Raw genomic sequence first — 47381 nt, 5'->3', positions numbered from 1 at the left:
TTGATATTTAACTTGTTAATTACTAATGCTATTTGTTTAATTTTATCCATTATTAAAAATCCTTTCATGTCAAAATTAGTGTTAATTGTATAACACAATTGTTTTTCGAATACATTCAAGTTTTTTTTTAAATTAATGGTCTAGTAAAAAGGGCTAAGTAGCAAGTAGCAAGTAGCTTTCAAGAATTTTTAAAAATGCAAAAAATGCAAAATGAATACCAGAAGAAAAATTTAAAGTATTAGATAATCAAAAATTAAATATATGTGCAGATGATGCTTTTATTACTTGTTGAGATGAAAATGGTTTAAAACAGCAATATTGTTGTAGAATTTTAACTTTTAATTTAGGAAAAAAAGAAATTTATTCATATAGAAATAAATTAGATAAGAAAATAACTGCATTTTTATTATTTAAATCTGGTAATGGTTTAAATCAAGAACAATTATATAATTTTACAACACAAACTATTCTTAATCATTATGATATTAAATTAAATATATTAGGAGTTCAATGAGAGTATCATAATTATAATTTAGTAGTTGCTGGTGATGGTGCATTATGAATTAAAGCAATGGCTACTTGATTGGGATGTTATTATATTTTAGATAAATATCATGCTTATAGTTATTTATGAAAATCTTTTGTTGGAGTTAAAGGTAAGAAAAAAGAATCTCATGATTGAACTAAATATATTGATGGAACAACTACTTTTGCAAGTGGAGATTGTAATCAATTACTTTCTTTTTTAAAACCTAATGTTAATGAAAAAGTATATAATTATTTTAAAAATAATGCTCATGGTATTGTCAATCAAAATGCTTCATGAAATATTGGATGTTCTGCAGAAAGTGATGTTTATCATTTTTTAAAATCTTTAACTAATGGAGCAAAAATATATAATTATCAAACATTAAATAATCTGTTAATAGCAAAAGCAAATTATTTAAATTCTAGAAATTATCTTAATAGTGGTTAAAAATTTGCAATTTCATATTTTTAAAACCTAATTTTAAGATTAGGATTTTTGTGTTGTTTAAATGTAATTTTGTAATTATATTTTTTAATATTTTTAAAATTTATGATATAATTTAATTAACAAATCATAGAATTTGCAGTTATATTGTTAATGTTACTCATAATTCTAAGGGTTAATCTCATACGTCCGAAAAATGATACTTAACTAAATCAATTATATTTTAACAAAAAATATTTTTTTATCTAAGTTTTAATTTTAGTTCCTTACTATATCTTGCCATAAAAAAGTCTCCTTACTAACTTAAAACATTATTTTTTTGCAACTTAGGGGTGACCCTTTCACATATTCAAAAATTTGTAAAATACACTTAATAAATATTTATTTTTTATTATTTCTATGTATAATTAAGATTAAATATCAATATCATATTTCAATATCAATATCATATTTCATGTTATTTGAAAGGAAAATTAAATTGAGTCAAAATGAAATATTTAGTTGAATAGGTGTTATTTCTGGTTCTAGCTTACTTATTTCTTTTATATTACTTTTAATGTTTTTATTAATAAAATTTTTATTAAATTATAAACAAAAAAACAAAGTTAAAAGAATACTTTCTTCAAATGATTTTAGTCAAATGATAGGAACGAAAAAAGAATTAAAAATAAAACTAAGAAAATATTTTAAAGAAATATTTATTAGAGATGTTGATATAAATTTATTTAAAAAATTTCTAAAATCAGAAAGTGGAGTTAATAAAAAACCAACAAAAATTGCCTGAAATTTTTTTATAATTTTGACAAGTTCAATATTAGTAAATAAATCCGAAGGAAGAGTTTCTGAAGCAATTAAAAGTATTAAAAATACTTTTGATGAAAGTAAACAAATATTATTAACTTCCGATAACAATAACTTAGTAACAGATGTAATTTTAAAAATTATGAATTTAAAAATCAGACCAATCTTAATTGCTAGTAGATCACTAACAAAAATAGACACTAATGGTAATTTCATCATTAATGATGAAAATTTAAGCAAAAAAGAAATCGAAGATTTTTGAAAACAAATTGATAAAGTTAGAAAAGATTTAATAGAAAACAAATATTTATATTTTATTTCAATACTTTCACTTTCAACTGCAACTAATGAACAACTCAAAAAATTATTAAACTACACAGATTAAAATATTAAATGTTTAAATAAAATATAAGTAAAAAACAAATTTAAATTTTTAAAACAATATCTTTAAAATTACCTATTAAGACTTATGTTTTATAATTTTTTGATTATAAAACATAATTTTTAATAATGTTAAAAAAAGGAGTTAAACAGTGAGAAAAATTTTTATTTCATATCATCATCTAAGAGAACAAGAAGAAAAAAACCAATTAGCAGAGTTAATTAAAAAGTATGCTAATTATTTAAATATAAAAGACATCTCTGTAGAAATAGGGGATATTGATACCACATGATCAAATAATGAAATCGCTAAAACTATTAGACAAAATCATTTAAAGGATACAACTATTACTATTCTTATTCTAGGAATACATACAAAATGTAGACAACATATTGACTGAGAAATTGAAGCTTCATTAAATAAATATGGAAGTTTAAATAGAAGAAAGAAGATAAATAGTTTTATAATACTTTTAACTGCTGATTTTATTAAAAAAGCAAAAACAAATTGTAATTTTAATAACACTTGTGATTATTCTTCTTTAATCACCCAAGAAAATGCTGGTCAAAGAATATATGAAACGGTAATAAATAAACATGCAATTATTGCTACTTATGATGAAATCTTTTCAGATATAATAATTCTTAAAAATTTACTTGATAAAGTTCAATCTAATCATAAAAAAGAAGAAATGTTTTATCAAAATGTTATCAGCCCTAGTTTTTTAAAACCAACTGTTTTAAAAGATAATACTAAAGATACTGTTTTTAATGAAAAAAAAGAAATAGATAATGCAAAATTAACTTCAAGTCAAGATAGTGAAATTAACAATCAATTACTACAAGAAATTACAACGGACTTTACTAAAGATGATAATAAAAGTAATCTTTTAAGAAAATTATCTTTAAAACATAATAGTAAAGATAGTGGAATTGGTAGTCAACTACAAGAAACAAGTATACTGAAAGACGAAAATTTTAAAAGAATACATCTCCATAAAAAAGATAATTCAGAAGAATGTGAAGCAAAAGAAAAATCTGAAAAAACAATGCAAGAGTTTAATAAAAAAACAAAAAAATTTATAAATTCTGGTAAAATTAATTATACACAAGAATGTCCAGAAATATATTTATCGTATCTTTAAAACATACAACTAGTAAAATAAAATTAAATATTTAAAAAGTGAGAATAAAATTCTCACTTTTTAAATATTTAATTTAGTATTCTTCTTCAAGTGAAGAATTACCCATACCTATTAACTTCTCAGTTGGCATTAAACCAGTACCGGCCGGTATCAAGTTTCCTAAAATAACATTTTCCTTTAAACCACGTAAATTATCTTGTTTTGACTTAATAACAGCATTAGTTAATACTCTTGTTGTATCTTGGAAAGAAGCAGCAGCCAAGAATGATTCTGATTCTAATGGTGCTTTTTTAATCCCTAAAATAATTGGATGACCAAAAGCAGGTTTTTTACCAGCAACAATAATTTTGGCATTAACATTCTTAAATTCTTTGATATCAACAATCGCTCCAGGCAATAATGGTGAATCATTACCTTCAACTACAAAAATACGATTCAACATTTGTTTTACAATAATTTCAATATACTTATCAGAAATTTCAATTCCTTGTAAACGATAAACACGTTGTACTTCTTTTAAAATATATTGTTGAACTTCAATGATTCCTGCTACTTCTAGTAATTGTGTAATATTAATTGCACCTTCAGTTAGTTTTTGGCCAATCTTAACATTATCACCAATTTTAATTCTTACCTGCGCATTATATTGAGTTTTGTATTCTTTATAGTCAAGTTTTGACTTTACAGTAATTGTATAAATTCCTTGCTCTTCACGAATATCTGTTACTTTACCTTCAAACTCACTAATAATAGCAACAGCACCTTTGGGATTAGTAATATCTAATAATTCTTTAATTCTTGGTAATCCTTGGGTAATATCACTACCACCAGCAACTCCTCCAGTATGGAAAGTTCTCATCGTTAGTTGAGTTCCTGGTTCACCAATTGATTGCGCTGCAATAATTCCAACTGCTTCGCCAATAGCAACAATAGAACCTGTTGTTAAATTAATACCATAACATTTTTGACAAACACCATAACTTGCTTCACAAGTTAAAACTGAACGAATATTTATTTTTGTAATTTTTGCCTCTAATATTGTTTCTACTAATTTTTCAGTAATTAATTCATTATTTGCAACAATTACATTATTTTTACTATCAACAACATCACCTTGAACAAAACGTCCAAATAAACGGTCACGTAACGGCACAATAATATTATTACGTTTTTGGTCAACAACATCACTAATTATAAAGCCATTACCGGTATTACAATCTTCTTCAGTAACAATAATATCTTGTGAAACATCAACTAGTCTTCTTGTTAAATAACCTGAGTCAGAAGTTTTAAGCGCCATATCTGCCATTCCTTTACGAGCACCATGGGTAGAAATAAAGAACTCTGAAACATTTAATCCTTCACGGAATGAAGATTTAATTGGTAATTCAATAACTTCTCCTTTTGGATTATTCATTAAACCACGCATCCCTACTAATTGAGTAAAGTTACTAATATTAGTTCTAGCACCTGAATCTCACATCATAAAGATTGGATTTTCAATATCTTTTCTTAAAACTGTTTCTAGTTCAACTTGAATATTGTTTTTAATACCACTTCATTTATTAATAATATGGTAATGACGCTCACGATTAGTTAACATACCTTGTTTATAAAACTTGTTAATTGTTTTAACATATTCATCTGCTTCTTTAAATAATCTTGTTTTACCTGAATAAGATACAACATCGCCTGCAGAAATTGTTGTTCCTGAAATTGTTGAAAATTTAAAACCAAGATTTTTCATTTTATCTAACATTTGTGCAGTTAATTGAGTTCCAAAAGTTTTAAAATATTTATGAATAATATCTGCTAAAGCTTTTTTCTTAAATGGTTCAACAATAACTCTTTTTTTAATAAATTCACGAAAATCAACATCAGTTGCAACTAAATCTTCATTATGAGTTTCAGTTAAATTAATAATATTTGGGCGATTAATAAATGGCATTCTTTCTGAAAACATTTGATTAAAAATAATCTTACCAATAGTAGTAATTAAAAATTTATTTTGATCGGTAGCAGCAAATTTACTTGCACCTAAACTAGCAACACGAATTCCAATAATAGCATGTAATGAAACCTGTTTTGTATCATAAGCTTTAATTGCTTCATTAACATCTTTAAAAATTGAACCTTGACCTAATTCATCTAATTTTTCAATAGTTAAATAATAATTACCAAGAACCATATCTTGAGTTGGCGTAACAATTGGTTTACCATCTTTAGGACTTAAAATATTTTTTGAACCTAACATTAAACTTCTTGCTTCAGCTACTGCTTCTTGAGTAATTGGCACGTGAACAGCCATTTGGTCACCATCAAAGTCAGCATTAAAAGCAGGAGTTACTAGTGGGTGTAAACGAACAGCTTTCCCTTTAACTAGAATTGGTTCAAATGCTTGAATTCCTAAACGGTGTAAAGTTGGAGCACGGTTTAATAAGACAGGACGATCTTTAATTACTTCTTCTAAAACATCTCAAATTCGTTCATCTTGAATTTCAATTAATTTTTCAGCAATTTTAATATTTAAAGCTAATTCTTGATGAACTAATCTTTGCACAACAAAAGGTTTGAACAAAATAATTGCCATATCACGAGGAATACCACATTGATACATTTTTAATTCCGGACCAACAGCAATAACACTTCGACCTGAATAATCAACACGCTTACCTAATAAGTTTTGACGGAAACGTCCTTGTTTTCCTTTTAATGTTGAAGTTAAAGATTTTAATGGACGTTTATCTCTTCCTGTTACTGGACGTGCTTTACGTTCATTATCAAATAAAGCATCAACTGATTCTTGCAACATTCTTTTTTCATTATTAATAATTAAGATTGGTGCTCCCATTTGTTTTACTTTTTTTAAGCGTTCATTACGAATAATAATTCTTCGATATAAATCATTAATTTCTGATGTTGTAAAACGACCACCATCTAACTGAATAATTGGACGAATATCAGGTGGAATCACCGGAATAGCGTGTAATACCATTCATTCTGGTTTATTTCCTGATTTAGCAAATGAATCAATAACATCTAAACGACGTTCTAGTTTTCTACGATCAGTTTGTGATTTCTTGTTTGTCAATTGTTTTTTAATGGCAAGAAATTCTTTTTCTAAATTAATATTTTTTAATAAATACTCAATAGCTGAAGCACCAATTCCAAATTTTGTTCCAGTATGTTTAGTAATAAATTGAGCACATTCATCCATTGAAAATGGACGTGAAGTATCTGCTAAAGTATCAGTTAACATTTGAGCACGAGTATAAGCAAAAGAAGAAGGTTCTAATTGTTCTAAAATTTGTGCAAATACTTTACGTAAACGATTACGAGTATCAGTTGAAGATTTAGCATTACCTAAATCCATAATCATTTTTTGTTTTAAACCTTTAGCAGTCCCTGGATCTAAAACAATATAAGAAACAAAATATGCTACTTCTTCTAAGTCTTTAGCTTTCATATCTAATGCTAACGCAATTCTTGAAGGAGAAGCCTTTAACATTCAAATATGAGTTACTGGCTCTTCTAACTCAATGTGTCCTAAACGTTCACGTCGAACAATTGCTTCAGTAATTTCTACTAAACAACGTTCACAAACTTTACCTTTATTTTTTATTTTCTTATATTTACCACAAGTACATTCATAATTTTTAGTTGGTCCAAATATTCGTGCATCAAATAATCCATCTTTTTCAGGTTTTAATGACTTATAATTAATTGTTTCTGGCTTTGTAATTTCTCCATGTGATCATGAGCGAATTTGATCGGGAGAAGCAAGAGAAATTTTAAGGGCAGTATAATGTTTTGAATTTTTTTGCATTTGCATATATTTATTACTCCTTTTCTAATCCTCAAGATAACTTTCGACTTCTTCATCGTAAGTTACAACTTTTTGTTCTTGACCTTTTTCGTCAATTAACACAATATTTATTCCTAAACCTTGTAGTTCTTTTGTTAAAACATTAAATGATTCAGGGATACCTGGCGTTGGAATTTGTTTATTACGTAGAATCGCTTCATAAGTTTTAATTCTACCTTTAATATCATCAGATTTAATAGTTAGGATTTCTTGTAAAGTATGAGCAGCACCATAAGCTTCTAATGCTCAAACTTCCATTTCTCCAAATCTTTGTCCACCATTTTGTGCCTTACCACCTAATGGTTGTTGAGTAATTAATGAATATGGGCCCACATTACGAGCATGTAATTTATCATCTACCATGTGTGATAGTTTTAACATATACATAACACCAACTGAAATTTTCTTGGCAAACTTTTCACCAGTTAAACCATCATATAATGTTAATTTATCAAAGTCATTATATTTTGCTTCTTTCATAATATCTAACAAGTCTTGATTTTTTGCACCATCAAAAACAGGGGTTGCTACTTTAATTCCTAAAGTTTTAGCAGCCATTCCTAAGTGTAATTCAAGAATTTGTCCAATATTCATCCGCGATGGTACTCCTAATGGATTTAACATAATATCAACCGGTGTTCCATCTTCTAGGAAAGGCATATCTTCAATTGGTAAGACTTTAGAAATAACACCTTTATTTCCGTGTCTTCCAGCCATTTTATCTCCTTCTCGGATTTTACGTTTTTGTACAATAAATACTTTAACTACTTCTTCTACTTCTGAAGGTAAGTCAAAACCATCTTCACGTTTATAACGTTTAATACCTTGAACAATTCCAGTACCACCATTAGGTACTCGTAATGAATTATCTTTAACATTACGTGATTTTTCACCAAAAATAGCTGCTAATAATTTTTCTTCAGCAGTTGATTGTGTTTGACCTTTTGGTGTAACTTTACCAACAAGAATATCTCCTTCTTTAACTTCAGTTCCAATTAAAACAATTCCTTCATCATCAAGATAACGTCTTGATTGTTCAGAAGTATTAGGGATTTCACGTGTAATTTCTTCTTTACCTTGTTTTGTTTTTCGACATTCTAAATTATATTCTTCAATATGCATTGAAGTATAAACATCATCTTTTACTAAACGTTCACTAATAATAATAGCATCTTCATAGTTATAACCATGTCAAGTCATGAAAGCAATAATTACATTTTGTCCTAATGCAAGTTCACCATCTTTCATCGAAGGTCCATCTGCTAAAATTTGATTAACTTCAACTTTATCACCGACTTTTACTAATGGCACATGAGTTACTGCTGTTCCTTGATTACTACGTTCAAAACGACTTAACTCATAAGTTGTTACTTCATCTTCTGATTTAATAATAATTTCATGAGAATCAACATATTGTACAACTCCCGATAAATTAGCAACAATAGCTAATCCTGAGTCACGAGCAACAGCATACTCAACACCCGTACCAACAATTGGTGTTTGTGGTTTTAATAATGGAATTGCTTGACGTTGCATATTAGCACCCATTAAAGCACGGTTAGCATCATCATTTTCTAAAAAGGGAATACAACTTGTAGCTATTGACACAATTTGTTTTGGTGAAACATCAATATATTCAACTTCGTTTGGTCCAACAATAATATTCTGACCATTACTACGAGCAATAACATTATTATTTTTAATAACATTATTAGTATCTAATTCAATATTAGCTTGTGCAATGATATAATTCTTTTCTTCACCGGCAGTTAAATATTTAATTTCATTAGTAATTTTACCTGCAATTACTTGACGGTAAGGTGTTTCAATAAAACCGTATTCATTAATACGAGCATAAGTGGCTAAATTATTGATTAAACCAATATTAGGTCCTTCAGGAGTTTCAATTGGACAAATTCTTCCATAGTGAGAATAGTGAACATCACGAACTTCTAAACTAGCACGATCACGTGATAATCCACCAGGTCCTAAAGCAGTTAAACGTCTTTTATTAGCCAATTCTGCTAATGGATTAGTTTGATCCATAAATTGTGATAATTGTGATAAGTTAAAAAACTCACCAATAATCGCTGTTAATGGTTTATTATTTGTAATATTTGCTGGTTTCATTTTATCACTATCAGTAGTTGACATTTTTTCTTTAACGTTTTTTTCAATACGTCCCATTCCGATACGAAATTGGTTTTGTAGTAATTCACCAATTGTACGAATACGACGATTTGCTAAGTGATCAATATCATCAGCATTACCAATACCATGAACAAAATTTAAAATATAAGAAAGAGTTGCTAAAATATCAGCAATAGTAATAATTACTTCTTTACACTTAGGATTAATTCCAACAACATTAATAACTTCATTTAATCTTTCTTTATCATTATAAACTTTAATTAACTGCACATAATGTTTTGGTTCACTATCACTAATTGATGTTTTTAAAGGTACTAAACATGCTCCTTCTTCTAATACTGTTTTTAGAATTTCTAATTGTGATTTACCAATTACTGTTTTTTTGGATAAAACAACTTTACCTCTAATATCTTTAATATCTTCAGCTAGAGTGTAATTTAAAATACGATCTGTAATAGCTAATTTTTGAATTAACTTATATCTTCCTGCTTTTGTTAAATCATATTTTTTTGAATCAAATAATAATCCAGTTAAAAATTTTGCAGCACCATCAACACTGGCAGTTTCTCCGGCTTTAATTTTTTTATAAATTTCTTGTACTGCTACTGGTCAATTTTGATGTTCATCATATTCATAAGTATTTAATAAAACATCATCTTTACCAATTATATTAATAACATCATCTTTAGTTAATCCTAAGGCAGTAAGTAAAGTGGTTACTGCAATTTTACGTGATTTTTCAATTTTAACTTGAATAATATCTTTAATTGCATTTTTATTACGAACTAATTTATTACGTTTAGAATCAGTTTCAAATTCTAGTCAAGTTCCACGTGATGGAATTAAATCACCTAAAAATTTATATAATCCGGTTTTTGGATCAATTTCAATTTTAAAATATGCACCTGGTGAACGAACTAATTGTGAAACAACAACCTTTTCACTTCCATTAATAATAAATGTTCCTTTTTGTGTCATTAATGGAAAATCACCTAAAAATACATCTCCTTCACGAGTTAATGTATAATCAACAATTAAAACATCTTCTTCTCTACTTTTAATAGTAACTTCAATAGTTGAAAATTCACTATTAGCATGAACATTTTTTTCTTCAAAATAATATATATTATCACTAACTTTTGGTTCATTAATATTTTTAATACCAAATTGGTCTTTAATTCAACGTATTAAATAATCTAAAATATTATCTTTAGCAGCAATAGTTAAATGACGATTATTTTCATGAATTGATAAAGATAATTTTGTATAGATTGGTGCTTCATAAGTTTTTGACTCATCTTTTGCTTCTTTTAATGTTCTTCTTGGTTTACGAAATTCTCAATCAATCAATGATAAAATAATACGATTATCATTATCAGTTACCGGAAATATTTCATTAAATACTTCTTGTATTCCTGTATCAATAAATCATTTATAAGTATCACGTTGAATTGAAATTAAATCAGGAAGATCTAAATTTCCTGATACTTTAGTATAGTCACGTCTTTTAACATAATGACCAAATTGTTTTGTAGTATATGACATTGGTTCATCTCCAATTTTAAAAATTTATTAAAATCAAATAATTTGATTTCAGTTAATTAGTATTAAATTACTAATTAGTTTGATAAAATATTAAGTTTTAAGTTGATAATTTTTAGTTAAATAACAAACAGAAAACCAGTATTAATTAAAACTGGTTTTTATTTGAACTACTTAACTTCAACAATAGCACCAACGGCTTTTAACGTTGCTTCGTGTTCTGTTGCTTTTGCTGTATCAATATTTTCTAAAATCTTTTGTGGTCCTGTTGCTAATGCATCAACCATTTTTTTAGCATCCATTAAAGACGTTGTACCACCAACAATTGCCTTAACTGCTTTAATAACATCAACTTTTTTGTCTCCTACTTCTTTTAGGATTACAGAAACTGTTGATGGTTTTGTTGCTTCTTCTTTAGCTGCTGCTGGTGCAGAAGCAACTGCTGCAGTTACTCCAAAAGTTGTTTCAATTAATTCAACTAATTCTTTTAATTGAACTGCTGTCATTGTTTTAACATGTTCAATAATTTGTTTATTTGTAATATTTTCCATTATTTTTTCCTCCATATTTTTTTTATTTAATAAGTGTTAATTATGCGTTTTCTTTTTGTTGGGCTACTGCTTTAATTGCTAAAGCCAAATTGCGAACTGGTGCTTGTAAACAAGAAGCTAACATTGAAATTAATTCTAATTTTAATGGTAATGAAGCTATTTTTTGTAACTCAATTTGGTCAATAACTTTCCCTTCAAAAATGCCACCTCTTAATACTAATAATTTATTAATTTTAGCATAATTAGAAACTATTTTAGCTGTTTCTAAGTCGTTTTCAAATCCAAAGATAAAACCATTTGGGCCAACTAAACTACTTTCAAGCGATGAATATTCTTTTTTTAAAGCACGAGCAACTAAATTATTCTTATAAATAGTGAATGTTGCACCTTTAGCTCTTAATTCCTTACGTAAAGAACTAATTTCTTCAACATTCATACCTTGATATTGTACAACAATTGTTGTTTTTGAATCATTAATTTGCTTAGCAATTAAATCAATAGTTTTTTGTTTTTCAACCATTGCTGGGCGCATAAGTACACCTCCTTATTATTCTGAAATAACTAGCAATAAGTAGTAAATAAAACTCGGAGCAAAACCGAGTAAATCACATGCATATATAATGATGGAAATTACCTGAGCAACATAATTAAGACAAAAGTCCGTTGCTGTCTTTGGCTTATTCTAGCTTGTATATTATATGATATATATATATTAAAATCAAGAAAAATTTACAAAAGATTAAATAAATAATTTTTTACTATATATCTTTTAAGTTATAAATACTATTTTTAATAACATAAATGCTAATTTCATCAATATCTTAATTAAAATTAAAAAAATTGTTTTCTTTATAACTGGTTACTGTTTTTACTACTAGAGTTTTTGCTTTCACTTGTTGAAGAAGATTCACTATTTATTTTTGATTTATCTAACTCAAGATTTTTACAAACTCTTTCTCTTCTTTCTGATTCATTTTTTTCTCCTCAAGCTTTATTTATTTTATCAGCATTTTTAGCATGTGCTTCTTGTTTTAATTTATTATTCTCAATAGATTTTCATGGCATAATTTATTATTCCTTTCACTTTTTGAATATTTTTTCTACCTTTAAATACTCAATAAAATTATATATTTTTTATTAAAAATATATAAAAAAATATATAAAAAATTATTCTTACTTAATTAAGTAAGAATAATTAAACTAATTATCGTTATATTTTAAAATGAATAACGTCGTTGTCTTACATTTGTAGAAGGTTGCATATTACCCATAGAATTAGCTTTATCTACATCAAACTGGTTTTCAACTGTAATTATATTATTTTCAACATTTATTATTGTTTTATCATTCATTAGTTCATTTATAGTTTTAAGTTTTCTACTATCCAGTTCTTGTTTTAATATATTAAATTGTGTTTCTAACTTAGTTTCTAATTTATCACTTGTTAAATCCTTAGATACTGATTTAACTTCTTTTTTTTCTTTTTCTTTTTTATCTTTATTATTTTTAAATATTTTATTATAAATTCATGATTCAACTTTTTTTGATGCAGTTGAAAAAACTGATGTAATTGCTTTAAAACCTCCACTAATAAAAACTGAAGCAATAGCAATATCAATCTTAATTGTTGCCACTACTGCAGCAGCCAAATAAGGAGCTAAAATCACAGGAAGCAAATTTGGAAGAACAGCAATAACAATAGTAATGACTAAAATAATAACCCAAACTTTTGACTCCGTTTTAGATGGCTTTGATTTTAATTCCATTTGTTCTTTTAATAATTCTTTAACTGGCATTGTACTAATATTATTTGCATTTTCTTTATCAATTAAACAAGTGCTTTTTTTATATTCTTCAATACTCTGGTACTTTTTAGTCTGTTTTCAAACTTCAACCTCATTTTTTTCATTATTATCAAAATATATTATTTCTTCAAAAATTGATTCATCATTATAAACTAAAGTTGTTATATAAAATATCTTATCTTCAATTGGAAAAATTTCTTCATAAATTTTTTGAACATTTTGACTTTTAATATTTCATTCTTTTTTTATTTCTTTTTTTAACTTAGAAATATTAGAAAATATTTCTAGTTTTTGCTCTTCAGTTAAATTTTCTTCATCAATTTTTCTTTGTAGTTCTATTCTTCTATTAATATTTTCTTTTAATGATAACGGCATCCAATCATCACTATAACTATCTAGTTCATTATTTAAATTGCTTATAGTATTTTCTAATTCTTCAATTTTAGAATTATTTTTTTCAATATTATTATTCAATTCTTTTTTTATATTTCTTTGTTCTTCAATTTCTAATTCTTTATCTGATATTGTTTCTTTAAGCACAAAATATTCTCTAAATTCACTATCGGTTGTATTTTGTTTCTTAGTTTTATTTATTTCCATTTTTCTTTCTTTACGCTTTAAATCATCAAGTAATGGTTTAAGTTGAATAATTTCTAATTCAAAAAGATTTTCCCTAATAATAGTTAATTTTTTATTTAAATCATCATTTGTTCTTTTGACATCTTCTAATTGTTTTGTAAAATTAAAAATTTCTTCTCTAAGTTTACTTAATCTTTTGATCTTCTATAATTGTAAGACAATTATATTTATATTTATTTAAAACATTACTATCATTATTTGCTTCATTTAAACTATGGCCGAATAAAAAATTGGTATATTTTATAAAAAACACATGAGAGATAAAACTCTCATTTTTAATTGTTGAACAATTATAATTAATTATTTTATTAAACCAGCACTTTATTAAAGTAATTAATTATTACATAACTTAATAAAAAATTATTTAGGCTATTGTGCTGGAATTAACCAATAGTAATTTTTGTGTTGCTCTTTGAAAATTTCAGAAATTTTGGTTCCCTTCCCCTAGAACCCCTACCCTCCAAGGCTTTGCTACTTACAGTAGCATAAGCCTTACGTAGAGTAGTAGAAGTATTTAGTTAGTAGTATATAAGCCTTTTATCACTGTAGGTGATAAGGCTTATACGTAGAAGTAGAAAGGATTCATAATGATTAATGTTAATTTAGATATTAAAAATAAAGTAAGAGAAACAACTAAAGGTATGTTATTAGAAATTGGTGAATATGAAACATGATTTCCAATTAAAGATACTACTATTAATAAAAATAATAAAAAAATAACATTAAAAATAATTGAAGATTTTAATTATAAATTAGGTAAAAAATCAATTACAGAAAGTATTCAAAGCATTAAAGGTAGTGAAATTTTAAAATATATTAAAAATATTTCTGATATTACTACTACTGAAAATGAATTAATATCTTGTGAATTTTATGAAGAATATAATGGTTATTATATTTTTAAAAATAATAATAATCAAGAATGTTTTAAATATAACATTACATGAGAACAAGATATGAAAAGTTTTAAAATAAATAATCCATATAATCATAATGATTTAGCAATAAATTATATTGTTACACCAATGAAAGATATAAATACTCATAATGAAAAAATATTTTATTTAAAGTATTAAAGGAAATTAATATGTTATTAAATGTTGAAAAAATAGAATTAATAAAAAATTTATGTAATGAAAAATTACTTAAAAATAAAAAATATATTGAAATACAAGAAATATTAAAAATTATAGAAAGAGAGTAAAAATGGAAGAAATAGATAATATAGATAATTTAGAAATACAAGAAGATAATAAAGAATTACAAAATAAATTATTAAAAGAACAAATTGAATTAATTGAAGAGCAAAAAGAATTTTATAAAAAATCATGAAAAAGTAGAATTATATTTTTAACAATTGGAATAATTATTATGATTTTAACATTAATAATTATTGCTTCTAAATATTCTTAATTAAAGGAGTTAATATAAATGATTAATTTAAAAGAAGATAAAAGAATATATTTAAAATATGAAGAAATTGAAGAAATATTTGGTTCATGTGATATTTGTCATAAAAATTCATCATTTGCAAATAGAACTTGTAATAAATGTTTTTGAATATTAATAGGTAGAAAAAATGAAATGTAATATTCATAATGAAAAATATATTTGAATTAGTGAAATAGATAATAGTTATTATTGTAATAAATGTATTAATGAAATGATTGAAGAAGATATGTATTTAACAAGTAATAATTGAGATTACTTATATGAATATTATATTAATGAATTACAATTAGAAAATTTTAAAGGAGTGTAATAATATGCAAAATAAAGATTTTCAAGATATCAAAAATGATTTACAAATATTTTTTAAAGATATTGAAAATGGTAAATATGGTGAAAGAATTAAAGAATTATTTATAAATGAAGAAAGTAGTGAATAAAAATGGTAGCAGCTCCAAAAAAGAAACCAGAAGATTTAATAATTAAACAAATTATTATTAGACTTACTAAAAGTGACCATTATGAATTAAAAAAACTTTGTGTAAAAAAAGAAATTACTATTAATAATTTTGTAAGAGATTTAATTAAAAATGAAATAAATAGAAAGAGTGATAAATAATGAATAATTTATATAAAAAAATACTTAAATTACAATTAGAAATTGGTAATACACCAAAAAATGGTTTTAATACTCATGGTAATTATAAATATTGATTATTAAGTGATATTTTTAATAAATTAAAAGTACTATGCAGAGAATTAAATATACTTATTTTACATTCAGATATTTCAGAAAATATTAATATAAATAAAATAGAAAATATTAAAGAATTTATGGACAAAAATAATAATAAAATACAAAATGTAACAAAAGAAATAGAAGTTTCATATCAAAAAAAATATTCAATTATTGATTTAGATAATATAGAATTTAGAGAAGATTTTAATATTTTTGCTTGTGCTAAAAATACAGATATAGCAAAAGCAAAAGGTAGTGCAGAAACTTATGCTTATAGATATTTTTTAATGAATTTACTTTTATTAAGTGAAGATGAACTTGACCCAGATAATGATAGTGTTAATTTAATTCAAAATAATAATAAACAACAAAATAATTATATTAATAATAATGTAAAAATACAAAATGAAAAATGAGAACCAAGTGAAAAACAATTAGATTATTTTGAAAAATATATGATTACAAATACAGTTTTATTTGATGAATGTATAAGAGAAGATATGGAAAGATTAAATCCAATTAATAATAAAGATTTTTTAATATTAATGGGTGAAAATTATTTAAAAGTATTATTTGATAAATTTAAAGAAATTCGTGAAAGATTTAAAAATTTAAAAAATAATAATAAAAATGAATATAGAAATTATGAATAAATGTAAATATTGTAATAAAAAAATTTGATTAACTAATTATTGATGTATGAATTGTTTAGCAATATTAGTTATGAATTTAAATAAAAATAAGGAGAATAAATAATGACTAATTATTTACTTTCAATTGACCCAAGTATTAAAAATACTGGATTTACATTATGAGAAAAAGTATATAAATATGATAAAAATTTAAATTATTGACCTACTAGAGAATATGTATATTGTGAAATTCATAATGATGAAAATGCTTCTTTAAAAATTATTAAAGAATGTAAAAATTGTTATAAAAATGAAATAATTTGAAAACCAATATTAATAACTAGTTATTGTTTTAAAAAATATGATAATTGTAATTTTTTTAATGAAATTGAAGATAAAATTGATGATTATTGTTTTCTTGATGATTTTGATTTAATTATTGAACGTGGTACTTTTCATAGTAAAAATGGTATTGGTTATGAAACTCAAGAACATTTACGTGGTTTTATTGCTGGACAATTTAATAAATTATTAACAAAAGATATGTTAATAAGTAATACAGAATGATGAGCATATTATGAAGAAAATTATAAAGAAATAATAGAAATATTAACACATGAAATTATGAATAATTTTATTAAAGAAAATAATATTAAAAATATAAATATTAATAAAAAAATATATAAAAAATGAATAATTTATCTTAAAAAAGAATTATCTTTTAAATTAGCAAATTATTTAAAAGATAATTATAATTGAGAACCTATTATTAATAATCATGATGAAGCAGATAGTTTATTAATTGGTTGATATTATTTAAATAAGGAGAATAAATAATGAAAATTTTTATAATAATTTGAATGATATTGATTTATTCTTTTACAATTTCCTTACCTATTTTATATGGATTAAATATTATTGGTTTAATAGTATTTATATTAAATTTTATAGTAATGATATTAAATGATATTTTACCTATACTTTGATTAAAACTAATAAAGGAGAATAAATAATGTTTATGAATTTTAAATTTAAAAAAATAACAAAAATTAATAAATTGTTAGATGAAAGAGCTTCTTTTTTACATATGTATTTACTTTATAGTAATGAACAAATAAAAAAAGATGTAACTATTATTTATTTAAATAATTATTTAAATAAATTAAATAAGGAGTAAATAATGACTAAACGTGAATTTTTAATTAAATGAAAAGTAGATAAAGAATTTAAACATTATGATATTAAATTACATTATGTTGGTATAAATTGTTTAATTTTAAACCATAGATATGATGAGTATGATTATAAATTTGATTTTGTAAGAGATGATATTGATAATTATATTGAATTATTAAATGATTATAAAAATATTGAATGAAATAATAACTAAGTTATCTATATTTAATATAGAAAATATGATATAATTAATAAAGATAAATTACTCATTCCTAAATAATTTCTCTTTTTTTATTGTTTTAATTTATAATATTAAATATAAAAAAATAAAGGTGGTTAAAAATGAAAAGATATTTTATCTTTGGAATAGCTAATAAAACAAAAGATAAAATAATACATGAAATTGCTTTTAATCGTTCAAGAAATTTAATGTCAAAAAAAAGGTAAAAATACAGTTATTATTCATACTAATAATTATTCAGATATAAAAGTAAATATTGGTGAAATAAAAATTAATTTTGATAAAGAATTTCATGAAAATTTATTAAAAATAGTAACTGAAGCAGTATATTTAGTTAAAGAAACTCATACTTCTTATGGAATGGAAAAATGTGATTACAGAGAAAGAGATAAAGGTGGAATAAGTTCTACATTATATAGTTTAACTACAATATGGTATCATAATAGAAAAAATATTGATATATTAGACTTAGCAATTGATTTATTAATAAGAATATGTACAGGACATTTAATTTTCAATGGAAATAAAAGATTATCTGTAATTACATGTAGTATATTTTTAAATTCAATGGGATTATATTTAAAATGAAGTAGTGAAACACATGCTTATTTAAAATATTGAGAAGATTTAATGACAAATATTGCAGATAATAAATATGGAAAAGATATAAAGGAAATAAAAGAAAATAAAGAACTTAATATTAAAAATTTATTTTTAAATTCTATAATGATAAGTAATAAATGAATTTGACAATAAATTATTTAAAAAATGATATAATATATACACATATAAAAGTAAATAGGTGGTTTTAATGACAAAAAGAAAACAATTTAAATATAATGAAAAAATAATACAAAATGCAGTTAAAAATGCTTATGAAGATGAAAAATTAATTAAAATAGTAAAAAAATTAGAAAAAAAATAAAAGTTGGGAATGTTTAGTAATCTGTGTGACTTACAAAAATAACTATGTTTAATTAATTCTAGTAAATATAATTTATATATCTAGAAAGAGTGAGTTACAGATGGCTAAAAAAGATAATCTTAATAACAATGATCCAATATCAAAAGCAGTAGATTTATTATTAGAAAATACTGAGGATTTAACAACAGTTTTTAAAGAGGGAGGCTTATATAAAGAATTAACTAAACGATTGGTAGAAAAAATGTTGAATTCTGAGATGCAAAATTATTTAGGACACGAAAGAAATCAACGCAGTAATAATGACAATGTTCGTAATGGTACAACATCAAAAAAATTAATAACTCAACAAGGTAAAATTGAAATTGATGTACCAAGAGATCGTAATAGTAATTTTGAACCAGTAATAATCACAAAAAGACAGAGAAGATTTGATGGTTTTGATCAACAAGTTCTTTCACTATATGCAAAAGGTATGACTTTATCAGATATTAGAATGCAGTTGCAAGAGTTATATGATGGCGCAGATATTAGCGAAAGCGTAATTAGTCAAATTACTGATGATGTCATTGATGATGTCAAAGCATGGCAAAATCGTCCATTAGATAGTGTTTATCCAATCATTTATTTTGATTGTATCGTAGTTAAAGTACGTCAGGATAAACGTATTATTAACAAATCAGTTTATATAGCTTTAGGAGTTGATTTAGAAGGTAAAAAAGATGTTTTAGGTTTATGAATTAGTGAAAATGAAGGTGCTAAATTCTGATTAAATAATTTTACAGAAATGAAAAATCGAGGCTTAAATGATATTCTTATTGCTTGTAGTGATAATTTAACAGGCATGTCAGAGGCAATACAATCAGTTTATCCTAAAACTGAACATCAATTATGCATAGTTCATCAAATTAGAAATAGCTTAAAATATGTTTCATACAAACATCGAAAGTCTCTAGTTATCGATTTAAAGCCAATTTATACAGCATGTAGTGAAGAACAAGCAATGCAAGCTTTAGAATCATTTGAAAGTAAATGAAATAAACAATATCCACAAATTGCTAAATCTTGATATAAAAATTGAGAAAATTTAATGGTTTTTATTAGTTATCCAGCAGAAATTAAAAGGGTAATTTATACTACAAATGCTATTGAATCTGTTAATAGCCAATTACGAAAAGTTATTAGAAATAAAAAAGTTTTTCCTAATGATATGGCAGTTTTTAAAATTTTTTACTTAGCAATTGAAAATATCACAAAAAAATGAACATTGCCTATTCAAAATTGAAATACAGCAATTGCTCATTTTATGATAAAATTTGAAGACAGAATTAATCTGAACTAGTACTTTGTAAAACAAAGAAACACAGATTACTAAAAAGCCTCTAAAAGTTACCAATTAAGGTAACTTTTTAATTAGGTGCCAACCTAATTATATAACTAATATAACAGTGAAATTATATACTTATCTTTCTCTATAACCCTTGATAAGTATTATAGTATATTATACATTAATATTTAAGATTGTGGGGAAATATTATTTTGTTTAGATTTTGATAATATATTTATACCTCAAATTAAGCCAAAAACATTTAAAGAAATAAATAAAAAAATTAAACCAACATACTTATTTCTATGACATAAATCATGACCTTTAAATGCAATTAATAATAATAGTACTATTCCAAACATTACTGAAAGTATTATTACATCTGCTAATCATAGTTCAATCATATTTAATCTTTTCCATATCATAATAATTTAAATAATTATAATTATATACTATTTTTATCTTGCATTTAAAATTATTTTATAAATACTTGCTACTTCTTGATTTGTATATATTTTAGCATAAGAATTTTGACCAAAATCTATAATAGTTTCTACATAGCTTTTACAAGGTGTAACAAAAATATTAATTTTTCAATTTAAATTATTGTTTGAATTACTTAATATATCAAATCCAATAGGATTATTATTACTAATTTTGGCTTCAGTACCAGCAATTACTGTGAATTCATAAGTTACTAAATTATATTGTGATTTATTACCTTGATAATAAGCATAAGCATATCCAGAAGAATGACTCCCAATTTTACCTTTTTCAAAATGTTTCTTTTTATCAATATTAGGTATTGACTTTGAAAATATTAAATCATTTAAATTAATCTCAATTGAACTATTTAATTCTTTTGCCGGATTAAAACTTTCTTTGGTATCATAACCAGCACCATGTTTATCACTTACAGAGTTTACATTATAATTATAATAAATAGTTACTGATTTATAAAATCTTTTTAAATCATTAAAAGTATTAATTAATAATGTAGAGTCTAATTTTGATTTAATATCTATATCTATATTTTTAGAAACTGCACTATTATTATTAAATCATTCATCAGTATTATCAGTAATAGAATTATTAGGAGTTGTTACTAATGGTATATCTTTATAATTTAATTCTGCTTTTAAATCTGGAATAATAATTATTGATTTTGCTATATTTTGTGGACTTGGTGGTAATATTTTTGCTGGATAACTAAAAGTAGTTTCTTCACTTTCTTCATATTCATCATGATTTAATTTATATAAAGTAGTTCAATTAAAAGCATTACCAGTTAAATAACCCATATTATTATAACGAAATTGTGCAATTGATATTTCATTATAATCACCTTGATAACTAAAAGGATTATCACTATAAAATGTATGTCTTTCTTCACCTTGATGTAAACTTTGTGTAACAATTGTATGAATAATATAAGCATAATTTGACCCATCAATAACTCCATTACTTGTCGGATTTCATTGACATTCAGTATCTTCATTAGTTAATGGTGAAGCAATATCTAAAAATTCTGTATCTTCTGCCATTATATATACTTTATCATCTATTATATGATTAAAAATTTCTTTTGTTTTCTTTTGTGATAAATCAACTGTACTTATTTGTTCTTTTACTTCTAACTTTTTACCAGTTTTAGCATCTCATGGATAAACACTTACTCTATCACTTAATTTCATTGTCATAGCAGTTGTTGAAACATGTGAACCTAACATTTTACCTAATGCAAACTCACTTGAATTACTAAATACATTTAAAGGAATAAATCAATTATTATCATTATTACCAATAATACTTCATAAATTTGAAGCAAAAAATGCACTCATAAATCCATTAAAAAATGGCATATTTTTATATTGTTGAGAATTTTGAGTAATAATAAATCCTACTGGAATACCTAATGTTAAAGCATTTAATAATTTACCTACTAATGGAATTGAACTTAAAGCAAATGGTAATCATTGTACACTATCATAAGGCATTTGAATTAATGAACTAAAGGGAATGTTTAGTAATCTGTGTGACTTACAAAAATAACTATGTTTAATTAATTCTAGTAAATATAATTTATATATCTAGAAAGAGTGAGTTACAGATGGATAAAAAAGATAATCTTAATAACAATGATCCAATATCAAAAGCAGTAGATTTATTATTAGAAAATACTGAGGATTTAACAACAGTTTTTAAAGAGGGAGGCTTATATAAAGAATTAACTAAACGATTGGTAGAAAAAATGTTGAATTCTGAGATGCAAAATTATTTAGGACACGAAAGAAATCAACGCAGTAATAATGACAATGTTCGTAATGGTACAACATCAAAAAAATTAATAACTCAACAAGGTAAAATTGAAATTGATGTACCAAGAGATCGTAATAGTAATTTTGAACCAGTAATAATCACAAAAAGACAGAGAAGATTTGATGGTTTTGATCAACAAGTTCTTTCACTATATGCAAAAGGTATGACTTTATCAGATATTAGAATGCAGTTGCAAGAGTTATATGATGGCGCAGATATTAGCGAAAGCGTAATTAGTCAAATTACTGATGATGTCATTGATGATGTCAAAGCATGGCAAAATCGTCCATTAGATAGTGTTTATCCAATCATTTATTTTGATTGTATCGTAGTTAAAGTACGTCAGGATAAACGTATTATTAACAAATCAGTTTATATAGCTTTAGGAGTTGATTTAGAAGGTAAAAAAGATGTTTTAGGTTTATGAATTAGTGAAAATGAAGGTGCTAAATTCTGATTAAATAATTTTACAGAAATGAAAAATCGAGGCTTAAATGATATTCTTATTGCTTGTAGTGATAATTTAACAGGCATGTCAGAGGCAATACAATCAGTTTATCCTAAAACTGAACATCAATTATGCATAGTTCATCAAATTAGAAATAGCTTAAAATATGTTTCATACAAACATCGAAAGTCTCTAGTTATCGATTTAAAGCCAATTTATACAGCATGTAGTGAAGAACAAGCAATGCAAGCTTTAGAATCATTTGAAAGTAAATGAAATAAACAATATCCACAAATTGCTAAATCTTGATATAAAAATTGAGAAAATTTAATGGTTTTTATTAGTTATCCAGCAGAAATTAAAAGGGTAATTTATACTACAAATGCTATTGAATCTGTTAATAGCCAATTACGAAAAGTTATTAGAAATAAAAAAGTTTTTCCTAATGATATGGCAGTTTTTAAAATTTTTTACTTAGCAATTGAAAATATCACAAAAAAATGAACATTGCCTATTCAAAATTGAAATACAGCAATTGCTCATTTTATGATAAAATTTGAAGACAGAATTAATCTGAACTAGTACTTTGTAAAACAAAGAAACACAGATTACTAAAAAGCCTCAATTTATTTCTTGTTTATCTACTATTAAAATCAAATCATAATTACCAGCACCAAAAATACCACTAATTTCAATCCGATTTAAGTTATTAATCGGATTTTCAATTTGTAATTCGAATTCAATATCATTATCAATTTGTGAAATTTCTTTATAAAATTCTAACTTAGAAAATAATTGTGATTTATTTGAACCATATAAATTTAAAGCATTTAAAATGTTTGTTTTATCAATAATTGCTCTTGTAAAATATTTTCCATATTCACCATTTCCTAATGTTCAATCAGCAGGAATTAATGATGGTATATTATTACTTTCTAATTCATTTGTTATGGATAATCAGTTAAATTGATTATCATCTAATTTAAATAATTCATTTTGACTAATATCATTATTTTTTAATTTAATGTTATTAACATTTGTAAAATCAAAATATGCAGATTTTAATATTACTTTTACATCCTTATACTGTCAAATTTTATCTTTGGTTGGATGTATTGGACTTGATTTTAATTCAAAGTAATATGGTAATAAAATTTTATTATCATCATTTAATCCTTTATTTATCGATAAAGATGAATAAATATATTTTGATAACATAATAAATACTTGTTTAAATATTTGCATTTGTGGTAAATTTACATAATTTGGATAATCTAATTCTCATTGTTTAAATAAATTAGTAATTACTTCATCGGGTTTTTGTCCTTCAAATTTTGCACGTAAAATTGCTATATCATTTAATGGTTTTCCATTTTTATCATTATATGTAGCACCTTCAAAATTTCTATTATAGTTATATGTATAACTTAGCATATCTAATAATAGTTGTTGTAAACTATCATTAGTTGGTGCATCTTTAATTTCTATTTCAATATCATCAAATCTATTATTAGTTGCAACATATTGATAAAATTGACTTTCACCCGCAAAATTTCAAACTTCTTTATCTTTTAATTCTTTTTGTTTTTTTAATGGTCACTTACCATCTCAAACAGTTCCCATTTCATATCCTAATCAAGCATGTGTAACTCTTGCGTTTTTAATTATTTCTTTTCTTGTTTCAGTTCCGCCACCAATAGCAATTAAATCTAAAACTGATTTTTCTTGTCCTATAAATTGTTTTGCTAAATTTCAAGGTAATATTTGTTGGTGGTTAGCCCTAAATACTGGACCACTTTTGGATAGACAGTTTTAAATTTTTATTTGTGAAATTGGTGGTTTTAGAAATTTAGAATGTATTCTTTCGTAATTATAAAACATAATATATTGGTTTACATCATTTATAGCTTCATTGAGAGAAAAATATTGATTTGAACCTTTAGGTAGTCATTCTTGAGATAAATGAGAAAATCAGTTTTCAGATATTACATTGCCACCAATATCATAAGGTTGTTTTTTGCTTAAAATTATTTGCTTATCAGCAGCTCAATTTGTGATGTCTTGACAATAAAATTCGTTGGCGTTATCTGAGTGTAAAATAACGTTTTTTACTTGGTTTCAAGAGAATTGTTGATTTATTTTTTCAAGTGCAGGAAGGATTAAATCTTGATAGGATTTGTTTGAACATGTATTATAGCTTACAATATTATTTGAATAAAAATCAATAATTATAAAAAGAGAGGCTTTTTAGTAATCTGTGTTTCTTTGTTTTACAAAGTACTAGTTCAGATTAATTCTGTCTTCAAATTTTATCATAAAATGAGCAATTGCTGTATTTCAATTTTGAATAGGCAATGTTNGATTTTCAAATTTTGCTCTTAATTTAGCAATATCTCAATCTACATTTTTTTGGTCAAATGATACACCATCAAAATTTCTATTATAAGTATATGTATATGTATAAGTTAACATATCTAATAATACTTTTTGTAAACTATCAACTGTTGGTGCATCTTGTATTTCAACTTCAATATCATCAAATTTATTATTAGTTGCAACATATTGAAAAAATTGACTTTTACCCACAAAATCTCAAACTTCTTTATCTTTTAATTCTTTTTGTTTTTTTAATGGTCATTTTCCATCATAAATAGTACCAAATTCATATCCTAATCAAGCATGAGTTATTCTTGCATTTTTTATAACTTCTTTTCTTGTTACAGTACCACTACTAATTTTAATTAAATCTAAAACTGATTTTTCTTGTCCTATAAATTGTTTTGCTAAATTTCAAGGTAATATTTGTTCACTAAATCATTGTTGTAATATTCTAACTTTTGGTTGAGTTTCAATAGGCATTGATAATAGCGGAAATGCTATCTTATGTTTGACAAATAACTTTGGGTATACTTCCATATTGTCAACTCCACCAAGTACCTTTATATTGCCAAAAATCATGCTTCTAGGGGCTTTAATTTTTAAACCAGTTACTTTGGTATCTTTATCTAATGGTTTTTGTAATTTAATAATAATTGGATAACCATCTCTTGTTTTAAAATCTTTAATTTTAATAATAGTTATACTTTTAGTACTTCTTGTTTTTAGATTTTGATAAGGTTGTGAATAGTTATTAATAATATATAAATTATCAATATTATTTTCAGTTAATGGTTCATTTATACTAACTGCATATAACTTAAATTGATTTAATAAATTTATTTCTTGAAATATTAAATTTTTAATATCAGTAATACTATATTCAATAGTATTATCATTAATGTTTGTACTTGCTCTTTGATTTAATTGCATAGTAAAGTCTGATGTTTTAACAGCAATAGTTTTTAATACTTTATCAATATCAATAAAACGAATTTTAATAGTATTTGCTGAAAATCTTAAACTATTATTTTCATTATTTTTAAATAAACGTTCAATTTCATAAATATAAATTGTTCTTTTTTTAAATTCATCGTATGCTCTATTAATATCTGGGTCACTAGTAGCTCTCATCATATTAGTAAAATCATAAGGAATATTATCAATTAAATAATCATTTTCTACTTCCGCTTGATTAATTTTAGTTTGCTTCTGTTTCTGTGGAAACTTCGTTTGTGGTTTGTTGTTGTTGTTTTCCATTGTTCTCTCCTATTAATTGGTTATTTTCGGGATTAAATAATTTTAATTTAACTGTTAAATTATTAATTTCTTGTTCATCATTAATATTAAATGTTTTACTATTTAATAAATCTTTATCTAAACGTACTAATATTTGAATAAATTTAAGAATATCAATATTAAATTGTCATAATTTTTGTTGAATATAATTAATAGTTGAAATATTTACTGCTGTACTTTCGGGAACTGATTGTTGTGCTGATTTCTTTTGACTTGGTATATGAATACCACAACGTTTAAATATTTCATTAACATTTCAATCGTATATATCAGTTAAATTTTTACCTTTAAAATTACTATTTGTCATATTGATATTTTCGTTTTGTTCATTATTATCTCCACCACTTTTAAATATGTAGTTTTTAGTAACTAATGTTCTTACTGCTTCTTCTAATGTTGATTGAACATTACCATAAGTTTGACTAAATATAAATTTAGGTGAATTTAAAATGGTATCTAAAACAATTTGTTCATAAATAACATCTAATGCTTTAATTTTATCCATTACTTTATTACAATCTGCTAGCTCATTTGCTTTATTTCTCATAATTGCTATTGGTATATAGTTAATATTTAGTGTTTGTTCTTGTGCTAAATTAGGGTTATTAATGAATGATTTAAAATCTAATGGAAATTGTTTTTTATTATCACTAGTACTATAAATTGCACGATTAATAGTTACTTGTTCATTATTTAATGTATAAATTTCAAATAATCTTACATTTTGTGCATTTTGTTGATAACTATCATAAAAAAATAGTACATTGAATTAATTTACCAGTAATATCATAAACTCTTTGTTGGATATCTACTACTTGAAAATATACATCATCATTAGCAATAAAAATTAAATAACCACTAATTCCTAATTTACTTAATTTAAAAATTGAATTTCAATTTTTTCTATAAAATTCTTGTTGAATTAAATACTGTTTAATAGTTTCATTATTAATATCTAATGGAGCATTATATAAATTAGCATTATTTTCTGCTACAAAATCAGTAAAATAAGTTTCATGGTTAAAATCATTAAAACCAAAATAACTTAAAATAGAAGCATGTGTACTTTTACCTTTTAAAAAAGTTAATTTAGTTTTTTCTTGTTTGTCATTGGTATTTGTTTTATCTTTTCTTGGTCAAAGAGATTTCATATTATTTCTCCTTTCTAAAATATTTCATTAATTTTTAATACAATTTTTACTATAATAAATATAATTAAACCTGCCGTTGCTGAAGATAAAAGAACTCCAATTAAACCTAAAATAATTTTTATAATTTTAAAAAACATAATATTATTCTTGCAATTCTTCTAATTTTAAAAGTTGGCCAAATCTTGTAGGGTCACTAACGATAGCAATGGTATCATTTTGCATTTGTAAAGAAATTACTATTCTATCATTAACTTTATCTCAATACAAAGATTGAATATCAGGATTTAACTCACCATATAAAAATTCTTTACACATAAAAGCAAATTTTTTACTACTTGTTTGGCTTTCAAAATTATAATAAATTTTATATTTAGTATTTGATTTAAAAGTATATTTAATATGATTTATATTAACTTTTGTTCCTACTTCTTTTCAATTACCATTATTTATCATTTTCTTTTCATCATCAATTAATTCTTTTTGTATTTTTACAAAATCACCTTCAAGTTTTCAAACACGTTTATGTAATTCATTAATAGAATCAATTACAGCTTTACTTGTAGTTTCTAATTCTTTAATATAAGCACTTCTTAAAATATTTAAAACAAAATCAACTTTTACAACAAATTTATTTTCTTGTATAGTAAAAACATTACTATCAAATAATGGTTCTAATTTATCAATAGTTAAATTAAAATCTTTATCTTTAAGTTCATTAATAGCACCAACAATAGTTTTATTAGTAGTTTCTAAATTATGAATTTCTTGACCAATAGCATTTAATTGAAATGCTATTGGAAACATTGCTTTTGTATCTTCTAATTTTTTATCTACTTCTGGTTTTGTATAATAATTATTTGGGTCAACTCCACCATCAGTAGCACTAATTTTATTATTTTCATCAATAGTTATATTAGTACCCGCAATTAATTTATCTTGTTTTTTATCTAATAAATTATTAGTTTCTAGTTTTGTGTAATAATCACGTTCAGTACCTTCTTCTGCTATAAATTCAGTTGGTGTATCTATTCCTTGATATNTTACTACTTGTTTGGCTTTCAAAATTATAATAAATTTTATATTTAGTATTTGATTTAAAAGTATATTTAATATGATTTATATTAACTTTTGTTCCTACTTCTTTTCAATTACCATTATTTATCATTTTCTTTTCATCATCAATTAATTCTTTTTGTATTTTTACAAAATCACCTTCAAGTTTTCAAACACGTTTATGTAATTCATTAATAGAATCAATTACAGCTTTACTTGTAGTTTCTAATTCTTTAATATAAGCACTTCTTAAAATATTTAAAACAAAATCAACTTTTACAACAAATTTATTTTCTTGTATAGTAAAAACATTACTATCAAATAATGGTTCTAATTTATCAATAGTTAAATTAAAATCTTTATCTTTAAGTTCATTAATAGCACCAACAATAGTTTTATTAGTAGTTTCTAAATTATGAATTTCTTGACCAATAGCATTTAATTGAAATGCTATTGGAAACATTGCTTTTGTATCTTCTAATTTTTTATCTACTTCTGGTTTTGTATAATAATTATTTGGGTCAACTCCACCATCAGTAGCACTAATTTTATTATTTTCATCAATAGTTATATTAGTACCCGCAATTAATTTATCTTGTTTTTTATCTAATAAATTATTAGTTTCTAGTTTTGTGTAATAATCACGTTCAGTACCTTCTTCTGCTATAAATTCAGTTGGTGTATCTATTCCTTGATATTGATATATTTCTTCTATATCACCAATTAAATTAATTTTTCCACGTTCAGGATAAGAATTACCGCCACCACTAAATTTTTTATTTTTATTGTTATAGTAAATCGTTCCGGTATTTAAAATTCTTTTATTTTGGATTTGTTCATTATACGTCATGGAATCAACATTTAACAATTCAAATTCATTAAAAATATTATTTAAATAAATTTTAATTACTTTATAAAATTTCATAAAGTTATTTTCTGTTGAATATTGATAACTGATTTTAATAAAATATCATTTAAATATTTCTATATTATTATTTTCAACTTTCTTTCATAAAGGACTAGTTTCAATATTAAATCAATTATTTTTAACATCATTAATATTTTCATTTGCTTTAATTAATTCAGTATTTAGTTTGGTAATTTCATTTTCATTTGTAGTAATTCGTTTTTGTTGTTTAGCAGAAAAATCACAAGTTGGTGCATGTGTATAATCACCAATTTGTGGATTATTTTGTAATGCTTCGGGTGGTAATGTACCAATTTCATCAGGTCAATCTAAAATCATTGTTTCAGTTTTTGGGTCATAATCTGTTGCAACATAACCTTTATTAATAAATTTACTAACAGGACCTCTATATATTTCATTTTCATTATCATCAAATAAATCATCATATAATTTAATTTGTTTTAATAATGTAAATTCTTTTTGTTGTTCAATTAACTCATCAACTTGATTTCTAGTATAAAATGCTTTTAAGTCAATTTTTTCAACATCTATTTCATCGTCATTATAACTTGAAAATACTTGCTTTAATTCTGTTAATCTTGCTCATATTTTCATTCTACTAGGTGCTAAATCTCAAACATTAATTGTAGGAGTACTATTTGCACTAAATTTATTACCATTATTAAATTGAATAGTTGCATCAACATTAAATTCAATTGGTGTACGATTAAATACTCAATGTTCAACCATTACATAAACCATATCTCTTAATGTTTCTTTAATTAATTCATCTTTAAAACTATCAAAAGCAAATTTAGATAAAATAAAATCAAGATAAGCATTAATATCATTTTGCGCGCGAATAGCAAAAGTTTTAAATCAATCATTAACATTAGGTCATGTTTTTATATATTGCTGTGGTGTTTCTGTAATTTTTCCAGTTAATGGATATCAGTTATTATAATTTTCAAGACTGACATCAGTTCAAAGTTTATTAATCATAATTTATCATTCCTTAAAAAATGCTTGTTTATAATGATGAGTATGTTTTTTTGTTTTTTTATGTGTTATATGCTCAATTTCTTTTTGTATTTTATTTTTACCTTTTTTTAATTTTTTCTTACTTTTTGTTACAATTTGACTATATGCAAACTTTTCTAAATGATGTAATAATCCAGTACCAAATAAAGTGTTTACTGAAAATTTTAAACCAACATTTTTAAATGATTTGTTAATATTTTCAATAGGATTATTAATAACATTTACTACTTTATGATAAGTTCTAATAGTTCTAAATATGGTGGTTAGCCCTAAATACTGGACCACTTTTGGATAGACAGTTTTAAATTTTTATTTGTGAAATTGGTGGTTTTAGAAATTTAGAATGTATTCTTTCGTAATTATAAAACATAATATATTGGTTTACATCATTTATAGCTTCATTGAGAGAAAAATATTGATTTGATCCTTTAGGTAGTCATTCTTGAGATAAATGAGAAAATCAGTTTTCAGATATTACATTGCCACCAATATCATAAGGTTGTTTTTTGCTTAAAATTATTTGCTTATCAGCAGCTCAATTTGTGATGTCTTGACAATAAAATTCGTTGGCGTTATCTGAGTGTAAAATAACGTTTTTTACTTGGTTTCAAGAGAATTGTTGATTTATTTTTTCAAGTGCAGGAAGGATTAAATCTTGATAGGATTTGTTTGAACATGTATTATAGCTTACAATATTATTTGAATAAAAATCAATAATTACAAAAAGATATAATCAACCTTCTTTAGTATTTATTTGTTTAGTGTCCATTGATCAAATTTGATTTGAAGAGGTTGTACTTTTATAATCTTTGTTTACTTTATCCATTGTAGGTATTCACTTATTTGGATTTTTTTTGTTTTTAGGATAGTTATTTTTAGTTTGTTTTAATCCTTGAAGATTGTGATCTTTCATAATTTTTCGCATTTGTTTTGTTGATAATTCTAGATTTAAAATAATATGTTTGTATTGTTTTAATCATTCTTTAAATGCTGAAAAAATTCGTAAATAGCCATAAATTTGTCCTTTTCTTGTAAAATGAAATTCAAGTAAAAGTTGGCATAATTCTTGATATTTATGTGTACAATTACTAATTTGATTTTTTTCTTTTTTAATAGGGTTTTGTTTGTTTTTTACAAAATAATATGTTGATCGGTTTAGTTGAAGATGTTGGCAAAGATATCTAATTGAATATTGGTTTTTGCTATCATCAATAATTTGAATTTTTTGTTTGATATTTAACTTGTTAATTACTAATGCTATTTGTTTAATTTTATCCATTATTAAAAATCCTTTCATGTCAAAATTAGTGTTAATTGTATAACACAATTGTTTTTCGAATACATTCAAGTTTTTTTTTAAATTAATGGTCTAGTAAAAAGGGCTAAGATTGGTTGAACATTATTTTCATTTTCTAACATTGAACATTCTCCTAATCTTATCCTAATAATCAATCTTTAACTAATTGTGGCATTTCACTTATTAGTTTTTTATAATCATTAACAGCATTTTTTAATGTATTGATATCAGAAAATTTAAAACAATTATCAATATGTAAATCAAAATCTCTATCAATATTGATATCTTGTTTTCTATATTTTTCATTAAATTCAATTTTTGTCATATTATTTTCTTCTTTTATTAATTTTTTCATTTAATTTTGCTAATTTTTTTTGATGTTTTATAATTTTATTATTTGCTCTAACATGTTTTGGAGTTGTGATAAATCTTTTTAATAAAACAATAATTTCTCTGCAAATTAATGTTCCAACACTTGTTCCAATAATTATTAATTCATGTAAAAATTCTTTCATTTGAATATTTTCCTTTCAACTATTTATTTTTAATTTTTAATTATTCATCAAATTGACCACCATTAATTCTTTCAATCATAGATTTTGAATTACTTATAATGCTTACTAATAAGGCCATTTCTTTATTTAACTGTTCCATTCTCTCTTTATATGTCTGAATTTCATTATTATAATATTCAATTAATTTTTCTTTATTCATAAATTATTCACCTCCTTTATAAACTCATGTGATTATAATCTCAATTTAATTAAGCATTATCATGATTTAATGGTACTTCGCTCATATTATCACTACCATATTGACTAGTTGTTTCACTATTAATTGTGAATCTATTATCATTAATTAATCTTGCAGTTTCATTATTAAATGCTGTTTCTTGCATTTCTTCATTATGATGTGTGGTTTCCATAGGTAATAAATTATTTATAATTTCAGAAGCACCAGCAATTATGGTAGGTACTGCATAAGCATTCATAAAATCATTATTAATACCCATAGCAACACCACTTGATATTAAACATCCACCAGTAGCCATATTACAAATCTTTCTTATTGTTTCAAATTTATTAGGTATTAACTCAGTTAATCCACTAATAAGATTTGATATACCATAAGCATTTAAAGAAAAATATGTATCTCAATCCATTAATGACTGATTTTCTTGTTTATTTAATAGTAATCATGGTGGACCTTCTGTTGTAGTTGTAGTAGTTATTGGAATTGGTGTTGTTGGAATAATAGGATTAATATTATTTTCTGTTCATTTACTATAATTTGCTAATCCAATTGTTCCTAAACCTAGTAATATTTTTTTACTACTATTAATTAATTTAGTTTTAGTATTTGGTCTTTGATTTAAATTTCAAATATCTAAACCTAATTTTTTACCAAATAATAAACTATTAATTGAACCTAAAACTGGATTTGCAATTACTTGACCATAATAAGCACTTGTACCTATTATTGCACAAATTGGACTTATTCCAATTCTAATTAATTTAGTTAAAGTATAATTTGATTGTGTATTTTCTATACTTGGCATTTTAATCTCCTTTAATTTTCTAATTTTTTAATTGTTACTTTAATTCAACCTTGATAAACATCATTATCACCAACTATTAATGCAACATTACTTTCTGGGTCAGAAACAATTATGTGTTTTGATTTAACATTTGGATATTGTCTTAAAATAATTGCTCTAATATCATTACTTGTATGAATTGCTTTTGGAAATGGTGATAATATTTCAATTTCATCTTTATTTTCAAACAAAGTAAGTAATATTATCATTAATTATTCTCCTTATGTTTAATTTCTTTTGATATTTCACTTAATATTTTTAATACTTTATATTCATTTTTTAATTCTTTAATAATAAATATTAAAATTATTATTACTGTTATAGATGTTATTAATATTGGTACTATTAATAAAATTTTTCATAATATCATTTTTTACTCTTTTCATTTTTTAAATCATTTAACATTAATTGAACAAAATGTACGATTTTTAGGAATGTTTAAAGTATTAAAGATTTGACCAGTTACTATAATTTCATCATTTTTGTTTAATAAAATACAGCGTCTATAAAATTTTGGGTTGTTAAAAATTAAAGTAACATAGTTTAATCCATTTCACTGACCTCGAACACTATAATATAATTCTTTATTACCTTTTTCATAATATTTTGTTTCAATAGTGTTACTTAGTTTTACTGTTAATTTGACATAATTTACTTTCTCTTTCATCTTTATAATTTCCTTAAATAATTATCAAAAATTAATATTTTTTTATGATTTTTTAAATAATATTGAATATGCTTATAAGCATCTTGTTCATGTTTTGTTAATTTTATATTTCCTTTATATTCTGTTATTTTATTTTTATTTTTTGGGTGATTTTCAAAATAATCTCAGTTGAAAACATCTTGTACTAATACCATTAATGAACCAATAATTTTAGGAGTTGCTAATGGATTAGTTAATAATTGTTTTGAACTTAAAAAGAAATTTTCTACAATAACTAATATTTTTTTATTAATAAATTTTTCTTTAATTAATTGAAATTTTTCTTTATACATATTTTTAGTTCATAAAACAGTTAATGTATTGAATGTTTCATTAAAAACAATATTATTAGTTTCATTTGAATAAATAACAATTCCATTGTTGCCAATTCCAGCGGGGTCAATTCCAATAATTAAGTCATATTGCATTAATTAAGTTAACCTCTAATAACTGTTTTAATAATTTCTAAATCACAATTACATCAACAATATTTACATTCTTCAATAAATTCTTTATGACCACAAACTAAATTATCTTTTTTTAAATCATCAATCAGTTTAATTAGTCCTATTTTAAATTCAATATCATCACTGTCTGGTATGCAAATCGTTCCTATTTTAGATAAATATTCTTTATCCATATTTATATCTCCTACTTAACCTAATATTTAAAATACAGTCATAACAAATTGCTTTATTATTTTTATCTCTTAAAAAATATTTTCTTGTTTTTATATCATTAGTATTAAAAAATAAATAATCTAATTTATGTTGTTTACATGTTCAACAAAAATACTTTTTCATTATGAGTTGAAATTTCTTTATATGAAGTAACTATATAATTAATTGGTAAATAATCATGTTTATATGGATTATTTATTTTAAAGCCTTTTCTGTTTTCTTCTCACGTAATGTTATATTTAAAACAAGGATTAGTAATTTTAGTTTTGTTATCTGTTATTTCACCCATAAATCAACTATTATGCTGTTCATAAAATGTTAGTGGTTCAAGTTTTATATCATTAAGATAATATTCTTTTGGAGCAATTGGTTTATTAACAGTTATTTTTTGGTATTTAATATATGGTTCTAATAATTTTATTAATTCATTACCACTTAATTCTCTTTTAATATTGTCTAAATTAAAAACTCAATATGTGTAACTGTTATCAACAATAAAAGAATTATTTTTAATCATTCATTTTGGAAGCGATAATTTATATTCAACATAATCAATAAGAATAGATTGTGGTTTATCTTTAACAATTTGTTCTTTTTTAAATTCTACTTGCATAATAATCCTTTTCTAATATGTTCTGTTGCTTCTAGCATAAAGAACATATATTTTGATTTTTAGATTATTAATAATACTACTATTCGTTTTATTCATTCCATGAAAACTGGGCTCAAAAATAAATTTCAAAAAAAATAAAAAATAAAACCAACACTTGCTCACTTGATAGTGGCAAGGTTGGTTAAATAAAGAATAGAATTAATATAATAGGTCCCTACAACAGGTCTATATATACTAGTTTCCAATTCGCTCCCACCCCAAGAATTACCATTAATGGTTAGTATATTTTATTAGGTATCACTCCACTTTTTATTTATCCATGCAAGTCCACATGTTCTAGCTACTATTTTTAACAACTGTGTTGTAGTTCACTGTTTTAGTTCCCTAACACGTGTTGATAATAGCGTTAAAGAAGATTATTAATTATTAACTTTCTCCTACTTGGTCACTGCGTGTAGTAGATATTTAAAGGGTGTTAATAATAAAAATTTTAAAATTTTACAATTACAAAAAAAGACAAGATTATTTCTTGTCTTTTTTCCTTTGAGAATAATTTTTTAAATGTATATTTTTAAAATACGTCGAATATAAATTTAAGGGTAAAAGAGAATTTAATTTGTCTATCATCATTTTGAAATGGTAATATTCAAAAGAATTTATTTATCTAGTAATTAATCTTCCTACTTTTTTGGGAACCTCCCAGAAAAAAAAATATAATTCCAAAAATAAATTTAATAATACCTGGTGAAATATGTTCTTTAGCAACTGATACAAAAGGTAATCTTTATCTTGGAACTAGAAATAGTTCTTGACATGGTGCTATTTACAAATGTTTAGCAGAAGAAACAAACTTTAAACCAATATTAGGAATATATGGTGAAATATGAACAATAGCTATTGATAAAAATGAAAATGTTTATATAGGTACTAGAGAAAGTAGTTTTAAAGGTAACGTTTATAAATATCAAAAAAATCAAAATACTTTTAAAAAAATGTATGGTATAAATAAATCTGTTTCTTCTTTAACTTTTGACAATGATGATAATATTTATGCAGGAGTTTGAACCGGTTCATATCAATCTCCTAGTAATGGTGAAGTTTACAAATGTTTAGCAGAAGAAACAAACTTTAAACCAATGTCTGGAATAAAAGGGGGAGTACTATCATTAGTTTTTAATAAAAATACAAATTTTTTATATGTTACTACATGAAACGGAGATGGAAAAACTAAAACTAATGACGGTTCACTTTATAAATGCTTACCACCAAATAATGTCTTTACTTTAGTTCAAAAAAATTTACCAGCTATATGACATCTAAAAACCAAAGATAGTGAACCATTTATTGAACTTGAATATTAACAAATATCAAAAAAATATAATTGAAATTAATAATTATTAATTTAACATTATTGAAAAATTGATTTCAATTAAATTACATAATTAATCTCTAATGAAAAACAATTTAATTATTTTTCATTAGAGATTTTTAATATTTATATTTTCTAATTTTATTAAACTTCTAATCACTTTAAAATTAAAATTTTACTTCTTAAATTCCAAATTTAATATTGATAACTGATCAGATGAAATTTCACTAGGACTATTTGTTAATAAACAAATACCACGATTATTTTTAGGAAAAGCAATAGTATCACGAATTGATTCATTCTTAATTAAAATCATTAATAAACGATCAATGCCAAAAGCAATACCACCATGTGGAGGAACTCCGTAATTAAAAGCTGATAAGAAAAAACCGAATTTATTTTCAATTTCTGTTTTACTTAAATCTAATAATTCAAAAATCTTTTTTTGTAATTTATAATCATGAATTCTAATGCTCCCACCAGCAATTTCAAAACCATTTAAAACCAAATCATAAGCATCTGCAGTTAAAGTTCCTAAATCTTTATTTTTTATATCTAATAATTTTTCAGGATTTTTTGGACTTGTAAAAGGATGATGACAAGCTTGTCATTTATTTTCTTCCTGTTCAAACATTGGTCAATCAATAATTCAAATAAATTCAAAGTTTTCAATATTATTCATAAAATCTTTATGATTAATTCGTTTTGACAAATCATTAATATAAAAACTTCTAATAGCACCCATAACTTTATTAGCAACATCTTGTTGTTCATATACGAAAATTAAAAAATTATTATATTTTATTTTTGATATTTCTTCTGCTAAAACTAAATCATCAAACTTTACTTTAGAATTATTATGAATAATTTTTTTCTTAATTAAGTCATAAATTATTAATGTTTTTCCTCCATGCTGATTGCTAATTTCTGTTATTTTTTTTATAGTTGTTTCATTCATTTTATCATTAACTATAAAACCCTTATAAATAAATCCATCACTATTATTGTTAATATTAATATTTATTAACTTACATGTACAACGCAAATCAGGTTTATCACTACCATATAAATCCATTGCTTGATCATAGGTAATCGATGAAAATGTTGAGGGAATATTACCAATTTTTAAAGTATTAAAAAGACTTATTATCATATTTTCTACTATTAATTTAATTTCTTTACTAGTAGTAAATGCCATTTCTAAGTCTAATTGTTGAAATTCAGGTTGTCTATCAGCACGAAAATCTTCATCACGAAAACATTTAGCAATTTGATAATATTTGTCAATACCTGATATCATTAATAATTGCTTATAAATTTGTGGTGATTGTGGTAAAGCATAAAAATTTTTTTTTTGAATACGAGCAGGAACTAAAAAATCACGAGCACCTTCTGGTGTTGATTTTGTTAAGCAAGGAGTATCAATTTCTAAAAAATTATTTTGATTCAAAAGTGTTCGTAAGCAACTAAGAACTTGGTGTTTAAATTTAATATTATAATTCATTGCTGGTCTTCTTAAATCTAAATAGCGATATTGTAAACGTAATTCTTCACTAGCAAGCGTATTATCATTTTTAATAACAAATGGTAAATTAATAGAATTGCTTAATATTTCAATATCTTTTGCTACTACTTCAATCATATCATTAGCAGTTTTTGCATCTTTATTTTTTCGTAAGACAACCGTTCCAATTACTTTTAAAACAGATTCAACTTTAACATTTTTTATTTCGTGATAATATCCGTTATCTGGTTTAACAATGACTTGTGTTGTTCCATACATATCACGTAAATCAATAAAAATACCAAATTTATTAATACGAATATCTTTAACTCAACCACTAATAATAATTTCTTTTGTAATATCACCCTGCGTTAAATTACCACATGTATGAGTTCTAAAGAGTTTTTCCATATTCTTCATTCTCCTCTAATAATAGATTTTTAACCTTACTAAGCAATTGCTGTTCAGTATCAAAAATTAATTTTATCATTTCTTTTTTAACAAAAGAATAAAAACTAACCTGATTTTTTTCTTTTAAAAATAGTATATTTTTGGCTAAACTACGATCAATAATCTGTGACTTATTTTTATCTTGATATAAATTATATTCCATATCAATATGATAATTTTCTTTACGTAATTGTAATAATAAATCGGAAGCTATTATTAATCCTAATTCGCTTAAAGCAATAATTTGTAAATCAATAATTGGTGGTTTATTAATATTTTTATTTTCTACCAATAATAACATTAATCTTTCAATACCAATTGCAAAACCAATAGCAGGTATTTTTAATGGTGAGCCCAATTCATTAAATAAATTATCATATCTACCACCACCAAGTAAAGTATTTTGACTTTCACCAATTCGTGAATCAATAGTAGTTATTTCAAAAATAATACTATTATAATAATCTAAACCACGAACTAAATGCTCATCAATAATAAAATTAACTTTATTATTTTTTAAACTATTAATAATGGTTGTAAAATATGTTTTTTCTTCATTATTTAAAAAATCATTTAAATATGGTATTTCTAAATTTAATTTAGTACAAATTTTACAATCAAGAACTCTTAATGGCGATACTTTAACTCTAATTTGACAATTTTCACACAATTGCTTACTTTGATTTAATAATTGTTCTTTAAGTGCTATTTGGTATTTATTTTTTGTTTCATTAGATCCAAAATAATTAATATTTAAAGTTAAATTTGGTATTGAAAAACTTTTTATCATTTCTAGGGCCATCATCATTACTTCAACATCAACTAAAGGATGTTTAACACCAACAGTTTCGATACCAAATTGATTAAATTGACGTTGACGCCCTTTTTGAGGTCTTTCATATCTAAACATTGAACCATAATAAAAATACTTTAACGTTTGCTTAGATTTATATAATTTATTTTCAATTATAGCACGAACAATACCCGCTGTTCCTTCAGGACGAAGAGCTAATAATCTATCATTTTTATCATTAAATTGGTAAATTTCTTTCTGAATAATATCAGTTGTATCTCCCACGGCTCGTAAAAATAGTTGAGCATTTTCAAAAATAGGAGTAATAAATTCTTGATAATTATATTTAATTGCACACTGTGTTAAAGATTTAATAATATTACGATATATAATAACCTCTTCATTATACATATCACGTGTTCCTCTTGCTTTTTGAAATTGCATACTTTTTTTACTCCTTTTAATAAAAAATAAATCTTCTAAAAAAACGTTCTTTTATTTTAGGAACGTTTCTTAACGCGGTACCATCGTAATTCATTTACAAAGTAAATGCACTTAATTATAATTTATCATATTTAATTAATTAATAATACAAGCTATTTAATGTCATAAAATTAGTTAACCAATGTTTGCACCAACCACACCGTCTCTTAATGTTTACCCTAAATTTACTTTTAAATGCTGAAAATATTATACTAAAATATTACATAATTATTCTGTTTATTGCAATAATATCAGGAATTTTTTTAATTGATGAAATAATTTGATGTAAACGTTCAATATTAGAAACTTTAATTAAAATTTTTAAACTTCCATGATTTTCCTTAAGCTTATTATTAGCATCAATACTTTGAATTTGTGCCTTTAAATAGCCCAAAATATTTAAAACATCAGTCATCAATGCTGGTCGATCTAAATATTGAATTTGAATTTTTGAATTATAAAGATGATGACTGGTTGCTAATAAATTTCACTTAGTATCAATAATACGCTCTTTACGCTCTGGCAAACTAACATTAGGACAAATTAAACGATGAACTTTAATACCTTGCCCTTTAGTAATATAACCCGCAATTGGTTCATCAGGGATAGGTAAGCAACAATGAGCCAATGATGTTTTAGTATTGGGCGCATTTTCAATAATAATTTCATTATTACTACTTAAATTCATTGTTGTTTGTTGTTTAGTTTTTAATTCTTGAAATGTTGCTGAATCACTATATAAAATAGTAGTAACCGCCTGTTCAATTGTATAAGTTCCATTAGCAACATCTAAGCAAAAATCTTCATATGTTTTATATTTTAATGATCTAATTCTTGACATAATAACATTACGTTTTGCAATTTTTCAACGAATGTGATTTTCAATAATATATTCTTCTATTTTTTCCTTTGTTTTTTTTATTTTCTCTTTGTTTTCTGTATCTTTAATTTTATTTTCTTGATTAAACTTTTCTTGCTGATTATTTAAATATTTTTTTATTTTATGTTGAGCAAAATTGGTCTTAACAATATTTAATCAATCACGAGAAGGGCGTGCAGTTTTAGCAGTTTTAATTTCAACAATATCACCTGATTTTAAAACAGTATTAATAGGAGAATAAATACCATTTATTCTTGCACCTACTGTTGTTTCACCAATTTCAGTATGAACTTTAAAAGCAAAATCTAAAACAGTTGAACCAAATGGTAATGTTATAACATTACCATTTGGAGTTAATACATAAATTAAATCACTAAAAATATCTTGTCGAATTTCTTTTTCTAAATTATTATCTTTGGCAATATTATCTGCTAATATGTTTTCATCAACATTTGGATTTAAGTCATTTAAATTTAATATTTCTTGAAAAATATTTAATTTTTCATCAATTTCTGCTTGACGTTTCTTAGGATTTTTATTTTCCCCTTCTTTATATCTTCAATGCGAAGCTGCACCTGCTTCAGCAAAATCTTCCATTTCTTCAGTTCTAATTTGTAATTCATAAATTTCATTATCAAAAACAACAGATGTATGTAATGATTGATACATATTATTTTTTGGTGTTGCAATATAATCTTTAAATCTACCCGGAACAGGAGTAAAACTTTGATGAATATAACCCAAAATGGCATAACAACTATCAATAGAATTAGTAACAACTCTAATTGCTAAAATATCATGTATATCATCAAAATCTTTTCCAAAATAATACATTTTACGATAAATAGAATATAAGTGTTTACTACGACCATAAATTTTAAAAATTAAATTTTTATGTTGTGATAATGTTTTACTTAATTCTTTAATAATTTCATTAACTAATTTTTCACGTTTTTCACGATCCAAATTAATAAGGTTATCAATTTTTTTATACTCTTTAGGATGTAATAGTGCAAAAGAACGATCTTCTAGTTCTGATTGTAATTTACGCATACCTAGACGATGAGCAATAGAAGCATAAACTTCTAAAGTTTCTTTAGCAATAATTATTTGTTTTTCGGGAGTTAAAAAATTAATAGTTCTAATATTATGTAAACGATCTGCCATTTTAATAATAATGACACGAATATCATGAGCTAAACTTAAATATAATTTACGTAAATAATTAGCTTTAATTTCATTTCTTTTTTCTTTTGCAAAATGACTAACTTTAGTTACAGCTAAAACTAAATTAGCAACTTCCAAACCAAATTCTGCTACTAACTCATCAAAAGTTGTTGGTGTATCTTCTAAAATATCATGTAAAAATCCTGCTTGTATTGAAGAGACATCTAAATGTCATAATACTAAATTATATGCTGTTGATAAAACATGATAAACATAAGGATCACCATTCTTTCGATATTGATCTTTATGTTTTAATAATGCATATTCATAAGCTACTTTAATTTTTGTAATTTGCTTAGGATCTTTGATAAATGTTTTTGCTTCCGCTAATAATTGGTTAAAATCTTTACAAGTTAAATTATTCATTATTTACTACTTATTAAAACTGAATTATTTCTAACAGCGGAATATTATCAAAATGATGTTTATTAGCAAATTCAGAAAGCGAAATTAAAGTAGCAATGCCAACTGATTGAGCATTACTTTGTTTTATTAAATTAAGACAAGCATTAATTGTTCCCGAAGTTGCAATCAAATCATCAATTATTACTACTTTATCTTTTGTTGAAAGTACATTTTGCTGCATTTCTAATATAGCAGTACCGTACTCTAAATCATAAGTTACTTTATAGGTTTTACCTGGTAATTTATCTTTTTTGCGTGCAAGAACTAATTTGATACCCAACTTATATGCTATAGCAGTACCAAAAATAAATCCTCTTGCTTCAGGTGCTAAAATTGCTGTTGCTCCACATTTTTTAATAAAATCTACAAAAATATTAACAACACTTTGAAATGCTTCTGGATTACTTAATATTGGGTTAATATCTTTAAATTGGATACCTTTAATTGGAAAATCAGGAATATTAATAATAATTTTTTTTAATGATTCTTTTGTCATTGCAACCACCTATTCATTAATACCTTTAATAACATATTCATCTGCACCAATGAAATGTTTTTTAATTTTATTAATACGTTTTTTATATCTATAAACTCTTCATTTCTCAAAATAAATTCAAATAAAAGGAGCAATAAAGTAAGATGATACTAAACTTACTATACAACCTATTAATAATGATAAACTAACTATTCAGAAACTAGGAATAATAAACATAACAATTACTGATGTTATTAATACTACACCATTAATAACTAATGTTCTTGGTAAAGCCTTTTGAACACTTTTATTTGAAATTTCAATTATTTCTTCTGTGCTAATAACTTGTGTTTGATTATTATTAATCTTAATTTCACGAATATTATCAAAAATTGACATAATACTAATTATTGTTAAAATCATTACTCCCAATAATATTCCAACAATTGAAGTAGAAATTACAATTTGGAAAATACTAATAATAGCAAGTGTCATTAGTAAACTAAAAATAATAGCTAAAATTAAAGGAATAACATAAGTTAATTGAAATCTAATAATAATATAAATTAAAATAACAATAAAAGATAAAGCAATTGAAATAATCATATTAACTAATAAATCTACACCTGACTTAGCAACAACTAGATCAATTTCTCCTCATTGTAAAATAGATTCTTGTTTTCAATTTCTAGTAATCTCCCCTAAAAAATTCTTAAACCTTTGCTGCATACTTTGAGAATTTACTGTTGTTTGAACAATAATTTTAAACTGATATGGTTTTCCTTCACCACCAGCAATTAAGGAAAAATTAATATTTTTAAAATATTTACTAAATTGACTATTATTTTGAATTTCTTTACTAATAAAATCTTTTGCTAATTCTGCTTCTTTAATAATATTGTAACTAGGATCACTTGGATCTTGAGTAATTGTACCCATTCCAACAAAATCAGTTCGTTGATCAAAACCAGAACCAAAATTAGAACCAATTACACCATAAGTAATACCTGAAGCAAGAACAATAACAGCAGAGCCTGAAAGAATTCATTTTGTTAATTTATGAAAATAATTTCAGTTACTTATTTTAAGTTTTGAAAAAACATTTTTAAAATTAACTAATATTTTTTTGTCTTTTGCTTTAACTATTTGAATTTTTAACGGTTTTAATGCATTAATTAATTCTTGTTTCAATTTATTAATTTCTTGTGAAAGATTTAATTTTAAATCTTTTACTTTTGACTTATAAACTGATCTTGATTTACTATGTTCTTTTTTTAATTGCTGTTTATCAACTTTAAATTTTTTAATTAATTCTTTAACTTTATTTTTATAACTAATTTTAAGCTGACATTTTTCTGAAATTAATTGGTCTTTTATTTTTTTATCACTACTTTTAATATTATTTGTATCTATTGAATTATTTAAAACTATAGTGCTTTTTCTATTAATATTATTAGTTCCTAAAAGTTGAGGTTTATTTTCTAACCAGTTATTTCGTAATAATGTTCATAACATTAATCTTAATAAGATAATTCCAAAAATAATTACACCAAAAGTAGCAATAGAAGTCATAATAATAAAACCTTTGATAGCACGAGTTCCAAATCAGAAAATAGTTAAATTAACAATTAAAATAATAGCGCTACAATCTAATGAAGAAGATAATGTTTTCTTATTTGCTGATTTAAAAGCACTAATCAAAGTTTTACCTTGCATATATTCATTTTTAAAACGTTCCAACAAATTAATAATCGTATCTAATGATAGTGCAAAACCAATAATTAAAGCAATTACGCTTTCAGGAGCAATTATGCCATTAATGAAAACAAAACTAACAATAGTAAATAATAAAAATAATGATATTATAATTAGAACAATAACTCCTAACATACGATAATAAAACAGAACAATAGTCATAAGAACAAAGGTAACTAATATAATAATAACAACTGCAATTTTTAAAGATGTTACACCTAGCGTTGGACTAACATTAGCATAAGATAACATAGTAAAATTATTTTTTGACAATCCTGATGTTAAAACACTTTTCATTTGTTTAACTGTTTCAAGATTAAAAGTATCTGAATTAATTGAAATACTATTGTTAGTTACTTTAACTTCACCAACTCAATATGGAATATAACGATAATCAATAACATCTTCATGTAAAATATCTGAAACATCTGGTAAACGTAGTAAATCTTTAATATAAGGTAATCATGCATTCATAGGTGAACCAACAATAGGAGAAGCAAAAGGATCAAAGCGATTAGCAGGATCATATGTATTTTTTTCATCATTAGTATCAACAGAAAGACTATGAACTGAACCTAAATTATCAGAATAAATTCAATTAATACCAAATTGACCATTTTGATTAGGATTTAATAGTCATGCTAAAGTAGGGTCTTGTGCTTTAGCTCTAGCTAAAATATCAGTACCTTTACCAAGACCTGGTGTATTATTATCTAATAATGATGTTAATGATGCTTTAATCTTACCATCAGGATCATTTTTAAGATTATCAATTATAAAAGCAAGTGAGCGAATACCCTCCATACTACTTCGAATATAATCTAATAACTGACCAATATCTGAATAAATATAAAATGTATTTTCTTTGGCAGAAGTAAGTTCTTTTAAAACTGAATCATTTTTAACATCAAAAAGAAGTTCTGGGCGATGAGTAACAGAATTATTAACAGCTTTAATAGCAGAAAAAACATCACTAGTTAATAATCTTTTATCTCTTTTTGTTCAAGTAGTAGCTTTGTCATCTTTCTTTTCGGTTGCTAATAAGTCATTACCATCTTTATCAACAATATAAGAATAACCACGTCGTGATACACTGTGAACAAAAGTAGAAATATCAACTCCCGCATCTTTACTCAACGCTAAATTATACTTATTATTATTGCTAGTAATGCTTTCAATATAAACATTACTAGTACCTAAAGGATCAACTCTGTCTTTTAATAAATTAATAACATCTTTTTGTTTACCTTTACCCTCATATTGAACTTGTGTTTGATAACCCCCAGCAAACTCAATACTTAATTTACTATTATTTTCAACATATTTAGCACTAAACACTACTGAAATTATTATTCCAGAAACAATAATTATTAAACTAAAAATCCTTAAAAAAAATCCAAGATTTTTAGTTTTTCTTGTCCTAGAAGAAGTGTTCATATTTCTTCACTCCTAAATCATTTTATTTGTATAAACATAGATTGTATATTATTTAAGCACTATATAAGAATACCAACATTCGTTATAAATAACAATTGTTTTACAGTAATATCAAAAATAATTATTTTCTAAATAAAATTATATTATTATTAATATATTCTTTACCAATAATTGTTATTTTACGACCCTTAGTTGTCTTAGTAAGACAACCACAATGAATAAGTCAAGGTTCATAATGAATTTCAAGATTTTTTCTTTCTTCATTCAAAAGTTGACAAATAGTTTCAATACTCAAACTTTTATCTAAATTTACATTATTAAACAATGCTAAATATGCCAATTGTAAACTATTTAAACCTAAAGGATAAATTTGCAAAAAAAAATAAAATTTGCAAAATATTAGTTTCATTTAAATCTACATTCATAACAACACAATAATTATACAATTGTTTAATGATGTTAATAATGAGTCGCGGAATATTACGACAATGATTAGCAATAATATTTATTATATTATTTTCTAATTTTCAATTTAAACTTAAAGAAACTTGTGAAATAATACTTTTAATATCCTGATAATTATAATCAGATAATTGTAAAATATTAGGAATACGACTTATCAACGCTTTAGTTAAGATTCCTACTTTATTTTTAGAAAGAGCATTTGTGAAAGAATATCATTTATCTACAAAAATTGATATAAAAAGTAGTGATAATACAGCCCCTATAGCAATTAGTTTAGAAAATAAAGGTAAGAATAAATGTTAAGTAATTTTG

General features: G+C 23.9%; 45 protein-coding genes and 1 other annotated feature. Of the genes, 17 read left to right on the top strand and 28 right to left on the bottom strand.

What is annotated here, in order from left to right; translation table 4 throughout:
- Positions 1-571: 571 nt before the first annotated feature.
- The 3 genes from SPIRDC1_RS09495 (at position 572) to SPIRDC1_RS09485 (ending at position 3300) form a co-directional block, all read left to right on the top strand.
- Positions 572-976: a hypothetical protein gene (locus tag SPIRDC1_RS09495; protein WP_174481588.1), complete on the top strand. Its 405-nt coding sequence runs from the start codon at positions 572-574 to the stop codon at positions 974-976.
- 475 nt (positions 977-1451) lie between these two features.
- Entirely contained in the window at positions 1452-2159 is a 708-nt protein-coding gene (locus tag SPIRDC1_RS09490; protein ID WP_174481587.1) for a hypothetical protein, read from the top strand.
- A 148-nt stretch (positions 2160-2307) separates the two neighbouring features.
- Complete coding sequence (locus SPIRDC1_RS09485; protein WP_174481586.1) at positions 2308-3300, top strand: TIR domain-containing protein; 993 nt, start codon at positions 2308-2310, stop codon at positions 3298-3300.
- Between the two features lie 73 nt (positions 3301-3373).
- Here SPIRDC1_RS09485 and rpoC read toward each other — a convergent pair whose 3' ends face one another.
- The 6 genes from rpoC to SPIRDC1_RS09455 form a co-directional block, all read right to left on the bottom strand.
- Positions 3374-7126, bottom strand: a complete 3753-nt coding sequence (gene rpoC, locus SPIRDC1_RS09480) for a DNA-directed RNA polymerase subunit beta' (RefSeq protein WP_174481589.1) — start codon at positions 7124-7126, stop codon at positions 3374-3376.
- A gap of 24 nt (positions 7127-7150) precedes the next feature.
- Positions 7151-10861, bottom strand: coding sequence for a DNA-directed RNA polymerase subunit beta (rpoB, locus tag SPIRDC1_RS09475; RefSeq protein ID WP_174481585.1), 3711 nt, complete (start codon positions 10859-10861; stop codon positions 7151-7153).
- Between the two features lie 167 nt (positions 10862-11028).
- Positions 11029-11409 (bottom strand): 50S ribosomal protein L7/L12, encoded by a 381-nt coding sequence (rplL, locus tag SPIRDC1_RS09470; protein ID WP_174481584.1) that lies wholly within the window; start codon positions 11407-11409, stop codon positions 11029-11031.
- A 40-nt stretch (positions 11410-11449) separates the two neighbouring features.
- A complete protein-coding gene (gene rplJ / locus SPIRDC1_RS09465) occupies positions 11450-11941 on the bottom strand; it encodes a 50S ribosomal protein L10 (protein WP_174481583.1) in 492 nt (163 codons plus the stop codon).
- A 36-nt stretch (positions 11942-11977) separates the two neighbouring features.
- Positions 11978-12103, bottom strand: a sequence feature (ribosomal protein L10 leader region).
- A 155-nt stretch (positions 12104-12258) separates the two neighbouring features.
- Entirely contained in the window at positions 12259-12474 is a 216-nt protein-coding gene (locus SPIRDC1_RS09460; protein ID WP_174481582.1) for a hypothetical protein, read from the bottom strand.
- Between the two features lie 152 nt (positions 12475-12626).
- Complete coding sequence (locus SPIRDC1_RS09455; RefSeq protein WP_174481581.1) at positions 12627-13814, bottom strand: coiled-coil domain-containing protein; 1188 nt, start codon at positions 13812-13814, stop codon at positions 12627-12629.
- Between the two features lie 626 nt (positions 13815-14440).
- Between SPIRDC1_RS09455 and SPIRDC1_RS09450 the strand changes: the two genes are divergently transcribed.
- The 12 genes from SPIRDC1_RS09450 to SPIRDC1_RS09400 all read left to right on the top strand — a co-directional run bounded on the left by SPIRDC1_RS09450 (position 14441) and on the right by SPIRDC1_RS09400 (position 20354).
- Positions 14441-14929 (top strand): hypothetical protein, encoded by a 489-nt coding sequence (locus tag SPIRDC1_RS09450; protein WP_174481580.1) that lies wholly within the window; start codon positions 14441-14443, stop codon positions 14927-14929.
- Positions 14930-15059: 130 nt separating this feature from the next.
- Positions 15060-15266, top strand: coding sequence for a hypothetical protein (locus tag SPIRDC1_RS09445; RefSeq protein WP_174481579.1), 207 nt, complete (start codon positions 15060-15062; stop codon positions 15264-15266).
- Between the two features lie 18 nt (positions 15267-15284).
- A complete protein-coding gene (locus SPIRDC1_RS09440; RefSeq protein WP_174481578.1) occupies positions 15285-15443 on the top strand; it encodes a hypothetical protein in 159 nt (52 codons plus the stop codon).
- Positions 15433-15615, top strand: coding sequence for a hypothetical protein (locus SPIRDC1_RS09435; RefSeq protein WP_174481577.1), 183 nt, complete (start codon positions 15433-15435; stop codon positions 15613-15615). Before SPIRDC1_RS09440 ends, SPIRDC1_RS09435 begins: the two co-directional genes overlap by 11 nt.
- Before the next feature lie 4 nt (positions 15616-15619).
- Complete coding sequence (locus SPIRDC1_RS10400) at positions 15620-15742, top strand: hypothetical protein (protein ID WP_255496437.1); 123 nt, start codon at positions 15620-15622, stop codon at positions 15740-15742.
- A 2-nt stretch (positions 15743-15744) separates the two neighbouring features.
- Entirely contained in the window at positions 15745-15921 is a 177-nt protein-coding gene (locus tag SPIRDC1_RS09430) for a hypothetical protein (RefSeq protein ID WP_174481576.1), read from the top strand.
- On the top strand, positions 15921-16694 hold the full coding sequence (locus SPIRDC1_RS09425; RefSeq protein ID WP_174481575.1) for an ERF family protein: 774 nt from the start codon (positions 15921-15923) through the stop codon (positions 16692-16694). Before SPIRDC1_RS09430 ends, SPIRDC1_RS09425 begins: the two co-directional genes overlap by 1 nt.
- 102 nt (positions 16695-16796) lie before the next feature.
- Positions 16797-17510, top strand: a complete 714-nt coding sequence (locus SPIRDC1_RS09420) for a hypothetical protein (protein ID WP_174481574.1) — start codon at positions 16797-16799, stop codon at positions 17508-17510.
- 175 nt (positions 17511-17685) lie between these two features.
- Positions 17686-17850, top strand: a complete 165-nt coding sequence (locus tag SPIRDC1_RS09415) for a hypothetical protein (protein WP_174481573.1) — start codon at positions 17686-17688, stop codon at positions 17848-17850.
- Positions 17851-17853: 3 nt separating this feature from the next.
- Positions 17854-18063: a hypothetical protein gene (locus SPIRDC1_RS09410; RefSeq protein WP_174481572.1), complete on the top strand. Its 210-nt coding sequence runs from the start codon at positions 17854-17856 to the stop codon at positions 18061-18063.
- 387 nt (positions 18064-18450) lie between these two features.
- Complete coding sequence (locus SPIRDC1_RS09405) at positions 18451-18846, top strand: type II toxin-antitoxin system death-on-curing family toxin (protein WP_174481571.1); 396 nt, start codon at positions 18451-18453, stop codon at positions 18844-18846.
- Positions 18847-19115: 269 nt separating this feature from the next.
- A complete protein-coding gene (locus SPIRDC1_RS09400; RefSeq protein ID WP_174479940.1) occupies positions 19116-20354 on the top strand; it encodes an IS256 family transposase in 1239 nt (412 codons plus the stop codon).
- Positions 20355-20797: 443 nt separating this feature from the next.
- On the opposite strand, the gene SPIRDC1_RS09395 is transcribed toward SPIRDC1_RS09400, so the two are convergent.
- Positions 20798-22336, bottom strand: coding sequence for a hypothetical protein (locus SPIRDC1_RS09395; RefSeq protein WP_174481570.1), 1539 nt, complete (start codon positions 22334-22336; stop codon positions 20798-20800).
- Positions 22337-22449: 113 nt separating this feature from the next.
- On the opposite strand from SPIRDC1_RS09395, the gene SPIRDC1_RS09390 reads away from it, so the two are divergent.
- Positions 22450-23688 carry an IS256 family transposase gene (locus tag SPIRDC1_RS09390; protein ID WP_174481569.1) on the top strand — a complete coding sequence of 413 codons (1239 nt, stop codon included), beginning with the start codon at positions 22450-22452 and terminating at the stop codon, positions 23686-23688.
- On the opposite strand, the gene SPIRDC1_RS09385 is transcribed toward SPIRDC1_RS09390, so the two are convergent.
- The 15 genes from SPIRDC1_RS09385 to SPIRDC1_RS09300 form a co-directional block, all read right to left on the bottom strand.
- On the bottom strand, positions 23581-24729 hold the full coding sequence (locus SPIRDC1_RS09385) for a hypothetical protein (RefSeq protein ID WP_174481568.1): 1149 nt from the start codon (positions 24727-24729) through the stop codon (positions 23581-23583). The two genes, SPIRDC1_RS09390 and SPIRDC1_RS09385, sit on opposite strands and share 108 nt — an antisense overlap.
- A 1954-nt stretch (positions 24730-26683) precedes the next feature.
- Positions 26684-27328, bottom strand: coding sequence for a hypothetical protein (locus SPIRDC1_RS09375; RefSeq protein ID WP_174481566.1), 645 nt, complete (start codon positions 27326-27328; stop codon positions 26684-26686).
- Positions 27329-27524: 196 nt separating this feature from the next.
- Positions 27525-27932, bottom strand: coding sequence for a hypothetical protein (locus SPIRDC1_RS09370; protein ID WP_174481565.1), 408 nt, complete (start codon positions 27930-27932; stop codon positions 27525-27527).
- 2965 nt (positions 27933-30897) lie between these two features.
- A complete protein-coding gene (locus SPIRDC1_RS09355) occupies positions 30898-31218 on the bottom strand; it encodes a hypothetical protein (RefSeq protein WP_174481562.1) in 321 nt (106 codons plus the stop codon).
- 16 nt (positions 31219-31234) lie between these two features.
- Entirely contained in the window at positions 31235-32230 is a 996-nt protein-coding gene (locus SPIRDC1_RS09350) for an IS3 family transposase (RefSeq protein ID WP_174479968.1), read from the bottom strand.
- Positions 32231-32369: 139 nt separating this feature from the next.
- Positions 32370-32585 carry a hypothetical protein gene (locus SPIRDC1_RS09345; protein WP_174481561.1) on the bottom strand — a complete coding sequence of 72 codons (216 nt, stop codon included), beginning with the start codon at positions 32583-32585 and terminating at the stop codon, positions 32370-32372.
- On the bottom strand, positions 32557-32745 hold the full coding sequence (locus SPIRDC1_RS09340; RefSeq protein WP_174481560.1) for a hypothetical protein: 189 nt from the start codon (positions 32743-32745) through the stop codon (positions 32557-32559). Before SPIRDC1_RS09340 ends, SPIRDC1_RS09345 begins: the two co-directional genes overlap by 29 nt.
- 40 nt (positions 32746-32785) lie before the next feature.
- On the bottom strand, positions 32786-32944 hold the full coding sequence (locus tag SPIRDC1_RS09335; protein ID WP_174481559.1) for a hypothetical protein: 159 nt from the start codon (positions 32942-32944) through the stop codon (positions 32786-32788).
- A 49-nt stretch (positions 32945-32993) separates the two neighbouring features.
- Entirely contained in the window at positions 32994-33788 is a 795-nt protein-coding gene (locus SPIRDC1_RS09330) for a hypothetical protein (RefSeq protein ID WP_174481558.1), read from the bottom strand.
- Positions 33789-33799: 11 nt separating this feature from the next.
- Positions 33800-34036, bottom strand: coding sequence for a hypothetical protein (locus SPIRDC1_RS09325; RefSeq protein ID WP_174481557.1), 237 nt, complete (start codon positions 34034-34036; stop codon positions 33800-33802).
- Positions 34036-34197, bottom strand: coding sequence for a hypothetical protein (locus SPIRDC1_RS09320; protein ID WP_174481140.1), 162 nt, complete (start codon positions 34195-34197; stop codon positions 34036-34038). The genes SPIRDC1_RS09325 and SPIRDC1_RS09320 overlap by 1 nt, the downstream gene beginning before the upstream one ends.
- 3 nt (positions 34198-34200) lie before the next feature.
- Positions 34201-34494, bottom strand: coding sequence for a hypothetical protein (locus SPIRDC1_RS09315; RefSeq protein ID WP_174481556.1), 294 nt, complete (start codon positions 34492-34494; stop codon positions 34201-34203).
- A gap of 2 nt (positions 34495-34496) precedes the next feature.
- Positions 34497-34961, bottom strand: a complete 465-nt coding sequence (locus tag SPIRDC1_RS09310) for a hypothetical protein (protein WP_174481555.1) — start codon at positions 34959-34961, stop codon at positions 34497-34499.
- Positions 34962-34969: 8 nt separating this feature from the next.
- Positions 34970-35173, bottom strand: coding sequence for a hypothetical protein (locus SPIRDC1_RS09305; protein WP_174481554.1), 204 nt, complete (start codon positions 35171-35173; stop codon positions 34970-34972).
- A 134-nt stretch (positions 35174-35307) separates the two neighbouring features.
- Positions 35308-35826, bottom strand: a complete 519-nt coding sequence (locus tag SPIRDC1_RS09300) for a hypothetical protein (protein ID WP_174481553.1) — start codon at positions 35824-35826, stop codon at positions 35308-35310.
- A gap of 992 nt (positions 35827-36818) precedes the next feature.
- On the opposite strand from SPIRDC1_RS09300, the gene SPIRDC1_RS09295 reads away from it, so the two are divergent.
- On the top strand, positions 36819-37187 hold the full coding sequence (locus SPIRDC1_RS09295) for a hypothetical protein (RefSeq protein WP_174481552.1): 369 nt from the start codon (positions 36819-36821) through the stop codon (positions 37185-37187).
- A 183-nt stretch (positions 37188-37370) separates the two neighbouring features.
- On the opposite strand, the gene aspS is transcribed toward SPIRDC1_RS09295, so the two are convergent.
- The 6 genes from aspS to SPIRDC1_RS09265 form a co-directional block, all read right to left on the bottom strand.
- The gene (gene aspS, locus SPIRDC1_RS09290; protein WP_174481551.1) at positions 37371-39110 is read right to left on the bottom strand and encodes an aspartate--tRNA ligase; all 1740 of its coding nucleotides are present in this window, start codon (positions 39108-39110) and stop codon (positions 37371-37373) included.
- Positions 39094-40386, bottom strand: a complete 1293-nt coding sequence (hisS, locus tag SPIRDC1_RS09285; RefSeq protein ID WP_174481550.1) for a histidine--tRNA ligase — start codon at positions 40384-40386, stop codon at positions 39094-39096. Before hisS ends, aspS begins: the two co-directional genes overlap by 17 nt.
- Positions 40387-40645: 259 nt before the next feature.
- Positions 40646-42898, bottom strand: a complete 2253-nt coding sequence (locus SPIRDC1_RS09280; protein WP_174481549.1) for a RelA/SpoT family protein — start codon at positions 42896-42898, stop codon at positions 40646-40648.
- A 13-nt stretch (positions 42899-42911) separates the two neighbouring features.
- Entirely contained in the window at positions 42912-43433 is a 522-nt protein-coding gene (locus tag SPIRDC1_RS09275; protein ID WP_174481548.1) for an adenine phosphoribosyltransferase, read from the bottom strand.
- 9 nt (positions 43434-43442) lie between these two features.
- Complete coding sequence (gene secDF / locus SPIRDC1_RS09270; RefSeq protein ID WP_174481547.1) at positions 43443-46604, bottom strand: protein translocase subunit SecDF; 3162 nt, start codon at positions 46602-46604, stop codon at positions 43443-43445.
- Positions 46605-46725: 121 nt separating this feature from the next.
- On the bottom strand, positions 46726-46980 hold the full coding sequence (locus tag SPIRDC1_RS09265) for a Holliday junction DNA helicase RuvB C-terminal domain-containing protein (protein WP_174481546.1): 255 nt from the start codon (positions 46978-46980) through the stop codon (positions 46726-46728).
- Between the last annotated feature and the right edge of the window lie 401 nt (positions 46981-47381).

The sequence above is a fragment of the Spiroplasma endosymbiont of Danaus chrysippus genome, from assembly GCF_902809815.1.
In the GTDB taxonomy this organism is placed as follows: domain Bacteria; phylum Bacillota_I; class Bacilli_A; order Mycoplasmatales; family VBWQ01; genus Spiroplasma_E.
The sequence above is the reverse complement of the archived record's forward strand: the minus strand, read 5'-3'. Positions and strand labels throughout refer to the sequence as shown.